The sequence below is a fragment of the Staphylococcus cornubiensis genome, assembly GCF_900183575.1.
GTDB lineage: Bacteria > Bacillota > Bacilli > Staphylococcales > Staphylococcaceae > Staphylococcus > Staphylococcus cornubiensis.
The window spans coordinates 1-57671 of record NZ_FXUZ01000011.1; the positions used below are offsets into that span (position 1 = coordinate 1).

General features: G+C 37.0%; 52 protein-coding genes (1 of these 52 running past the window's edge). 38 read left to right on the forward strand and 14 right to left on the reverse strand.

Features of this window, described 5'->3' with window-relative positions; genetic code table 11:
* Positions 1–519 precede the first annotated feature (519 nt).
* From purB to CCE82_RS09685, 6 genes are all read left to right on the forward strand, one after another.
* Entirely contained in the window at positions 520–1815 is a 1296-nt protein-coding gene (gene purB / locus CCE82_RS09660; protein WP_086429188.1) for an adenylosuccinate lyase, read from the forward strand.
* Between the two features lie 67 nt (positions 1816–1882).
* Positions 1883–2185, forward strand: a complete 303-nt coding sequence (locus CCE82_RS09665; protein ID WP_014613451.1) for a YerC/YecD family TrpR-related protein — start codon at positions 1883–1885, stop codon at positions 2183–2185.
* Between the two features lie 293 nt (positions 2186–2478).
* Entirely contained in the window at positions 2479–3168 is a 690-nt protein-coding gene (pcrB, locus tag CCE82_RS09670) for a heptaprenylglyceryl phosphate synthase (RefSeq protein ID WP_086429189.1), read from the forward strand.
* On the forward strand, positions 3168–5363 hold the full coding sequence (gene pcrA, locus CCE82_RS09675; protein WP_086429190.1) for a DNA helicase PcrA: 2196 nt from the start codon (positions 3168–3170) through the stop codon (positions 5361–5363). Before pcrB ends, pcrA begins: the two co-directional genes overlap by 1 nt.
* Positions 5364–5366: 3 nt before the next feature.
* Positions 5367–7370, forward strand: a complete 2004-nt coding sequence (gene ligA, locus CCE82_RS09680; RefSeq protein WP_086429191.1) for an NAD-dependent DNA ligase LigA — start codon at positions 5367–5369, stop codon at positions 7368–7370.
* An 11-nt stretch (positions 7371–7381) separates the two neighbouring features.
* Entirely contained in the window at positions 7382–8587 is a 1206-nt protein-coding gene (locus CCE82_RS09685) for a CamS family sex pheromone protein (protein WP_086429192.1), read from the forward strand.
* Between the two features lie 139 nt (positions 8588–8726).
* Here the strand turns inward: CCE82_RS09685 and CCE82_RS12975 are convergent, their stop codons facing one another.
* Both CCE82_RS12975 and putP read right to left on the reverse strand, forming a co-directional pair.
* Positions 8727–8891: a hypothetical protein gene (locus CCE82_RS12975; protein ID WP_159454531.1), complete on the reverse strand. Its 165-nt coding sequence runs from the start codon at positions 8889–8891 to the stop codon at positions 8727–8729.
* 265 nt (positions 8892–9156) lie between these two features.
* Positions 9157–10710 (reverse strand): sodium/proline symporter PutP, encoded by a 1554-nt coding sequence (gene putP / locus CCE82_RS09690; protein ID WP_086429193.1) that lies wholly within the window; start codon positions 10708–10710, stop codon positions 9157–9159.
* Between the two features lie 367 nt (positions 10711–11077).
* Between putP and gatC the strand changes: the two genes are divergently transcribed.
* From gatC to dinB, 9 genes are all read left to right on the forward strand, one after another.
* Positions 11078–11380, forward strand: coding sequence for an Asp-tRNA(Asn)/Glu-tRNA(Gln) amidotransferase subunit GatC (gene gatC, locus CCE82_RS09695; RefSeq protein ID WP_086429194.1), 303 nt, complete (start codon positions 11078–11080; stop codon positions 11378–11380).
* 2 nt (positions 11381–11382) lie between these two features.
* Positions 11383–12843, forward strand: a complete 1461-nt coding sequence (gatA, locus tag CCE82_RS09700) for an Asp-tRNA(Asn)/Glu-tRNA(Gln) amidotransferase subunit GatA (RefSeq protein ID WP_086429195.1) — start codon at positions 11383–11385, stop codon at positions 12841–12843.
* Positions 12844–12856: 13 nt separating this feature from the next.
* Positions 12857–14284, forward strand: a complete 1428-nt coding sequence (gatB, locus tag CCE82_RS09705; RefSeq protein WP_086429196.1) for an Asp-tRNA(Asn)/Glu-tRNA(Gln) amidotransferase subunit GatB — start codon at positions 12857–12859, stop codon at positions 14282–14284.
* 938 nt (positions 14285–15222) lie between these two features.
* Positions 15223–16155: a diacylglycerol kinase gene (locus CCE82_RS09710; RefSeq protein WP_086429197.1), complete on the forward strand. Its 933-nt coding sequence runs from the start codon at positions 15223–15225 to the stop codon at positions 16153–16155.
* Positions 16156–16330: 175 nt separating this feature from the next.
* Complete coding sequence (gene rlmD, locus CCE82_RS09715) at positions 16331–17695, forward strand: 23S rRNA (uracil(1939)-C(5))-methyltransferase RlmD (protein ID WP_086429198.1); 1365 nt, start codon at positions 16331–16333, stop codon at positions 17693–17695.
* A 670-nt stretch (positions 17696–18365) separates the two neighbouring features.
* The gene (locus CCE82_RS09720) at positions 18366–19286 is read left to right on the forward strand and encodes an MFS transporter (protein WP_159454532.1); all 921 of its coding nucleotides are present in this window, start codon (positions 18366–18368) and stop codon (positions 19284–19286) included.
* Between the two features lie 13 nt (positions 19287–19299).
* Positions 19300–20667 carry an ATP-binding cassette domain-containing protein gene (locus tag CCE82_RS09725; protein WP_159454533.1) on the forward strand — a complete coding sequence of 456 codons (1368 nt, stop codon included), beginning with the start codon at positions 19300–19302 and terminating at the stop codon, positions 20665–20667.
* 431 nt (positions 20668–21098) lie between these two features.
* On the forward strand, positions 21099–21641 hold the full coding sequence (locus tag CCE82_RS09730) for a metalloprotease family protein (protein WP_086429201.1): 543 nt from the start codon (positions 21099–21101) through the stop codon (positions 21639–21641).
* Positions 21642–21744: 103 nt separating this feature from the next.
* Positions 21745–22815 carry a DNA polymerase IV gene (gene dinB / locus CCE82_RS09735; protein WP_086429202.1) on the forward strand — a complete coding sequence of 357 codons (1071 nt, stop codon included), beginning with the start codon at positions 21745–21747 and terminating at the stop codon, positions 22813–22815.
* On the opposite strand, the gene CCE82_RS09740 is transcribed toward dinB, so the two are convergent.
* Both CCE82_RS09740 and CCE82_RS09745 read right to left on the reverse strand, forming a co-directional pair.
* Positions 22810–23370, reverse strand: a complete 561-nt coding sequence (locus tag CCE82_RS09740; RefSeq protein WP_086429203.1) for a 3'-5' exonuclease — start codon at positions 23368–23370, stop codon at positions 22810–22812. The genes dinB and CCE82_RS09740 overlap by 6 nt on opposite strands.
* A gap of 265 nt (positions 23371–23635) precedes the next feature.
* Entirely contained in the window at positions 23636–24139 is a 504-nt protein-coding gene (locus CCE82_RS09745; RefSeq protein WP_086429204.1) for a ferritin, read from the reverse strand.
* 196 nt (positions 24140–24335) lie between these two features.
* Here CCE82_RS09745 and murT point away from each other — a divergent pair, with 196 nt between their 5' ends.
* Entirely contained in the window at positions 24336–25646 is a 1311-nt protein-coding gene (murT, locus tag CCE82_RS09750; protein WP_086429205.1) for a lipid II isoglutaminyl synthase subunit MurT, read from the forward strand.
* Position 25647: 1 nt separating this feature from the next.
* Positions 25648–26373, forward strand: a complete 726-nt coding sequence (gene gatD, locus CCE82_RS09755) for a lipid II isoglutaminyl synthase subunit GatD (RefSeq protein ID WP_086429206.1) — start codon at positions 25648–25650, stop codon at positions 26371–26373.
* Between the two features lie 665 nt (positions 26374–27038).
* Here the strand turns inward: gatD and CCE82_RS09760 are convergent.
* Entirely contained in the window at positions 27039–28037 is a 999-nt protein-coding gene (locus CCE82_RS09760) for an FUSC family protein (RefSeq protein WP_086429207.1), read from the reverse strand.
* Positions 28038–28134: 97 nt separating this feature from the next.
* On the opposite strand from CCE82_RS09760, the gene map reads away from it, so the two are divergent.
* The 5 genes from map to vraR all read left to right on the forward strand — a co-directional run bounded on the left by map (position 28135) and on the right by vraR (position 31756).
* Positions 28135–28896, forward strand: a complete 762-nt coding sequence (map, locus tag CCE82_RS09765) for a type I methionyl aminopeptidase (protein ID WP_086429208.1) — start codon at positions 28135–28137, stop codon at positions 28894–28896.
* Between the two features lie 97 nt (positions 28897–28993).
* Positions 28994–29383 carry a hypothetical protein gene (locus CCE82_RS09770; RefSeq protein WP_086429209.1) on the forward strand — a complete coding sequence of 130 codons (390 nt, stop codon included), beginning with the start codon at positions 28994–28996 and terminating at the stop codon, positions 29381–29383.
* A 12-nt stretch (positions 29384–29395) separates the two neighbouring features.
* The gene (gene vraT, locus CCE82_RS09775; protein WP_086429210.1) at positions 29396–30097 is read left to right on the forward strand and encodes a cell wall-active antibiotics response protein VraT; all 702 of its coding nucleotides are present in this window, start codon (positions 29396–29398) and stop codon (positions 30095–30097) included.
* Positions 30094–31137 (forward strand): sensor histidine kinase VraS, encoded by a 1044-nt coding sequence (gene vraS, locus CCE82_RS09780; RefSeq protein WP_086429211.1) that lies wholly within the window; start codon positions 30094–30096, stop codon positions 31135–31137. Before vraT ends, vraS begins: the two co-directional genes overlap by 4 nt.
* A complete protein-coding gene (vraR, locus tag CCE82_RS09785; protein ID WP_086429212.1) occupies positions 31127–31756 on the forward strand; it encodes a response regulator transcription factor VraR in 630 nt (209 codons plus the stop codon). The genes vraS and vraR overlap by 11 nt, the downstream gene beginning before the upstream one ends.
* A gap of 756 nt (positions 31757–32512) precedes the next feature.
* Here vraR and CCE82_RS09790 read toward each other — a convergent pair.
* The 4 genes from CCE82_RS09790 to CCE82_RS09805 all read right to left on the reverse strand — a co-directional run bounded on the left by CCE82_RS09790 (position 32513) and on the right by CCE82_RS09805 (position 35465).
* Positions 32513–33094 (reverse strand): beta-class carbonic anhydrase, encoded by a 582-nt coding sequence (locus tag CCE82_RS09790; protein WP_086429213.1) that lies wholly within the window; start codon positions 33092–33094, stop codon positions 32513–32515.
* 29 nt (positions 33095–33123) lie between these two features.
* Complete coding sequence (locus CCE82_RS09795; protein ID WP_086429214.1) at positions 33124–34497, reverse strand: YihY/virulence factor BrkB family protein; 1374 nt, start codon at positions 34495–34497, stop codon at positions 33124–33126.
* A 214-nt stretch (positions 34498–34711) separates the two neighbouring features.
* Complete coding sequence (locus tag CCE82_RS09800; protein WP_086429215.1) at positions 34712–34999, reverse strand: YtxH domain-containing protein; 288 nt, start codon at positions 34997–34999, stop codon at positions 34712–34714.
* A 7-nt stretch (positions 35000–35006) separates the two neighbouring features.
* Complete coding sequence (locus CCE82_RS09805) at positions 35007–35465, reverse strand: low molecular weight protein-tyrosine-phosphatase (RefSeq protein ID WP_086429216.1); 459 nt, start codon at positions 35463–35465, stop codon at positions 35007–35009.
* Positions 35466–35597: 132 nt separating this feature from the next.
* Between CCE82_RS09805 and CCE82_RS09810 the strand changes: the two genes are divergently transcribed.
* The 3 genes from CCE82_RS09810 to CCE82_RS09820 are packed head-to-tail and all read left to right on the forward strand — an operon-like array spanning position 35598 to position 37594.
* Positions 35598–35801, forward strand: a complete 204-nt coding sequence (locus CCE82_RS09810; RefSeq protein ID WP_086429217.1) for a DUF1128 family protein — start codon at positions 35598–35600, stop codon at positions 35799–35801.
* Positions 35802–35822: 21 nt separating this feature from the next.
* Positions 35823–37055 (forward strand): aminopeptidase, encoded by a 1233-nt coding sequence (locus CCE82_RS09815; RefSeq protein WP_086429218.1) that lies wholly within the window; start codon positions 35823–35825, stop codon positions 37053–37055.
* Positions 37056–37072: 17 nt separating this feature from the next.
* Positions 37073–37594: an acyl-CoA thioesterase gene (locus CCE82_RS09820; protein WP_086429219.1), complete on the forward strand. Its 522-nt coding sequence runs from the start codon at positions 37073–37075 to the stop codon at positions 37592–37594.
* Positions 37595–37711: 117 nt separating this feature from the next.
* Here the strand turns inward: CCE82_RS09820 and yfkAB are convergent, their stop codons facing one another.
* Positions 37712–38851 (reverse strand): radical SAM/CxCxxxxC motif protein YfkAB, encoded by a 1140-nt coding sequence (gene yfkAB / locus CCE82_RS09825; protein ID WP_086429220.1) that lies wholly within the window; start codon positions 38849–38851, stop codon positions 37712–37714.
* Positions 38852–38966: 115 nt separating this feature from the next.
* On the opposite strand from yfkAB, the gene CCE82_RS13070 reads away from it, so the two are divergent.
* Both CCE82_RS13070 and CCE82_RS09835 read left to right on the forward strand, forming a co-directional pair.
* On the forward strand, positions 38967–39128 hold the full coding sequence (locus CCE82_RS13070) for an SE1561 family protein (RefSeq protein ID WP_019166471.1): 162 nt from the start codon (positions 38967–38969) through the stop codon (positions 39126–39128).
* A 75-nt stretch (positions 39129–39203) separates the two neighbouring features.
* Positions 39204–39719, forward strand: a complete 516-nt coding sequence (locus tag CCE82_RS09835) for a type 1 glutamine amidotransferase domain-containing protein (protein WP_086429237.1) — start codon at positions 39204–39206, stop codon at positions 39717–39719.
* A 916-nt stretch (positions 39720–40635) separates the two neighbouring features.
* On the opposite strand, the gene CCE82_RS09840 is transcribed toward CCE82_RS09835, so the two are convergent.
* Positions 40636–42381: a pyruvate oxidase gene (locus tag CCE82_RS09840; RefSeq protein WP_086429221.1), complete on the reverse strand. Its 1746-nt coding sequence runs from the start codon at positions 42379–42381 to the stop codon at positions 40636–40638.
* 200 nt (positions 42382–42581) lie between these two features.
* Here CCE82_RS09840 and sgtB point away from each other — a divergent pair, with 200 nt between their 5' ends.
* From sgtB to CCE82_RS09865, 5 genes are all read left to right on the forward strand, one after another.
* Entirely contained in the window at positions 42582–43388 is an 807-nt protein-coding gene (gene sgtB, locus CCE82_RS09845) for a monofunctional peptidoglycan glycosyltransferase SgtB (RefSeq protein WP_086429222.1), read from the forward strand.
* Positions 43389–43574: 186 nt separating this feature from the next.
* Complete coding sequence (gene recX, locus CCE82_RS09850) at positions 43575–44378, forward strand: recombination regulator RecX (protein ID WP_086429223.1); 804 nt, start codon at positions 43575–43577, stop codon at positions 44376–44378.
* Entirely contained in the window at positions 44371–44685 is a 315-nt protein-coding gene (locus CCE82_RS09855) for a YfhH family protein (protein WP_086429224.1), read from the forward strand. Before recX ends, CCE82_RS09855 begins: the two co-directional genes overlap by 8 nt.
* 15 nt (positions 44686–44700) lie before the next feature.
* Complete coding sequence (locus CCE82_RS09860; RefSeq protein ID WP_086429225.1) at positions 44701–46230, forward strand: ATP-binding cassette domain-containing protein; 1530 nt, start codon at positions 44701–44703, stop codon at positions 46228–46230.
* 9 nt (positions 46231–46239) lie between these two features.
* The gene (locus CCE82_RS09865) at positions 46240–47031 is read left to right on the forward strand and encodes a teichoic acid translocation permease (protein ID WP_086429226.1); all 792 of its coding nucleotides are present in this window, start codon (positions 46240–46242) and stop codon (positions 47029–47031) included.
* 724 nt (positions 47032–47755) lie between these two features.
* Here the strand turns inward: CCE82_RS09865 and CCE82_RS09870 are convergent.
* Entirely contained in the window at positions 47756–48733 is a 978-nt protein-coding gene (locus CCE82_RS09870) for a metal-dependent hydrolase (protein ID WP_086429227.1), read from the reverse strand.
* A gap of 90 nt (positions 48734–48823) precedes the next feature.
* Between CCE82_RS09870 and mutY the strand changes: the two genes are divergently transcribed.
* From mutY to CCE82_RS09890, 4 genes are all read left to right on the forward strand, one after another.
* A complete protein-coding gene (mutY, locus tag CCE82_RS09875; protein WP_086429228.1) occupies positions 48824–49867 on the forward strand; it encodes an A/G-specific adenine glycosylase in 1044 nt (347 codons plus the stop codon).
* Positions 49868–49932: 65 nt separating this feature from the next.
* Complete coding sequence (ntdP, locus tag CCE82_RS09880) at positions 49933–50475, forward strand: nucleoside tri-diphosphate phosphatase (protein WP_014613502.1); 543 nt, start codon at positions 49933–49935, stop codon at positions 50473–50475.
* A 191-nt stretch (positions 50476–50666) separates the two neighbouring features.
* The gene (locus CCE82_RS09885; RefSeq protein ID WP_086429229.1) at positions 50667–52403 is read left to right on the forward strand and encodes an ABC transporter ATP-binding protein; all 1737 of its coding nucleotides are present in this window, start codon (positions 50667–50669) and stop codon (positions 52401–52403) included.
* 340 nt (positions 52404–52743) lie between these two features.
* Positions 52744–54321, forward strand: coding sequence for an FMN-binding glutamate synthase family protein (locus tag CCE82_RS09890; RefSeq protein WP_086429230.1), 1578 nt, complete (start codon positions 52744–52746; stop codon positions 54319–54321).
* Between the two features lie 92 nt (positions 54322–54413).
* Here the strand turns inward: CCE82_RS09890 and CCE82_RS09895 are convergent, their stop codons facing one another.
* Together CCE82_RS09895 and CCE82_RS09900 are read right to left on the reverse strand one after the other, a co-directional pair.
* Complete coding sequence (locus CCE82_RS09895) at positions 54414–55508, reverse strand: FUSC family protein (RefSeq protein WP_086429231.1); 1095 nt, start codon at positions 55506–55508, stop codon at positions 54414–54416.
* 93 nt (positions 55509–55601) lie between these two features.
* The gene (locus tag CCE82_RS09900; protein ID WP_086429232.1) at positions 55602–56888 is read right to left on the reverse strand and encodes a glutamate-1-semialdehyde 2,1-aminomutase; all 1287 of its coding nucleotides are present in this window, start codon (positions 56886–56888) and stop codon (positions 55602–55604) included.
* 82 nt (positions 56889–56970) lie between these two features.
* On the opposite strand from CCE82_RS09900, the gene bcp reads away from it, so the two are divergent.
* A complete protein-coding gene (gene bcp / locus CCE82_RS09905; protein ID WP_086429233.1) occupies positions 56971–57429 on the forward strand; it encodes a thioredoxin-dependent thiol peroxidase in 459 nt (152 codons plus the stop codon).
* 6 nt (positions 57430–57435) lie between these two features.
* Positions 57436–57671 carry the beginning of a phosphoglycerate dehydrogenase gene (locus CCE82_RS09910; protein ID WP_086429234.1) on the forward strand. Its footprint extends 715 nt past the window's final position, so the window shows 236 of its 951 coding nt (coding positions 1–236); its start codon is at positions 57436–57438; its stop codon lies off the right edge, out of view.

The following is a 57671-nucleotide window of genomic DNA, read 5'->3' on the forward strand; positions in this document are numbered from 1 at the left end:
GGCTGATACCATTAGCCCAGCTTGCAGAGTTGGCTTACGCAAGATATTGAACCGCCGAGTACGGAACCGTACGCTCGGTGGTGTGAGAGGACGAATAGTCAATTAATGACTATTCTCCTACTCGATTAACTATCACGTGAATGGATAGATGTCGAATCAATTAAATGATAAAGCGTTGTAAATAAGCTGGTATTGCCTAGCGAGATGTCGAATATTTTTAGTTTTTTTCGTTATAATGTTCGTGTTTAATGCGTAACATCAAGAGTGACAAACAAGCTTAGACGTGTGTCATAGAGAAGGATAAACCGAAAGTGAAAGCGTGATAAACTTTGATGTATCAGTATATTGGCGGGTGGATTGAGGCGCGACATGAACTGAACGTATTAAAAATCAACAAATTCATACGAATATGCATTTGAGGCTTGATTACGAACGATAAATTTGTTTGAATAATACATGTACATGATTGATTGTTTTGATACAATGATACTAACATTACAAGATTGGAGTTTAATAAACATGATCGAACGTTATTCAAGAGAAGAAATGGCTCAAATTTGGACGGATCAAAATCGTTATGAAGCTTGGTTAGAAGTAGAAATCCTTGCGAGTGAAGCATGGAGTGAGTTAGGTTACATTCCGAAAGAAGATGTGAAAAAGATTCGCCAACATGCACGTGTAGATGTGGAACGTGCGAAAGAAATCGAACAAGAAACACGCCATGACGTTGTTGCTTTCACGCGTCAAGTGTCAGAAACTTTAGGCGACGAGCGTAAATGGGTACATTATGGTTTGACTTCAACAGACGTTGTAGACACAGCGTTAAGCTATCAAATTAAACAAGCGAATGACATTTTAGAACAAGACATTCAACGTTTCATTGATGTATTAGCAGCGAAAGCGAAAAAGTATAAAACAACATTAATGATGGGCCGTACACATGGTGTGCATGCTGAGCCAACGACTTTTGGTTTAAAAATGGCGTTATGGTATGCAGAAATGCAACGTAACATGGAACGTTTCAAAAATGTAAGAACTGAAATCGAAGTAGGTAAAATGAGCGGTGCAGTCGGAACATTTGCGAACATTCCACCTGAAATAGAAGCTTATGTTTGTAAACATTTAGGTATTGGTACAGCACCGATTTCAACACAAACGTTACAACGTGATCGTCACGCATACTACATTGCGACATTAAGCTTAATTGCAACTTCTCTTGAAAAATTCGCTGTCGAAGTGCGTAATCTTCAAAAAACGGAAACACGTGAAGTAGAAGAAGCATTTGCAAAAGGACAAAAAGGTTCTTCTGCAATGCCACACAAACGTAATCCAATCGGCTCAGAAAACATTACAGGAATTGCACGTGTGATTCGTGGTTATTTAACGACGGCATATGAAAATGTGGCATTATGGCATGAACGTGATATTTCACATTCTTCAGCTGAACGTATTATGTTACCAGATGTAACGATTGCATTAGATTACGCATTAAACCGTTTTACAAATATTATTGACCGTTTAACTGTTTATGAAGAAAACATGACAGCGAATATGAATAAAACGTTTGGTCTCATTTATTCACAGCGTGTGTTACTTGCTTTAATCGATAAAGGAATGGTGCGTGAAGAAGCGTATGATACAGTTCAACCGAAAGCAATGGAATCATGGGAAACAAAAACACCATTTAGAGAACTTGTAGAAGCTGATTCAAAAATTACAGATAAGCTTTCAAAAGAAGAACTTGATGCGTGCTTTGATCCTAGACATCACTTGAACCAAGTTGATACAATATTTAAAAGAGTCGGTTTAGAATAATTTCACTACACTTTAATCTATTAATCCGTTAAAATAGTAATAGATTATTTAAATAGGGGTTGTTCGCATGCAAATAGAAAAGTTACGCGGAAAAGCTTTGGATGAATTATTCGATGCAGTATTAACATTAGAGACGCGTGAAGAATGTTATCAATTTTTTGATGATTTATGTACAGTGAATGAGTTACAATCTTTATCACAACGCCTTCAAGTTGCGAAGATGATTAAGCAAGGCTACACTTACGCAACGATTGAAAAAGAATCAGGTGCATCTACGGCAACGATTTCTCGTGTTAAACGTTCATTACAATGGGGAAATGATGCCTACACAATGATTCTAGACCGCATGAATATTGAAACTAAGTTGTAAGTAAATTTTACAGTAGGATGAAAAGGCTTCTTTCAATATTGACTTGAATTTTAAGTTGATATCGAGAGGAGCCTTTCGTTTTGATTGGAAATTGCGACGTACAACGAGTAATGAACTGTGTTGAACATCATATGAAAACATGGTTTAACCGAGGTATGTAAGACGCGATAAACGATTCATTTTAATTGTAGTGAAATCCTCTAAAAAATGCATACGATATTTGCATGAACTTTAGATATCAATAAGTAAAAGTGCTATAATATAAGTTACGAAAATTAAAGGAGTCATCAACTATGTATGATATCAAGGAATGGCGTCATATTTTTAAACTAGACCCTGCAAAAGAGATTTCAGACGCCGATTTAGAACAAATTTGTATGTCAAATACAGACGCAATTATGATTGGTGGTACGGATGACGTCACTGAAGATAATGTCATTCATTTGATGAGCCGTGTCCGCCGTTATCCTCTACCGTTAGCATTAGAAATTTCAAATCTTGAGAGTACGATGCCAGGATTTGATTTTTATTTTGTGCCGACTGTATTGAATAGTACAGATGTGACATACCATAATGGATTATTACATAGTGCGCTGAAAGCCTATGGACACATGATTGATTTTGATGAAATGGTGTTTGAAGGTTATGTTGTGTTGAATCCTGAGAGTAAGGTCGCAACACAGACAAGCGCACAGACAACATTAGATGAATCGGATATCGTGGCATATGCGCAAATGGCTGAGTCGTTTTATCGTTTGCCTGTGCTCTACTTAGAATACAGCGGACAATATGGAAATCCCGAAATGGTGCGTGCAGCGAAACAAGCGCTTTCGAATACGCAATTATTTTATGGTGGCGGGATTAATCATATTGATAAAGCGATGGAAATGGCACAAATAGCAGATACGATTATTGTGGGCAATGTCATTTATGAAGATATTAAAGCAGCCCTTAAAACTACGAAAATAAAGGAGAGAACATAATGAATCCACTCGTTGAAAATATGAATAAAGAACAGAGTGAAGCGGTGCGTACGACTGAGGGACCGCTTTTAATTATGGCAGGTGCAGGCTCAGGGAAAACAAGAGTACTGACGCATCGAATTGCCTACTTATTAGATGAAAAAGATGTATCTCCATATAATATATTGGCAATTACATTTACGAATAAAGCCGCTAAAGAAATGAAAGAACGTGTTCAAGCGCTCGTGGGAGAAGAAGCAGAAGTCATTTGGATGTCGACTTTCCACTCTATGTGCGTGCGTATTTTACGACGTGATGCAGATCGTATCGGGATTGAACGCAATTTTACGATTATCGATCCAACAGACCAAAAATCTGTGCTTAAAGATGTATTAAAGCGTGAAAATATTGACCCGAAAAAATATGAACCAAGAATGTTTATCGGAGAAATCAGTCAGCTCAAAAATGAATTGATGACACCAGCAAAAGCAGAGGCTGAAGCAAATGACTATTTTTCTCGAATGGTGGCGACCGTATACAAAGGGTATCAACAACAGCTTATTCGTAACCAAGCGCTAGACTTTGATGACTTGATTATGACGACAATTCAATTGTTTGAACGTGTGCCAGAAGTGTTAGATTATTATCAAAATAAATTTCAATATATTCATGTCGATGAGTATCAAGATACGAACACCGCACAATATACATTAGTGAATTTGTTAGCGCAAAAGTTTAAAAATCTATGTGTAGTAGGGGATTCTGACCAGTCTATTTACGGTTGGCGTGGCGCAAACATCCACAATATTTTATCATTTGAAAACGATTATCCGAATGCACGTACAATCTTTTTAGAGCAAAACTATCGTTCGACAAAGACGATTTTACAAGCGGCAAATGAAGTGATTCGTCACAATACAGAGCGTAAACCAAAAGGACTCTGGACAGCGAATCAGCAAGGTGAAAAGATTCATTATTACGAAGCGATGAGTGAACGCGATGAAACAGAATATGTCGTGAGAGAAATTTTTAAACAGCAAAAAAAGGGTAAACGTTATAAAGATATAGCGGTGCTCTATCGCACAAATGCGCAATCACGTGTACTAGAGGAAACGTTTTTGAAATCTAATATTCCTTATGTCATGGTCGGCGGTCAAAAGTTCTATGACCGAAAAGAGATTAAAGACTTACTTAGTTATTTACGTTTAATTGCCAATAGTGCAGACGATATTAGCTTACAACGTATTATCAATGTGCCTAAACGCGGTATCGGGCCCTCGTCGGTTGAAAAAATTGCAAATTATGCCGCGGATCATGAATTAACTATGTTTGATGCATTAGCAGAAGTAGATTTTATTGGCTTATCGAAAAAGGTCTCACAAGCAGCTGCAGAATTTTATCAACTCATGTCGAACTTAATGCAAGAACAAGAATTCCTCGAGATTTCAGAAATTGTAGAGGAAGTCTTAGAAAAATCTGGATATCGTGAAATGTTACAGCGTGATCAGTCACTTGAATCACGCAGTCGTCTCGAAAATATTGATGAGTTTATGTCAGTACCTGTTGATTATGAAAAAAATACGCCTTTAGAGGAACAATCTTTGATCAATTTCTTAACAGACTTGTCGCTCGTTGCAGATGTGGATGAAGCGAACTTAGAAGATGGTGTGACATTAATGACGATGCACTCAGCGAAAGGATTAGAGTTTCCAATTGTGTTTATTATCGGTATGGAAGAATCAATTTTCCCGCATATTCGTGCGATTAAAAGTGATAATGATCACGAAATGGAAGAAGAAAGACGTATCAGTTATGTCGCAATTACGCGTGCTGAAGAAGAGCTTTATTTATCGCATGCAACATCACGTACGTTATTTGGACGTCCTCAAAGCAATGCGCGTTCACGCTTTTTAAACGAAATTCCAGAAGCGTTGCTCGATTTACCTGAACGTCAACAAGCAACGGCTATCGGTATGAAAAAACGTCAGCCAGCTAAACGTGGCTTTAGTCAACGTACTGTTAAAAGTACAACCGCTTCATCAGCAACGTCAGATTGGAAAGTAGGCGATAAAGTGATGCACAAATCATGGGGTGAAGGTATGGTTTCAAACGTCAATAATAAAAATGGCTCTATTGAATTGGATATTATTTTCAAATCTGAAGGTCCGAAACGTTTACTTGCACAATTTGCGCCTATTGAAAAGAAGGAGGATTAAAGGATGTCATCTATAGCCCAACGTGTTGAAACATTGCACAAATTATTACACCAATACAACTATGAATATCACGTTCAAGATAATCCCAGTGTCCCAGATAGTGAATATGACAAATTACTACATGAATTAATTGAGATTGAAACGAAACATCCAGAACTTAAAACGGCAGATTCTCCAACTGTCCGTGTAGGTGGAGAGGCGCAGTCATCGTTTGAAAAGGTCAATCATGATACACCAATGTTAAGTTTATCGAATGCATTTAATGAAGCGGATTTAAGAAAGTTCGACCAACGTGTACGTGATGCAGTTGGCGAAGTGGAATATATGTGTGAGTTGAAGATTGATGGTTTGGCTGTCTCTTTAAAGTATGTTGATGGGAAGCTCGTTCAAGGTTTAACACGTGGTGACGGGACAACGGGTGAAGATATCACTGAAAATTTAAAGACGATTTATGCGATTCCTCTTACTTTAAACAAGAAAATTTCGTTTGAAGTGCGTGGGGAAGCGTATATGCCGCGTCAATCATTTTTGAAGTTGAATGAGGCAAAAGCAGCGCGCGATGAACAGCCGTTTGCTAATCCGAGAAATGCGGCAGCGGGGTCATTGCGTCAACTCGATTCAAAACTCGCGGCAGCACGTAAACTGGACATCTTTTTATATAGTATTAACGACTTTACAGAGCTCGATGCCTCAACGCAAAGTGAAGCGTTAGATGAGCTTGATGAACTCGGATTTAAAACCAATCATGAACGTGAAAAAGTGAATACGATTGATGAAGTGCTTGAATATATTGAAAAATGGACCAAGCAACGTGAACAATTGCCTTATGATATAGACGGCATTGTTATTAAAGTGAATCACCTTGAACATCAGGAGGAAATGGGCTTTACCCAAAAATCACCGAGATGGGCGATTGCGTACAAATTTCCAGCTGAAGAAGTGATTACAGAACTATTAGATATCGAGTTAAGTATCGGACGCACTGGGGTTGTCACACCTACCGCTATTCTTGAGCCGGTACGTGTCGCAGGGACAACGGTTTCGAGAGCATCTTTACATAACGAAGATTTAATTCATGATAAAGATATTCGTATTGGTGATAGTGTGGTTATTAAAAAAGCAGGTGACATTATTCCAGAAGTTGTGCGTGTGATTTTAGATCGTCGACCAGAAGATGCCGTGACCTATCATATGCCGACACATTGTCCAAGCTGTGATCATGAACTCGTTCGGATTGAAGGTGAAGTCGCTTTACGTTGTATCAACCCGAAATGTCAGGCACAACTCGTTGAAGGGTTAATTCATTTCGTATCTCGTCAAGCGATGAATATAGATGGCTTAGGTACGAAAATCATCGAACAATTGTATACGCACGAGTTAATTAAAGATGTTGCGGACATTTTCTACCTTACGAAAGATGATTTATTACCGCTAGAACGTATGGGTGAAAAGAAAGCTCAAAAATTAATTGACGCGATAGAAACGTCGAAAGGGCGCTCTCTTGAAAACTTGTTATTTGGACTTGGCATTCGTCATTTAGGTGTGAAAGCAAGTCAAGTGTTAGCCGAAAAGTACGAAACGATGGATCGTCTGTTAACCGTCACTGAAGATGAATTGGTGGAAATTTATGATGTGGGGGAAAAGTTAGCCCAATCATTAGTGACATATTTAGAAAATGAGGACATTCGCGCACTCATTGAAAAGTTAAAATCAAAAGATGTGAATATGACATTTAAAGGTCAAAAGTTATCTCAAGTTGAGGGACATCCTGAATTTGCGGGTAAAACGATTGTATTGACAGGTAAACTTCATCAAATGACACGTAATGAAGCTTCGAATTGGTTAAAATTACAAGGTGCAAAAGTAACAAGCAGCGTCACGAAGTCCACAGATCTTGTCATAGCAGGTGAAGATGCAGGTTCAAAATTAACAAAAGCCGAAACACTTGGTACAATGATTTGGACAGAACAAGATTTTATTGATAAACAAAATGAAATTAATAAGTAAGGGGATAGGCGATGAAAAAGTCAATAGTACTTCTTTTAGGTTTATCACTTGTATTATCAGCTTGTGGACAGGATGAAGATGAATCAAAGTCCTCAAAAGAAAAAACAGAAACGCAACAACGAGACCATAATAAAGTGAAAGAAATTGCGACAGATAAAAATGTGCAAGGTACAGATTATCGAACAATCTTGCCGTTTAAAGAAAGTCAGGCACGTGGCTTAATTCAAGAAAATATGGCCAATAGCTATAATGGCGAAGATTTTGAAGATGGCTTACTCAATATTAGTAAAGAAGTGTATCCCACTGATGAATATTTATATCAAGATGGTCAATATTTAGATAAAGACACGATTAGAGCCTATCTTAAACCGAAGTATACGAAAAAAGAGCTCGATAAAATGAGCGACAAAGAAAAAGAAAATAAAAATGCGACAGCTAATTTAGGATTAAATCCATCTGTCAATGGTGAAACAGATGAAGAAAAAATCGCTAAAAATTCACCAGCGTATTTATCTAACATTTTAGAACAAGATTATTATGCAAATGGAGATACAAAAGGTGAAGAAATCGAAGGCATGACGATTGGTTTGGCGATGAATAGTGTCTATTACTATCAAAAAGAGAAATACGGCGAAACATATCATAAAAATCTTGATGAAAAAGAAGTCAAAAAACAAGGTCGTCAAATGGCTGAAGAAATGTTAACACGTTTAAGAGAAAATGATGATTTGAAAGATATTCCAATCACATTCGCGATTTATATTCAGTCAGGTCAAGAAGATATCATTCCTGGTCATTTCGTTAGCTATGCAACTGCTGAAGAAAAAGGCTCGAAACTTTCAGACTGGCATCAAATCGATCAAAAGACAGTATTGTTACCATCAAGTGAGGCATCAGATTTAAATGAGAATCTTAATGCTAACTTTAAAGATTTTAACAGTGCATTACAGTCTTACTTCTCTAACTTTACACAAGCTGTTGGAAAAGCAGAGTTCAAAAACAAAAAAGTACAAAATTTAACAGTCGACTTGCCGATAGATTATTATGGCAAAGCGGAGTTAATCGGCATTACGCAATATGTGACACAACTTGCTGAAAAAGATTTCAAATCTGTAGACCAGTATGAAATTCACATTAAAGATGGCAGTGAGTCACGTGCACTTATCCGTAAAACGAAAGACGATAAATCACCACAAGTTCATATTTATCAAAACTAACGTAGTCCAGTGAATTAAGTTAAAAAACGACCACTATAGCTCGAGTTTCATCACTCTGAGGTATAATGGTCGTTTCTTTTTATGGCATCATCTCGAGAAACAAGGTGAAACAGCATCTATATAAATGATGTATGTCTTTTTATTTATTTTCCTTATATCCTAACGCATAGCCTATGATAACGCCTGATAAAACAAATCCTAATGGTCTAATGATAGAATCTCCAAGTGCTACTTTAAAATAAAACATAGCAATAAAAAGTAGCAATCCTATCATCAACCCAATTTTACTTTTGATATACAACATCATAGCCACCTCCATCAAGAAATGTTTTTTCATAGTGCATTCAAATTCATTTGCTATAGTGTTTTGCCTTTATCATTACTCAAAATACATTGATGATGTCCTATTTTATGATGTAGAAAGTGAAGAAAAATGACTTTGAAGATTATATGTGTGTACAGGAAAATTTGATAAATGGACAAAGGCTGGGATTTTAGCTCTCCCAGCCTTTAATCATATGACACAAATGAATCATATTAAAAATTGTTATTTCATTGTGTGTTAAGTTTTATTGTCTTGACTTTGCATCTTTCAATTGTTTCACGACTTGATTTATATCATGATCAACGAATGCGCCAGGCTTTTTCGTCACATTCGAAACAAGCACAGTGACGATTAAACTAACGATAAAGCCAGGAACAATTTCGTATAAGTTAAAGAAATCATTCATGTCACCGTATGGATGCGCAAAGACAATCCATAAAATCACGGTTAATGCACCGGCGACCATCCCGCTAATCGCACCCGTACGTGATAGACCTTTCCAATACAATGAAAGAATCACTAAAGGACCAAAGGCAGCACCAAAACCTGCCCAAGCGTTACCGACTAAGTTTAAAATCGTGTTGTTTGGCGTCCACGCAATAGCAATGGCAGCAACCGCAACAATCACAACAGAAATACGTCCGACCATTACAAATTCTTTTTCATGTTTTGCAGCATTCCCTTTGTCTCCGCGGATGAGTTTATAAAAATCTTCCGTCAGTGAACTTGATGTTACAAGTAATTGAGAAGAAATCGTACTCATAATTGCGGCTAAAATCGCTGCGAGTAAGAAACCACCAATCAATGGATGGAAAAGTAACTGACTCATCAAAATAAATAATGTTTCTGGGTCTTGAATTTGAACACCTTGCGCTGGGACGAAAGCAATACCCAGTAAACCGACTAATACAGCACCGAGTAGACCAACAATCATCCATGTAATCCCAATACGACGTGTTAACGGGAATAACTTCACCGTACGAATGGACATAAAACGTACGAGAATATGCGGTTGACCGAAATAACCTAATCCCCATGCGAAAAATGAAATAATTCCAATCACTGTTGTACCTTTAAATAAATCTAAATTTGTAGGTTTCATTTCTGCAATCGTTTGAAATGTATCTAAACCGTTTAATTTTAACAACAAGACGATAGGTACCATGACCATTGCCACTAACATAATTACCCCTTGAAAAAAGTCAGTGATCGATACAGCCAAATACCCACCAAAAAATGTGTAAAGAATCACGATGACTGCGATTAAAATCAATCCGGCATGATAATCTAAACCGAATGCACTGTCGAATAACTTTCCACCAGATACTAATCCGGCATGTGTATATAATGTAAAGAATACGACAATAATCAATCCTGAAATAATTTTAATCAAATTGGATTGATCATCTAGACGGTTTTTAAAGAAATCTGGTAACGTAATCGCATCACCAGCAATTTCTGTATGTGCACGTAACCTTGGTGCAACAACTAAATAATTGACGTAAGCACCGAGTGTGAGACCAATCGTAATCCAAACAGCAGATAACCCAGTCGAATAAACTTCTCCAGGTAATCCCATAATCATCCAACCACTCATATCGGAAGCGCCTGCTGAAAGTGCAGTCACCCATGGCCCGATGCTTCTACCACCTAACATATACTCACTCAAGTTACTCGTTGCTTGTTTATAACCATAGTAACCAATACCGAGTAAGATAATGAAATAAATGGCAATCATAATATACGTTTGCCAATCTAAGTTAACTTGACTTGACAAAGTAGAACCGATTAAAACCATATTAATCTCCCCTTTTGTTTTCACTTGCATAAGATTATTATACAGAATTGTATACGAAAGGAAAGGTGTATTTAACAGTTTTTGTGTAATTTAGCCTTACAAATGTGGGATAAATAGCATCATATCAGCGTTAGTAGGTTGAAATTAAATTTAAATAATTATTCAGTATCACGTTATAAATATAAATAAATAATACAGTGGTGGTGACAGTTTTCAGTCCAGTCGGGTGTCAAAAGGGAATTAAGGTGACATATAAAGTAGAAAGGCATGTGTCGTGTCGCATCTTGTTTGAAATATTTTAGATTTTTATGCTGGAATTTGGTACAATTTATAGATAAAAGAGTATTTTTAAGGAGGCTTTATCGTCATGGCTGAGATTACCCAAGAACAAGTTGCGCATATTGCGAATCTTGCACGTTTAAACGTGACTGAAGAAGATACTGCAGACATGCAACAGACTTTAGAAGGTATTTTAAATTTTTGTCATCAAATTGATTCTGTGGATACAGAACAAGTTAAACCTACAAATCATGTACTAGATTTACAAAATGTATTACGTGAAGATGTGGCTGTAAAAGGATTGCCACAAGAAAAAGCATTAACGAATGCAAAAGAAGTGGAAGCTGGACAATTTAAAGTACCAGCAGTTATGAACAGGGAGGACGCATAAAGATGAGCATCCGCTATGAATCTATTGAAAACCTACAAAAGATGATCAAGGATAATCAAATTAAACCTTCTGAAATTGTAAAAGATATTTATGACGCAATTGAAGAAACTGATCCGACGATTCAATCATTTTTAGCGCTTGATAAAGAAAATGCGATGAAAAAAGCCGAAGAATTAGATGCATTACAAGCTAAAGGTGAAATGGAAGGTAAATTATTCGGTATTCCAATGGGGATTAAAGATAATATCATTACTGAAGGTTTAGAAACAACTTGTGCTAGTAAGATGTTAGAAGGCTTTGTACCGATTTATGAATCAACAGTGATGAAGAAGCTACATAATGAAAACGGTATTCTCATCGGTAAAGTCAACTTAGACGAGTTTGCGATGGGTGGTTCTACAGAGACGTCTTATTTTAAAAAGACAGTGAACCCATTTGACCATAAAGCCGTTCCAGGTGGGTCATCGGGTGGTTCAGCAGCGGCAGTTGCAGCAGGTCTTGTACCATTTACATTGGGCACAGATACTGGTGGTTCAATTCGTCAACCAGCAGCTTATTGTGGCGTTGTAGGATTAAAACCGACATATGGCCGTGTATCACGTTTTGGTCTTGTTGCCTTTGCTTCATCACTTGATCAAATTGGTCCAATCACACGTAATGTTAAAGACAATGCATTAGTGTTAGAAGCCATTGCAGGTGTTGATGAAATGGATTCTACAAGTGCGCCAGACGTTGCGACTGACTTTACAGCTGATATCGGTAAAGATATTAAAGACATGAAAATTGCATTGCCTAAAGAATACATCGGTGAAGGTGTCGACGAAGAAGTGAAAGAAGCGGTATTAAAAGCTGCAGAAACTTTCAAATCTTTAGGTGCTATCGTTGAAGAAGTGTCATTACCAAGAACAGCATATGGTATTCCTTCATATTATGTCATTGCTTCAGCTGAGGCGTCATCAAACTTAGCACGCTTCGACGGTATTCGTTACGGTTACCATTCAAAAGAAGCGGAAAGTTTAGAAGAATTATACAAATTATCTCGTAGTGAAGGCTTTGGTAAAGAAGTGAAACGTCGTATTTTATTAGGAACGTATGTATTGAGTTCTGGTTATTACGATGCTTATTATAAAAAAGCCCAAAAAGTACGTACATTAATTAAAAATGACTTTGAAAATGTTTTTAAAGATTACGATGTCATTTTAGGACCAACAACACCAACTGTTGCGTTTGATTTAGGTGCTGAAATCAATGATCCGTTAACAATGTATGCCAATGACTTATTAACAACACCAGTGAACTTAGCCGGTTTACCTGGTATTTCTGTACCGTGTGGTTTAGCGGAAAATGGTCGACCAATTGGTTTACAACTGATCGGTAAACCGTTCGATGAAAAAACGTTATATCGCGTCGCACATCAATACGAAACACAATTTAACTTACACGACCAATATCAAAAATTATAAGGAGTGGCAATCAATGCATTTTGAAACGATAATCGGACTTGAGGTCCATGTTGAATTGAAAACGGACTCAAAAATGTTTTCAAATGCGCCGGTAGCATACGGTGCAGAACCGAATACAAATACAAGCGTCATCGATTTGGCGTATCCTGGTGTTTTACCAACAGTGAACCGTCGTGCAGTAGATTGGTCTATGCGTGCAGCGATGGCATTAAACATGGAAATTGCAACAGAATCAAAATTTGACCGTAAAAACTATTTCTACCCAGATAACCCGAAAGCTTACCAAATTTCACAATTAGATCAACCGATTGGTGAAAATGGCTATATCGATATTGAAGTGAATGGCGAAACAAAACGTATCGGTATTACACGTTTACACATGGAAGAAGATGCCGGGAAGTCAACACATAAAGACGGCTATTCACTTGTAGACTTAAACCGTCAAGGCACACCATTAATTGAAATCGTCTCAGAACCAGATCTTCGTTCACCTGAAGAAGCGTATGCGTATTTAGAAAAATTACGTTCTATTATTCAATACACAGGCGTATCTGACGGTAAAATGGAAGAAGGTTCATTACGTTGTGACGCGAACGTATCTTTACGTCCATACGGTCAAAAAGAATTTGGTACGAAAGCTGAACTTAAAAACTTAAACTCATTTAACAACGTACGTAAAGGTTTAGAATATGAAGTTAAACGCCAAGAAGAAGAATTATTAAATGGTGGCGAAATTTTACAAGAGACACGTCGTTTTGATGAATCTACTGGTAAAACGATTTTAATGCGTGTGAAAGAAGCATCAGATGACTACCGTTACTTCCCAGAGCCAGATATCGTACCTTTATATATTGATGAAGCATGGAAAGCGCGTGTTCGTGAATCCATTCCTGAATTACCAGATGCGCGTAAAGAAAAATATGTGAAAAAATTCGGCTTACCAGCATATGACGCGCATGTTTTAACATTAACGAAAGAGATGTCAGATTTCTTTGAAGCGGCTGTTGAAGAAGGCGCAGATGTGAAAATGATTTCGAACTGGTTAATGGGTGGTGTAAATGAATATCTCAATAAAAATCAAATTGAGTTACAAGATACAGGCTTAACACCAGCTAACTTAGCCGGTATGATCAAATTGATTGAAGACGGTACTATGAGTAGTAAAATTGCGAAAAAAGTCTTCCCTGAATTAGCGAAAAATGGTGGGGACGCGAAGCAAATTATGAAAGATCAAGGTCTTGTTCAAATTTCTGATGAAGGCGCTGTGTTAGCATTTGTACAACAAGCGATTGCTGAAAATCCACAATCTGTTGAAGATTATAAGAATGGTAAAGGGAAGGCAATGGGCTTCTTAGTTGGACAAATTATGAAGTTGTCGAAAGGTCAAGCGAATCCACAGCTTGCGAATCAGTTGTTGAAGCAAGAGTTGGATAAGCAATAGGTTGTTTTGAATAGAGGCGAGTGAATGGTGTTCAATTGTAATGATTGGATGTCATGCTCGTCTTTTTTTGTGACATTTTGTTTTTTGAGCATGACGTAAGATGTCGCATTGATTGTGGCATCTTGCGATTGCAGAACTAGAGCTCGCTTTCATTATGGGATTCATTTTTTGATTGCTTTTTGGGCTTGCTTTCCGAGGGGCTGATCCTACAACTAACCAACGCTTTGATTTTACTGTTACATTTGTCGATGAAGCGTTGGTGGATTTTCCGGATCAGCTGTTCCCTCAGGAGTCGCGCCCAGATTGGCAATCAAATGCGTGAATAGGGGGAAAGCGAGCTTGTTCTAGCAATCTTAGGTATTGTCCGCTTATTGTAGGAATGTGATTAGAAATGTAAAAAAGATACTGCATGTAATTAATTATACAGTTGTACATCTTCTGCACGCGTACTATTCAAGTGTCTATTGCTTGATCTTAGGTGAGAGGGAGGATGGGAATGGTGAGGTAAGTTGATTGTTGTGATTATTAATTGTCTTTTTGTGCTTGTTTTACCATGAAACGAAAGCGAGCTTGTTCTAGCAATCTTAGGTATTGTCCGCTTATTGTAGAATGTGATTAGAAATGTAAAAAAAAGATACTGCATGTAATTAATTATACAGTTGTACATCTTCTGCACGTGTACTATTCAAGTGTCTATTGCTTGATTTTAGGTGAGAGGGGGGATATGGGAATGGTAAGTTGATTGTTGTGGTTATTAATTGTCTTTTTGTGCTTGCTTTCTATGACTACGAACGTGAGAAACTATCATATTTACGCTTTTGAAAATGGTGTTGACGTTATTTTCTTATCATTTTTAAGAATTTGGTTGTTTTTAGCTTTCATTACTAGTTTGTTTACTATAATATAGGTTGTGAGTACTGAAAAATTGAGGGATATAAATGAGAAAACGTGCGAGAATAATCTACAATCCGACGTCAGGTAAAGAAGTGTTTAAACGTGCATTACCTGATGTACTAATCAAAATGGAGCAAGCTGGTTATGAGACGAGTGCCTATGCGACCCAAAAAGTAGGCGATGCGACGGAAGAAGCAGCGCGAGCGATTGAGGCCCAATACGATTTGTTAATTGTGGCTGGTGGGGACGGTACATTGAACGAAGTCGTGAATGGTATCGCTGAAAAGCCAAATCGCCCGAAATTAGGTTTAATTCCTATGGGGACCGTGAACGATTTCGGTAGAGCGCTTCATCTCCCTAACGATATTTTTGAAGCTGTCGATGTCATTTTAGATGGTAAAACGGTTCAAGTTGACATTGGCAAAATGAATAGCCGTTATTTTATTAATTTAGCTGGTGGTGGTAAGATTACTGAAGTTTCATACGAGGCACCGAGCAAATTGAAATCAATTGTTGGTCCTTTTGCCTATTACATTAAAGGTTTTGAAATGTTGCCACAAATGCATGCAGTAGACGTACGTATTGAGTTTGATTCGCAAGTCTTTGAAGGTGAAATCATGTTGTTCTTACTTGGTTTAACGAACTCAATGGCGGGCTTTGAAAAACTGGTCCCTGACGCGAAACTTGATGACGGTATGTTTACGCTACTCATTGTTGAAAAGGCGAATATTGCTGAATTGGGGCACATTATGACGCTTGCCTCACGTGGTGAACATATTAAGCATCCGAAAGTGCATTATCATAAAGCGCAATCGGTGAATATTTCATCATTCAGTGATATGCCTTTAAATGTAGATGGCGAATATGGTGGCCAATTACCGGCGAACTTTTTAAATTTAGTTCGTCATATTGAAGTTTTTTCTCCAGCACAAGAAGACAATGCATTATTAATTGATGAGCCCACACAATCTGAGTAACGATGAATGGATAGGTGTGCTAAAAATAAATAGGTAATGTACGCGAAACCGCATGATAACATAATGTTACTCTCGTGGGAGCGGGACGATGAAAATTAACTCACTTGTTAAGCTTTCGGTCCTGCTCCTTTCCCTTTGAAATAGATTCTGTTTATAAAAAAGTGAGATGAATTTGATGGTTTTAGTAAAGAAAAATGAAGTGTATGAGGGAAAAGTTGTAGATTTGACACATGAAGGTCATGGTGTGATTAAACAGGATCGCTATCCGATTTTTATCCCTCATGCGTTAATTGATGAAGAAGTGCAATATAAAGTGATTAAAGTCAAAAAGAATTTTGCGATTGGTAAGCTGATGAATGTGAAAGCGGCGAGCCCTGAACGTGTGACGCCACCGTGTGACTATTATCAACAATGTGGGGGGTGTCAACTTCAGCATTTGTCCTATTCAGCGCAATTAGAGATGAAGCGTAAACAAGTGATTAATCTCTTTCATCATAAAGGGAAAATGACTGAGGTGCCGATACATGACACGATTGGAATGGACGAACCATGGCATTATCGCAACAAGTCTCAAATTCCGGTTGGGACGAATCGTCATGGTCAGTTGCAGATGGGCTTTTATCGTCAACGTAGCCACGACATTATCGATATGGATCATTGTCTTATTCAAAATGATGATCAAAACGAAATGATGAATGTGATTAAAAGTTTACTCGAGCAATATCATATTCCAGCTTATAACGAACAAAAGCATCAAGGACTTGTGCGTCATGTCGTGATTCGTAAAGGCTATTATACGAATGAAGTGATGGTTATTTTTGTGCTAAACGGTAAAAAGTTGCCGCATCATAACGACATTGTGACTGCTTTAACGGCACAGTTTCCACAAATTGTGAGTATCAAGTTGAACTTCCAAACAAACAAAACGAATGTCATCATGGGGCATACGTCCAAAACCATTTACGGTAAAGACATTATTGAGGATACGTTAGATGATTTGACTTTCGAAATTGGTGATTTGTCGTTTTATCAAATCAATGTCACACAAACGCAAAAATTGTATCGTCAAGCGTTACAGTATGCGAATTTAACGGGCAATGAAGTGGTGTTAGATGCGTATTGTGGCATTGGGACAATCAGTTTATTTATGGCACCGCATGCACAACATGTCTATGGTGTTGAAGTTGTGCCAGAAGCAATAGAAGATGCGAAAAGAAATGCCCGCAACAATCAATTGAACAATACAACATTTGTCGCTGGTGCTGCTGAAGATGTGATTTTAAAATGGCAGCAAGAGGGGATTCAGCCAGACGTTGTGACCGTAGACCCACCACGTAAAGGCTGTGACGCGACATTTATTGAAACTTTGAATGCTTTAGCACCGAAACGTATCGTCTATGTGTCATGTAATCCGAGTACACAATTACGCGATATCGAAATGCTGGGTGCGCAATACGAATTAAAAGAAATCACACCTGTCGATATGTTCCCACATACGACACATGTCGAAACAGTGGCATGGTTAGAAAGAAAGCAATAGTTTAGATTAAGTATTAAAGGGTTCTAGGGACATTTTTACAATGTGACTAGTGCTCTTTTTGTTTTAGTGCTATTTAGGAGAGACGCTGGAATTGATTTGACAGTGGTAATTTCTAGAGAATGGTGAGTAATGAACTGTTGAAGTTACTCTAAAGATAAACCAAACAAATTATTCTGAATATTCAAAATACAGATTTACATATTCTGTGTTCATACGCTATATTAAAGATATAAGATTAAGCGTTTGTATGATGAGTCATCTTCATTGTGAAAGCATACGCCAATGAATGAGAAGAGACTTTGTTTTATGAAACGATGCCTTTAACGAAGTGTAATCAAAGTAATCATACAGCATCATTGAATTAAAGAAGATTTTCCGTTCATATAGTGGGTGATTTTATGAAAACTAAAAGAATTATCGCGTCAGATTTTTTAACAACGATGATGTCTTCAGCCTTAACCATTTAAATATATACTGGTTTGCTTATCAATATTTCTCTAGTCAAATTATCATATCCATCATCGGTTTTGGACAATTAAGTGGTGTGTTTCTCTCAAGTCTTGGTGGTGGTATCTCAGACAGTATGAACAAGCTGTTATTCATCAAAGTTCTGAATTTTTTTAAAGTCGGATTACTTTTTATGGTGTTGGTATTAGAGAAGGTTGTGGACATGGAAATCTTGTTACCAATTTTTATGTTTGCTTCAACAATTATAGGAGGGTTACAGTCACCAACATTAGAATCATTGGTTCCATTTTTAGCGAGCAGCCATGAGGCGATTTTTCGTATTAACTCTGTGGTTTCGAGTTTAACACAGGTTGCATCTATTATGGCGATTGTTTTATCTGCAGTTTATATTTCATTTCTTTCATTTACAACGATAGTTTTTGTGACATTTCTTATCACTGCCACCGCAACAATTTTACTTGTAGGACTGACGGTGAAAACGCCATTGCAGTCTACTTCAGTCCTTAATAATATGAAGCAGGGGGCGCGTTATATCTTTAAAACGCCTTATATTCGTAACCTTATTCCAGTCGCATTGGTCATGAATTTCTCGTTTTGGAGTATCTTCTTGCTCTTACCTAAAATCGCTAATGACAGTTTTTCATTTTTAAAAACCTCATATAGTGGCATGGAGCTCTCCTTTGCCTTAGGAGGGGTCTTAGGCGGCATCCTATTTGCGAAATGCTTCTATGATGTTAAAGATAAGTATCGTTTATTTAAGCGGAGTTTGTTTACACAGAGCTATGTCTTGTTGTTATTAGGACTCGTTTTACTTATTCCTAACAGTGCCCTTGCCTATACAGGGATGATGTTATGCTGGTTTTTGTATGCTTTAATCAACACGATTTTTTCTATTCTCTATTTCGGAAAGATTCAATTGAAAGTCCCTAGAGAAAAGATGGGTAGTGTTTTTGGAGCAATCTTAACGCTCTTTTCATTAGTCAATCCTCTGGCAGCTATCATGTCGGGCTTTCTCGTTTCGCTTTTTAAAATACCTCTGTTAATTGTATTGTTGTCTTCAGTCATGTTGTTAGCTGCCTGGAGTATTCGCTTCCTAGCAGATGTTGAAACGGTATTTGATTAAAGGGGGGAGTGATATGTCTGTATTAACACTTAAAGACATCAGATATGAGATAGGTGGAAAAATATTATTTGAAGCGGATGATTTAACGATTGAGGAGGGCGATGTCATTGGCCTCATCGGAAAGAACGGGGCCGGAAAGACGAGTTTGTTAAAAATATTATCAGGACAGTTAAGCGATTATGCCGGACATATTTCGCGTAATCTTCTGACTTATTTTAGTGAACCCTGCATAACGGAGGATATGATACAAAGTGGTGGAGAACGAAGTATATCAAATTTTCTCAACGCATTAAGACAGTCGGTGCCCCTCTATTTGTTGGATGAACCTACAACGTATTTAGATCAACATCATTTTAAAAAAGTAGTGAGAACGATTAAGCGCTCCCCATCTTCTTTTTGTATAGCGAGCCATGATCGGGCTTTTTTAGATGCAGTTGCGACTAAAATTTGGTTGATAGAGCAAGGAAAAATAACAGAATATCATGGTTCTTTTTCAGATTATATGCGAGAACGTATGATTCAATTATCTCAATATGAACATGACTTGAAACAATATCAGAAGGAAAAGAAGAAAATAAAACAATCACTTCAAATGATGAAAGAAAAGCAAAATCAGAAAAAGGGAAAACCTAAGAAGATGAGTGGCTCAGAATATCGTATTGCTGGTGTTAAAACGAAGATCGGTGTGAAACAAAAGAAACTCCAGAAGGGGATTACGCAACAACAAAATAGGTTAGAACAGTTAAAACAACCTGATCGCGTCGAAGATAAATATGATATTTCATTTTTATCACAACTTCATCGTTTGCCCAAAAGGAAAATCATCATTCCTAGTCACGAAGCAAAAATGGGTCAAAAAAACTTATGGCATACCCCAACTATCTATTTAAATAGTGGTGATAAATTAGGAATTATCGGAAGAAATGGTGTAGGTAAAACAACTTATTTGAATTACATCGTTTCAGTTTTACCCTCTACCTATAAAATTTGTTATTTTCGACAAAATCATTTTCAGTACTCAGACCCAAAGATGACAGTATATGAAACGATTGTCGAAGCGACGAATGGGAATTTAAGCGAACATCACATTAGAACTTTGTTGGCGTTGTTAGATTTTAAAAGAGACAAGGCATTTCGATTAGTAGGAGATTTAAGCCAAGGAGAGCGCGTGAAAGTTTCATTATTGTCGCTCTTAGTTTCTGAGTCCGATATTTTGATTTTAGATGAAATGACCAACTTTTTAGATATAAAGGCTATCGAAGCAGTGGAGAAGGTGCTTGCTTCATATTCAGGCATACTGATATTTGTGAGTCATGATCAGTATTTTGTGGAACATTTAGCCACTACTATTCTAGATATGGATACATTGAAGAAAATATAAACTGTTATAGCGATATGTGATATTTCTACAGACCATACAATCATATGATGAGGCACTTATAAGATATAGGTGTCTTTTTATTTTAAGAAAGCAAAAACTATCGCAAACTTATTCCAATAAACAGCTATAAGTGTATCCCAATAAAGATGCTGATTGATATACAAGAAAAATGTGGATATTTGAAACAACAAAAAATGTGTACATCTCTTATATGTAGACTAAGATTGAAACGTTTCAAAATGCGAGGAAAAGTGCTAAACTATAAGCTGAAATGTGTCTTCAAAGCCTCATGAATATGTCAGTAAACTGTGTGACGTAAAAGGTATGAACTTGGACAAATTTAGGGCTCAAGTCGCACAATTTGTTTGCATAGCTAGGGTATAATAAGAGTGACCATGAAGCCAAACGATACATCATAAGAGGGTGAATGCATGTATAAAATTGATCTATTTCAAAATCAACAGATCATGAAACGTTTTTTATTACTTCAATTTATTGTCATTCTTGCGTTCATTGTATTAAGTTATAAATGGTCAATGGCGGCAATTTCATTACAAGAACAACACTTTTTTACGAATATCTTGATAGGGGTATTAGGATTTTTGGTGGTGGTGTTATGTCATGAAGGGATAAAGACGATGTTACTGAAAATGATGTCAGCTCATTCACGTACTTATCAGGTGAAAAATGGCGTCTTATTAACGTTTCTACCACATTATTACTTCAACCGTATGACATTTTCGACAATGATGTTAATGCCCATTGCGTTAGTAGGAATGTTGTTATTTATTGTTTTTATTAATATGCCATATACGTCGATTATTTTTACGTTTGCGATATATATGGGATATAGCCTATTGTCGTTATACTTAGTCTTTATCGCGTTAAGAGATAAAAAAGCACAATATTTTGAAATGACTGAAGCAGGTTTAGTGGTTTATCGCAAAAAACCAGCTGAACGAACTGCGCATTGATAGGATGGATCTTCCACGTTTTTACTCACGTGTGAAGGTTCTTTGTTTTTGAAAGGGTAAATCAAATATGTATGAGCAGTTTATCTAGAAGGGAGGTTTTAAAGTGAAAGAACGGCGTATTATTCATATTGATATGGATTTTTTCTTTGCGCAAGTTGAAGTGAGAGACAATCCGAGTTTACGAGGCAAGCCTGTCATCGTAGGAGGTAAGGCAAGTGGACGTGGTGTCGTATCAACAGCATCCTATGAAGCGCGTGCTTTTGGAGTCCATTCCGCAATGCCCATGGCGCGTGCCTACCAATTGTGTCCGAATGGTTATTATGTGACACCACGTTTTGAAGCCTATAAAGCAGCGTCACAACAAATTATGGAAATCTTTAAAAGCTATACGGAACTGGTCGAGCCGCTTTCACTTGATGAAGCCTATCTGGACATAACTGAACTCGTGCGTCCGGATCTCCCTGCTTCAAAAATTGCGCAATATATTCGTCGTGATATATATGATAAAACGCAGCTGACCGCTAGTGCCGGAGTGTCCTACAATAAATTTTTAGCAAAGTTAGCAAGCGGGATGAATAAGCCGAATGGTTTAACGGTGATTGATTACCAAAATGTGCATGACATATTGATGCAGTTAGACATTGGTGATTTTCCAGGCGTCGGTAAAGCGTCTAAAGAAAAAATGCATGCTCATGGTATTTTTAACGGGAGAGACTTATACGAAAAATCTGAACGAGAACTTGTGTATTTGTTCGGCAAAAGAGGACATCATTTATATCAACGTGTACGCGGATATGATGAAAGAGAAGTGAAAGCAGAACGCATTCGTAAAAGTGTGGGTGCTGAACGGACATTTTCACTCGATACGAATGATGATGAAGAGATATTACAAAAAATTGAAATGCTTAGTGAGAAAATTGCACAACGACTTGAACAACTGAATCAAGCGGGACATACGGTCACCGTTAAAATTAAAACCCATCGTTTTGAAAACTTTTCTAAGCAACAAAGTTTGATGACACCGGTGAGAGATGCAGATGAAATTTACCAAATCGCGTATGAATTGTATTATGAATTGAAAGAAGCAGAAGTCCCGATACGTTTAGTCGGTGTAACGGTGGGTGGTTTGCAAGATGCCTTTTTTAGAAACATGACGATATATGACTTTTTATAACATATCTTTATCTGTCAGTTGTTTGCCGTAAATCTGAATGACATTGTCAAGACTAGGATAATGTTTGAGTAAACGATACGTAATCATTGCGCATGCTTTTGCGTCATTTAAAGCATCGTGATGGCCATGAAAATCAAGTTTGAAATGGGACATCATATGTTTTAAACCGTGACGATGCGCAGATACTGTACGTTTTGCGAGTTGGTATGAACAAAAATAAGTCATCGGTGGTGTGTTGAGTTTTTCGGCTTGGATGCTTGCATGAAGCACGGACATATCAAAAGCGGCGTTATGTGCAACAACTGGAAGGTCACCGATAAATTGCAGCATATAAGGGTAAACATATGCAAAGTCCGGTGATTGCTTTACATCATGTGCATGTATACCATGAACTTCGATGTTTCGTGACGCAAAAAAGTCGTTCGGATTCACTAACGTATAAAATGTTTCTACAATCTCATTGGCAACGACTTTGACCATGCCTACTGAACAAATGCTCGTACGCTTATGGTTGGCTGTTTCAAAATCGAGCGCGACAAAACTATTTTTCGTCATAGCCTTACATCCTTTCAAAATGATAGATAAATATTAGCACATTTGGAAGTGAGTTGAAAATAAGTTGATGTTGAGGTGTTTTATGGAAAGGTGAACTGGATCTCAATCATTACATTTGATAACTATCGAGAAATGAGGACATGTTAAGCAAAATCGTGTCTAAATATGAATGTGATCGGGGGATATTTTTGTCAGAAAGCCTTGCTTAATATCTGTAGCAAGAAAAGGATTGAGACAAATTTTTAGCCTCAATCCATTCATTGATTTATGCTTCAACTTCGAATTTACGTGCTGCTAACTCTTTTTCATAAAGGTAAAGCGCATTTGAATCATCACCAATACGTTTTAAATAATCGATGTGTGTTTCAAACATAGATTCTTCTTCTACTTGCTCATCTAAAAACCAATTTAAAAATGAAATTGTCGCATAATCTTTATGTTCATGTGCAATTTCGGATAAGTCATAAAAGCGATGTGTCACGTCTTGTTCTTGTTTTAAACCATCTTCAAATGTTTCAAGAATACTATTGAACTCGACTTTTGGTGCATCAACTTGACTGAATACAGCTTGTTCACCACGGTCATTAATGTAATCATAAATTTTTTGACCATGAAAACGTTCCTCTTTTGCCTGTTGGATGTAAAAATTCGCAAAGCCCTCGTACGAATGATAATCACAGTAAGAAGCCATCGCCATATAAGCGTGTGCTGCAAAAAATTCGTGGTTCATTTGACGATTTAATGCATTTAATAATTTTTCATTTAACATATCAATCACCCCTAAAATCTTTGGTATCTATATAGTGTACCCTATATTGTGGGCAATATTCAAAAAGAATAATTATAAAAGTTTGAATTTCATTAAGTTAACAGTCAGCATATCAGTGTTGAGTGGTTATCTTTTCATTTGGTAATTTCGGTTGCCATGTTATAATATTGTAGGAAATCGGAGGAGAATGTTGAATATGAGACAATGGACAGCAATTAATATGGCAAAGCTCGCAAGAAAAGCGAGTCGTGCAACAGGGCGTAAAGGGACAGATTTACCAGGTCAAGTTGCGCGCAAAATTGATCAAAATATTTTACGTAAATTGGCTGGCCGAGTAGATGAAGTCGTGTTTGTCAGCGGTACGAATGGTAAAACAACGACATCAAACTTAATCGGTCATACTTTAAAGGCAAATCATATCGAAATTATTCACAACAATGAAGGTGCGAACATGGCTGCTGGGATTACTTCAGCTTTCATCGTCCAGTCGACACCTCAAACTAAAATTGCCATCATTGAAATTGATGAAGGCTCTATTCCGCGTGTATTAAATGAAATGACACCAACAAAAATGGTATTTACAAACTTTTTTAGAGACCAAATGGACCGTTTTGGTGAAATTGATATTATGGTGAATGGGATTATTTCAGCGATTCAAAATAAAGGTATTCAGTTGTTATTGAATGCAGATGATCCATTTGTGACACGCTTAAAAATCGCAAGTGATCATGTCACATATTATGGCATGAAAGCTCATGCATATGAATTTGAACAGTCAACGATGAATGAAAGTCGTTATTGTCCGAATTGTGGGTCATTACTGAACTATTCTCACATTCATTACAATCAGCTCGGTCATTATACTTGTCATTGTGGCTTTAAACGTGAAACACCACAATATGAAATTTCTTCCTTTACAGTCGATCCATTTATTGAAATGACTGTAAATGATACAAAATTTAATATGAAAATTGCAGGAGACTTTAATGCCTACAACGCACTTGCAGCGTATACAGTATTACGAGAGTTAGGTCTCAACGATGAATCGATTCGTAAAGGCTTTGAAACCTACACATCTGATAACGGTCGTATGCAGTATTTCGAAAAAGGGCAGAAAAAAGCGCTCATCAACTTAGCGAAAAATCCTGCCGGTATGAATGCATCGATTGCCATGGGTGAAAAGTTAGATGAGTCAAAAGTGTATGTACTGAGCCTGAACGACTTTGCAGCTGATGGTAGAGATACATCATGGATTTATGATGCTGACTTTGAAAAGTTAAATGAGCAAACGATAGAGGCGATTATCGTCACAGGTTCACGCGCAGAAGAATTGCAATTGCGATTAAAACTTGCAGAAGTGACAGCGCCGATTATTCTAGAAAAAGATATTCATAAAGCGACAGCGTTGACGATGGACTATAATAGTTTTACTGTTGCGATTCCAAACTACACGTCTTTAGCGCCAATGCTCGAACAACTGAACCGTTCATTTAAGGAGGTCGATTAATATGCACGAACTGACTGTCTATCATTTTATGCCAGATAAACTTAATTTATATAGTGATATTGGTAACATTATGGCGTTGAAGTACCGTGCTAAAAAGCGTGGCATTCATCTTAACGTGGTTGATGTGAATGATACTGAAAACGTCGACCTTTCTAAAGCGGATATTTTCTTCATTGGTGGGGGAAGTGACCGTGAACAAAGTTTAGCAACTGAGTCATTACGCAAGATTAAAACTGAACTGAAAGCAGCGATAGAAGATGGTTTGCCAGGATTAACTGTGTGTGGTGGTTATCAGTTTTTAGGTGAAAAGTACATTACGCCAGATGGTCAAGAACTTGAAGGGCTACACATTTTAGACTTTTATACAGAATCTAAAAAAGAGCGTTTAACAGGTGATATCGTTATCGAAAGTGATACATTTGGCACAATTGTCGGTTTTGAAAATCACGGGGGTCGCACGTACCATAATTACGATACATTAGGTACGGTGACACACGGCTATGGTAATAATGATACAGACTTTAAAGAAGGCATTCATTATAAAAACTTGTTAGGAACGTATTTACATGGTCCAATTTTACCGAAAAACCATGAAATGACGGACTATTTATTAAAAGCTGCCGCAGAACGAAAAGGTATTCCGTTTGAACCACTTCATATTGATAATGCAGAAGAAGAACAAGCGAAACAAGTATTAGTAGACCGCGCACGTAAAAATAAAGGTTAAAGAAAAAGACGAGATAAAATTTTTGATTGTCTGAGTTGATATATGAATCAGATTGTCCTCATTGATAACCTTGTTAAATCTTCACAATTGCTGTCATGGACTCGCGTTACTAGGGGACTTTCCTCAACTCAATTCGGCTGCGTCTGATCCCTCAGGAGTCTCGTCCATTTTAGCAATTTCATTTCTAATGTGAGTAATCAATGTGGGCAAATCTCCCAAATATAGCATTTCAAATTTTTTCTATGAGCAATCAAAACTGGATGTATATTTTTAGCAAGATATCAAAAGACTGGGAAAGCGTGATCAGCTCCCAGTCTTTTTCTATTGACGGACTTATATCCATTATTGATGAGCGTATCGTCGAAAAATAATGATGAATTGGACATAAAAAAATGATGATATAGATTGTCCTCATTTCAGAAACTTGCCCTCTGTTTCCTGTATTTGGAGTGAGATTGCCTGAAGGCTGAGACTCCTGAGGCAGCAGCTGAAGCTGAAAATCCAATTTGCCTACCACATTAATTTATCAAACTCAGGCAAATTTAGTTGAAGCTTCCCCTGGGAACGCGAAGCCATAAGGGCAATCATGAAAACCCAATTTGATATGAGAAACATTGTGGTTGAATTCAGCTGTAAGATATTGCAAAATTTTTACATCAATGTTGTTACTTCACTTTATAACGTAACAGTAAAATACGGTAAATTAACAAGATCTCGTAAATGGTATGACTTTTAACTTGGTTATCATCAAATTCATTCAAACCTTTCACCGAGTTCTTCAATGTGGATGCTGCTTTACGCTCAGGTTTAAATGTCCCGCAATTAAAAATTTGATCCATCCGTTGTGAAATAGAAATCATCGCAATTTTTTCATCGTCATTGAAAATCATCATCGCATCATTTGGCAAATAAATAATATTCGACAAATGTGTAATCATCAAGCGGTTTTCATGCGCACGATTCGTTAACCGTCTTAAGCGCAACCACTCATCGGATTGACTGCGGCTTTTATGATAATTGAGCTCATCTTTTTGATACCCCAGTAGTTCTTCAATACGCGTATTCATCACGTGTAATTTTTGAACGGCTTGATCACTTTTTTTTGAATGAAATAAACCAATCACAAGTTCTTTCATTCGTGCATCAAATAAATGATAAATCTCTCTTTCTGAATTTGCGATAAGCACATCAATTTGGTCATAATATTTGGGTGGTAAAATGATGAAGTTAACAAGTCCAGCAGTTCCTAAACCTATGAAGGCTGTTAATAAGCGTGAAAAGAAATTAAAAAAATAGTCTTCATGAATATCAGGAATCATTGCTAAAGCGGTAAGTGTCGCAACTGTAATCCCAACGTGTAAGTTAAAGCGAATACAAAGTAAGATCGTTAAGGTCGCTGTTAAACCATACGTGAGTGCAGAATCATCACCTAAAAAGTAAGTACAGACGACAGCGATAAATGCACCGATGACTGTAGCGGGGAGTCGTTTATATCCTTTTCGAATGGAAGCTTTAACAGTGGGTTCAATCGTCACAACGGCTGATAAAATTGCAAAAATAGGATTAAGATCAAGTGACAAACAAAAAAGGGCTGTAAGAAAAGCGGCTAACCCTGTTTTCAGTGTACGTGCACCGACCAAATTTTTATACCATTTCTCCTTCATAATTCGTATCTCCTGTTCCATAGTTCATTATTAGTATATCAAAAATTTTTTGTTATAATAAGGACTGTATAAACTTTTAGAAGGAACGGGATAAATAATGATAGTAAAAACAGATGAAGAACTACAGGCATTAAAAGAAATAGGCGCGATTTGTGCAGAGATTCGTGATACGATGCGCGAAGCAACAAAACCTGGTATAAAAACGAAAGAGCTCGACGAAATCGCAAAAGATATGTTTGAAAAAGCGGGCGCTATTTCAGCACCGATTCATGATGAAAATTTCCCTGGTCAGACCTGTATTAGTGTCAATGAAGAAGTGGCACACGGGATTCCAAGTAAACGTGTGATTCGTGAAGGAGACTTGGTTAATATTGATGTGTCAGCACTGAAAAATGGCTATTATGCTGACACAGGCATCTCATTCGTTGTAGGTGAAACAGATGAGCCTATGAAGCAAAAAGTGTGTGATGTCGCAGAAGAAGCTTTTGAAGCAGCAATGAAAAAAATTAAACCAGGATCTAAAATCAGTCAAATTGGAAAAGCAGTGCATGCTGTAGCACGTAAAAACGATTTGACAGTTATTAAAAATTTAACGGGTCATGGTGTCGGACAATCATTACATGAAGCGCCTGCACATATTTTAAATTACTTTGACCCACATGAAAAATTGTTGTTAAAAGAAGGCATGGTGTTAGCGGTTGAGCCATTTATTTCTTCAAATGCAACGTATGTGACTGAAGGTAAAAATGAGTGGGCTTTTGAAACGAAAGATAAGAGTTATGTTGCTCAAATTGAACATACGGTCATTGTGACAAAAGATGGTCCTGTATTGACAACGAAAATCGACCATGCCGAATAGTTTCGGACTTAAGTCTTAATGGGAAATGGTTCTGTAGCCTATTATCAAGGTTATAGAACCATTTTATAATAGGGGTAACGTTAGAGGTGATTCCAAAATGTTACAACTATTAAAAAGTTATTTTGAAAAATTCTTTCATGATGTTTATCAACAACTGTTTAATCAATATTTGAATCGATTAGATATTCAAATTCAAAACATTGACTGTGCAATGGCATATATCGAACGAAAAAAATTGCAAGTACGGATGATGATTGACAGAAGAACGATTGAATTGGAAAATAAATATATCGACTTAATGAATGATTACCATCTATCAAGTGCTAAAGTGATTGAAGGTGGCGACATCAATTCGATTAAAAGTGATCTGAATGAAATTGAAAAAGAGTATGCGCAATTGGAAAATTACTTCCTCAAGTTGAGAGAAGACAAGGGCTATATGAAAAAGGAATGCGATTTTGTGCAATCCTTAATGTATGCATACTAGAAAGGTGGAAATATGACACAAAAATATATTTCGACTGAATTACTCATTATTTTTACTGCGCTGATGATTATTGCGAATCTGTACTATATCTTTTTTGAGAAAATTGGTTTCCTATTCGTTTTATTATTAGGCAGTATTTTAATGTATGTCGGTTATATTTACTTTCATAAAGTGCGTGGGTTGCTATTCTTTTGGATCGGCGCATTAATGATTTTATTTACGTTGTTATCAAATAAATACACATTAGTCATACTGTTTATATTTATGATTATCGTTGCCGTGCGTTACTTGATTTACAAAAGACGTCCACTTCAAGTGTTATCAACAGAAGATACTGCACAAACACCTGCCTTTATTAAGCAAAAATGGTTTGGAGAACAAAAAACACCCGTTTATGTTTATAAATGGGAAGACTTGCAAATTCAACACGGTATTGGTGATGTGGTTGTAGATATGACGAAAGCGGCGAATTTAAAAATGCAAAACCATGTCGTCATTCGTCACCTTGTAGGTAAAGTGCAGGTGGTGGTACCGCTCAATTATAATGTGAATCTTAATGTTGCAGCATTTTACGGTAATGTGACTTTAGATCAACAGCATTTTAAAGTTGAAAATAATAATATTCTCATGCAATCGCAACACAAACCAGAAAATTATACCGTTAACATCTTCGTCTCAACATTTATTGGTGATGTTGAGGTGGTTTATCGATGAATCACTATGTCCGAGCGATAGGTTCTATGTTAATACTTGTTTATAGTATGCTCACCGCGTTTTTCTTTATTGATAAAGTATTTACGAATATTATTTTCTTTCAAGGTATGTTTTATACACAAATTTTAGGAATTCCAGTGTTTATCTTTTTAAATTTAGTCGTCATTTTTTTATGTATTATTGTAGGTAGTGTGTTAGCATACAAAATCAACCAGCAAAATGATTGGCTCAAACAGCAAATTGTTCGTGCTTTTGAAGGTGAAACGGTGGGGATTAACGACCAACAACTCGAGCTGTATAATGAAACGATTGAATTGTATCAAGCGCTCGTTCCACTGAACCAAGAATTGCATAAGATGCGGATTAAAACACAAAATTTGACGAATGAAACGTATAATTTAAATGATTTGAAAGTCAAAAAAATTATTGAAGATGAACGACAACGTCTCGCACGTGAATTACATGATAGTGTGTCGCAACAACTTTTTGCGGCGAGTATGATGTTGTCAGCAATTAAGGAAACAGATTTAACACCACCGTTAGACCAACAAATTCCAACGCTTGAAAAAATGGTTCAAGATTCACAACTGGAAATGCGTGCACTATTACTCCACTTAAGACCTATCGGATTAAAGGACAAATCGTTAGGAGAAGGGATTAAATCGCTTGTCACGGACTTGCAACGAAAAGTACCCATTAAAGTTGTGCAAGAAATTGATGAGTTTGAAGTGCCTAAAGGAATTGAGGATCACCTCTTTAGAATTACACAAGAAGCGATTTCCAATACGTTACGACATGCTGAGGGAACACAAGTGACAGTAGAATTACTGAATCGTAATGATTATTTGTTATTGCGTATACAAGATGATGGCATTGGTTTTAATGTCGATGATAAATTAGAACAAAGTTATGGATTAAAAAATATGCGTGAACGTGCGATAGAGATTGGTGCCACGTTCCATATCGTCTCATTACCAGATGCAGGGACGAGAATAGAAGTTAAAGCACCACTTGAAAAGGAGGAACAGCATGACAATTAAAGTATTATTTGTTGATGATCATGAAATGGTACGTATTGGTATCTCGAGTTATTTGTCAACGCAACCGGATATCGAAGTTGTTGGAGAAGGGGCGTCGGGTAAAGAAGCCATTGCAAAGGCGCACGAACTGAAACCGGATTTAATTTTAATGGATTTAGTGATGACTGATATGGATGGCGTTGAAGCAACAATGCAAATTAAGAAAGACTTACCACAGATTAAAGTCGTCATGCTTACAAGCTACATTGAAGATAAAGAAGTGTATCGTGCGTTAGACGCCGGTGTAGATAGCTATATTTTGAAAACAACAAGTGCCAATGATATTGCTGAAGCAGTACGTAAAACAAGTCGTGGTGAGTCCGTGTTTGAAGCGGAAGTGCTCGTTAAAATGCGTAATCGAATGAAACAACGTGCAGAGTTATATGAATTATTGACTGAGCGTGAGATGGAAATTTTATTGTTAATTTCAAAAGGCTATTCGAACCAAGAAATTGCGAGTGCGTCACACATTACGATTAAGACGGTGAAGACGCATGTGAGTAACATTTTAAGTAAGCTCGAGGTGCAAGATCGTACGCAGGCTGTGATTTATGCTTTCCAACATGGCTTGATTGAGTAGAACGTTGGAAAGATGCGCTTCATTTTAAAGTTAAGTTTTTGAGATGTTTTTCAGATTGCTGAACCGTTTTGTCTTGTCCAAGGCATTGTTTTTGCAATCTGAAGTGCACAGCTTGAACTGTTAAAAAGTGAATTACATCATCTCCTGCAACCTTATTTGTTTAACGGATGCATCGGTTGAATGGGATTAAGATAGAATTGAATATAAAAGGGAAGGGACTGGGAATTAAGTTTTCCAAGTCCCTATACTTTTTATGGACATATATCGATTAATGATGATCAAACAGCCAAAAATGAGGATGAATGGGACGTCATCATTGGATGTTATGGGGTTGTCTCCATTTGATAACCTATCCCAAGGTGACTGCATTTGATGCAAGATTGCCCAGAGGCTGAGACTCCCGAGGGAAGATATAACTAACAAAATCCTGCCATTTAACTTTGATAGTGGCTACGGTTTAACGCAGTAGCTGTCTGACTTCTCAATGCTTGTACTTTTGAGAAGTCTAGTCAGCCTTGCGGGGGCAGTACGACGAAATCTTTGTTCCACATGAGATTTCTGTACTGCTCCCGAAAATCCAATTTGGCTTCCATCCAGTGTACACTTCAATCAAGCCAAATTTAGTTGAGGCATCCCCTGGGAACGCGAAGCCATAAGGGCAATCAGAAACCACAAATCATAGGGAGGGCAAGCTAAACAAAATACTGCATCCATAGCATCTAAAATGATTATGTTCCATCCCCTTCATATTTTTGTTTAGTTTTGGTGTGCTTCAGCGCGTTCATATCCGTTATGCACAAGGTCTAATGCACCTGTATGTGGGTCAATGACGAGACCATGAACAGGCACTTTATTATCAAATAGCGGATGTTCATAAATCATTTTAATATTTTGCTTAACGTTATCATACACATCATCAAAACCTTTTAAAAAGTTTGAGACGTCAATGCCAGAGTAATTAAGAATATCAAAGACTTGTTGATCGACACCACGTTGTTGCATTGTAGTCATGACTTCATCGACATTAATGTTCCCCATACCACAGTCTTTATGTCCCATAATAATGATTTCTTCAGCGCCTAATGCATAAATGCCGACGAGTAAACTTCTCATTGTTGACCCGAATGGATGGCTAATCGTTGCCCCTGCATTTTTAACAACTTTTAAATCCCCATTATTGAAACCGAGTGCTTTTGTCGATAAATCTTGTAAGCGGGTATCCATACAAGTGAGTAATACAGCCTTTTTTGAAGGTGTTTTACTCGTTGAATAGGCTTCATACGCTTTATTTGTTACAAATTCTTCGTTGTATTCTAAAATGTGATCTAGTAATGTCATAAGACTTCCTCCCAATAATGGTACTGCAATTATTTATCTTCTGTTGTTTTAATATGGTTAGAACGACCTGTATTTGTACGTTCAACTTCTTCTGGTTCTTTGTATTGTGGTGCACGATCTGTAGGTGTTGTTTCTTGATCTACATGTTGTTCATGTGATGATGCTGAATCAACATGTTGTGCTTTGTGATTGCTTTGCTGTTCATTTTTAGTAGCACTGTCTTGATTTTCTTCGGTATTTTTAGTTTGATTAGCGTCTTTTTCACCATAATTATTATGCGATTTTGCTAAGTCTTCTTCGTCATTTGCTTCAAGTTCATCGTATGTGACTTCTTCAGGCGTTTTCCCTTTAATCACTTTACGTTGATGGACGATAGCATTAATTTCAGCACCAATAATCAAAATGAAACCAGAAATGTAAAGCCATAGCATCAATACAATGACCCCACCAATACTACCATAAGTTTTAGAATAGTTGGCAAAGTTTGATACATAAAAACCGAATGCTAATGAGCCTAAAATCCATACAATTGTTGAGAATAGCGCACCAGGAATAACAGATTTAAATTTAATTTTAACATTTGGTGCGAGTGTATAAATAATCGTAAAGACAATCAGTACAGCTAATACAGGCAATGCAGTTCTTAACAGACTGAACACCCAGCGTACTTGTTCATCGAGACCGAGTGGACCGAATAATAAGTTGCCGATTTGTTGACCAAACGTAAATAATACGAGTGTCAGTGGCAATGTGATACCGATTAATAATGTAAAGAAGACAGCTAAAAGTTTAGATACGATAAAGTTACGACTATCTTCTACATCATAAGCGACGTTAAAAGCGTTCATCATTGCAGTCATACCGTTAGATGCAGTCCACAATGCCAAAATTAACCCGACTGAGAGTAGGCCACCACTGGCATTACCCATGACATCATCAATAATGCCAGTAATAATCGAAGCGGTATCTGCAGGCGCATTGTTCGAGATTTGAGAAATAATGCTGTCACGATCAATGTTAAACAGTGGCACGAGTGACAAGATGAAAATCAACATTGGGAACAGGGACAACATAAAATAATACGCCAGTTGTGCAGCTAACCCAGATGCATCGTCTTTTCCGATACGATATATTAAATAACTGAAAAAGTTTGGTCGATCAGTATATTTTGCAGGTTTATTAATTCTTGAAACGAAAAATGTTTGATTTTCTTTCGGCGCTTCTTTAGATTGAAACGGCTGAGGCTTCACAAATTTGTGCTTATCATCCGTCTCCCCTGTAGCATCACCTTTACGGTCAGGAGAAGGCGCATCTTCTTTTTGATTTTGATCATTGTCGTCACTAGAAATCGTGTTTTTGACTTTTTCAATGAAGCCTTCTGACTGTTGTTCGTTTTTAGACATGGCTAAACTCCTTATTAATAGAAATTAAAAGGGGGCAACCTCCAAGGCATCGTAAATATGCATTGAAATTGCCCCAATATGACAGACGGAAACTAAGCATATGAACGATATGAATAGCGAATGCATCGACATTGTATCGTATCAATGTGAATGATATCAGATGTTCATACTATGATGTGACTGTCATCCAACTATTGCTCTTCATTCTTATGAATTAAAGACCAATTTGTTTGTTGTTTTTACGTTCCATAAACGTATCTTTTGCATTTCGTAAAGAACGTTCTAATTCTGGATTGTTACGACGAATTTCGTCAAACGTATTTTTCCAATATAATACTTCATCTTTAATTTGAGTGAACTTAGAAGGTTGGCTTGAACGTTGGCCTGTTTTAATGTTGTTCACTGAAGTTTTTACAGAACGGCGTGTGTTTTTGTCGATTAACGCAATAGCACCGCCAACTGTAGCCCCAATTAAAATTCCAGGTAATAATTTGTTTTGCATAATGATGTTACCCCTTTCGCGTGTCTTTAAGAATATGGTCTATTAAATGATCTGTAGATGATTGTATCATTTCATAAACACCTTCAAAATTATTTGTGTAATATGGGTCTGGAACATCTGTTTCTTCCATATCACTGAAATCAAGCAATTTGTACAACTTCCCTTTAAGATGAGGATTAATGTTTTGAATATTATCTACATTGCTTTGATCCATAGCAATAATGTAATCAAAATCATCCGTTTCTGTAAATAATTCGCTAATCATCCCATCGAAAGGAATGTCGTGTGCTTTTAAGATTTTTTGCGTACCCTCATGCGGGGGTTCACCTAAGTTCCAGCGACCTGTCCCTCTAGAGTATACTTCAATGTCGTTAATATTGCGATCCTTAAGTCGTTGGCGCATAATTGCTTCGGCCATAGGAGATCGACAAATATTACCTAAACATACAAAAGCAACTGTTGTCATGTAGATAACCTCCATGTTGTAATCTATATGCCCATTTTAGCCTTTTTTAAAACAATTCGAAAGTGATAGCGACAAAAATTTTTCAAATATTCGTCACTTTGATAAAATATTGGAGACGAAAGGATGAGATAAATGTCAAAAACAATTGAAGAAATGATTTTAGAAATACGCGATCGTTTAAATTTAGTCAACCCTGGATTAATTGATCCGGCGTATTATAGTGAAAATGATCGTGAAGATATAGAAGATATACATGCTTTTGTCACTTCAAAACGAGATTTTACACCTCGTGAAATGACCGGTATCACTGAAGCATTAGGTGACATTCGAAAATAAATCCAATTGGGAGGTTTTTATATGACAACTGAGACACGTTTACAACAATATGCTAGATTGCTCGTACGTGTGGGGATGAACGTACAACAAGGGCAACCTGTATACATTCGAACATCTGTAGAAACAGTTGACTTTACACGTTTAATCGTAAAAGAAGCTTATGAAGCAGGTGCGTCTGATGTCAGAGTAAAATATGGTGATCCCCAAATTAAACGTCTCGCTTATGAAAATGAACCGACTTCATTTTTTGAGCAAGACGTAAAAGATTATGATGTGGCAGAACGTATGGATTACGTTAATCGTGGCGCATGTATGTTAGCGCTATTATCAGAAGATCCAGATTTGTTGAATGGTATCGAATCGGATAAGTTAAAAGCAGCACAACGTCAATATGCACAAGCGTTTAAACCTTATATGATAGCTGCACAAAAAAATAGTTTTCCATGGTTAGTCGCAAGTTATCCCTCACCAGCTTGGGCTGAGCGTGTTTATCCAGACTTAAGCACTGAAGAGGCGATGGACAGATTTTTAGAAGATATTTTGAGTATTGTCCGCGTAGATGGCAATGATCCGATTGAAAACTGGAAACAACATGCGCAAAATTTAAAAGAACGTGCTGCAATGTTAAATGATAAAGCTTATGATGCACTCCATTTCGTTTCGGAAGGGACGGATTTACATATTGGCTTACCGAAAGGACATATTTGGGAAGAACCGACGAGCTATACTGAAAATGGTCAAGGCTTCATTGCCAATATACCGACTGAAGAGGTATTTACTGCACCGCATTGTAACCGTGTGAATGGTTACGTGACAAATAAGTTACCACTGAGCTATAACGGTACAATTATTGACGGTTTCAAATTGACGTTTAAAGATGGTGTGGTGGTAGACTTTGAAGCAGCACAAGGTGAAGCGGTTTTAGCAGATTTATTAGATACTGATGAAGGTGCACGTCGTTTAGGTGAAGTTGCATTAGTTCCAGACGACTCACCGATTTCGAATAAAAACACAATTTTCTTTAATACATTGTTTGATGAAAATGCTTCGTGTCATATTGCCTTAGGTGCCGCATATGCATTTAACTTAGAAGGTGGTACTGCCATGACGCCTGAAGAACTGAAAGCACATGGTTTAAATGATTCGTTAACGCATGTTGACTTTATGATCGGCAGCAGTGACTTAAACATTTACGGTGTGCGAGCAGACGGTACAGAAGAAGAAATATTTAAAGACGGTAACTGGGCGAATTAAAAAATAGAGGTGTTAACATGGCAAGTCTAGATAAAAAAGCGATGCAAGATTCAAAAGTTTATAAATCCAGACAAGTTTTTCCGCAAGATACAAATCATCTGGGGACATTGTTTGGTGGTACGATGATGGCAAACATAGATGAAATTGCGGCCATTTGTGCATTGAAACACGCGAATCGTACTGTTGTGACAGCTTCCACAGATTCGGTGGATTTTTTGAAACCAATCCGTAATGGCGACATTTTAACGTATATCGCAATGGTCTCATATTCAGGAAGCTCATCAATGGAAGTGTGTGTTCAAATTTTAATTGAGGACATTCCGAACAATAAGCAAGAGTTGGCAGCACTAAGCTTTTTAACTTTTGTTGCATTAGACGATGAAGGCAAACCAACACCGGTTCCAGCAGTATACCCGGAAACTGAAGCAGAAAAATGGTTCCATGAAACAGCTGAAGCACGTGTTGAACGCCGTAAAGCACGTCGAAAAGAAAGTAAAGAAACATTACAATTTATTTCAGAATTAGAATTTAAACAATAATCAATAGTTTAATTGAAAGCAAAACTTTTGAGTGTCTTAATTGGTTTTATAATTCAACCGGATACAACCTTAATAAAGGCTGGGAACAATCATACGTTTCCCAGCCTTTATGTCTATCTATTGATTGAAAATTGAATGCATTTGCGCTTCCTGTGCTTTAAAATCAACATTTGGATAATACATATTTTTAACGAGAATATTTGGACCTAAACATTCAAATTTTGGACAGTGACAATTAATCGACTGAGCTAACGGGCTATCCAACCATCTTTGGAAGACATCCGTCAGCTGATCGTGTCGAATATTAGAAATCGTACCTGTCTCGTCACCAAAATCTGTCACAATCACATTCCCTGTAAACACATTCACATTTAAACGACTGCGGCCATCAGGGTCATTCCGCATCGTCACATTCGGTGCTTGTTTTAGTTTTTGACGCAACTTCGCATCTGCTTCATCTTGTAAACATGGGAAAATCGGGAGTGTCCCAAATAACATCCATGTATTTGGATCGCGTACATCTAATAAATGAGAAATGGCTTCCTTCATTGTTTTCAAATCGAGTACTTCTAATTGGCTTGCAAAATCAGCAGGGTACATCGGATGAATTTCATGACGTTGACATTTCATATCATTGACGACTTCGCGATGAATCGAAGCGAGATGCGGGTGTGTACTTTTATTCAACATGGTTTCTGCCGAGACGAACATTCCTTGTTCACTTAAAGTACGTGCATTTGAAATCATTTGTTCGTACAATTTTAATTTCGCTTTTAATGGCGGTTGTTTTTCCATCGCACCAAAACCGACCTCTGTAAATGTATCAATCGTCCCCCAATTGTGAGAAATATGTAGCACATCGATATATTCCGCAATATCCAAATAGCGCTCTAATGGTAATGTTAAATTAGAATTCAATTGGACGTAAATGCCGCGTTGATAGGCATATTGAAGTAGCGGTTTGACAACTTCTCGAATTGATTTTTTCGAAAACATAGGTTCGCCACCCGTAATAGAAATGGTACGCAACGTTGGAATTTCATCTAAACGTTGTAAAATTAATGACATCGGTAGTGTATCGGGGTCTTTCGTTTGTAATGTATAGCCCACAGCACAATGACTACAGCGCATATTACATAAATTCGTTGTCGTGAATTCTACATTGCTCAGCGTCAATTGACCGTATTGTTCTATATCTTTGTAAGGCTCCCACGGGTCATTAAGTATTGAAATAGGCTCCTTTTTGGTCGTTAACATCTTAAAAACTCCTCATCTTAAAAATACATGACGTTTTGATATTTACCATTGAGGAAAATCAAATTCATGTTAATATAACTATGACAACTGCAATTATAAAGGAGAATCGTTAAGTATGAAAGAGCCACAAACTATGAATCAAGTGAAAGAGAGACTTTCTCAGTTTCTAGAAGAGATTGAACATGCTGATCCGAATGAAGTGGATGTAGCGGATATTGACGAATGGATTCATTTGTTAGACCAACTTGAAGCAAAAGTGAACCAATTACGAAAATAAATTTAGGTCAATATGTTTGAACCATTTAATTTGGGGTATATAGAGAAATAGATATTTAAAAGAAAGGTGATGCAAATTATGGCAAAAGTAGCTGTATTATTAGCAGACGAATTTGAAGATATTGAATTTACTAGCCCCAAAGAAGCTCTTGAAGAAGCGGGCCATGAAATCGTAGTCATTGGTACAAATGCCAATGCAGAAGTCGTGGGTAAACACGGTACAAAAGTGACTGTAGATGTATCTATTGCTGATGCGAAACCTGAAGATTACGATGGTTTATTATTACCAGGTGGATTCTCTCCAGACTTATTACGTGGTGACGCAGAACAAAGATTTGGTACTTTCGCGAAATATTTCTTAAAAGAAGATTTACCATCATTCGCAATTTGCCATGGACCACAAATTTTAATCGACACAGACGAGTTAAAAGGTCGTACTTTAACTGCTGTGCTTAACGTACGTAAAGACTTATCTAACGCAGGTGCAAACGTTGTTGACGAATCTGTTGTTGTTGACAAAAAATTAGTAACAAGTCGTACACCTGATGATTTAGATGACTTTAATAGAGAAATTGTGAATCAATTTAAATAAGTAGTGATAGATAGGAGCGAGCGCTAGCGTTGTCTAGTGTTCGCTTTTTTAATACATACTATTTTTAATACGAATTGTTACATTAGTAATGGATGATGAATCGTTTCCGATTGCAGAACTAACCCTCGCGTTCTTAGGGGACTTGCCTCAACTCAATTCGGCTTGATAGAGGTGTACACAGGAGGGAAGCCGAATTGGATTTTCGGCTGCGTCTGATCCCTCAAGAGTCTCGGGAAGTTCTTGGAATCATGGTTGACGTCGTAAAAATGTGTAGTAAGACTTAAGTAAGTATGTAACGCTGTCCATCCATATCTTCATCTTTTAATCTTGTCATTTTCATTGGGTATGGTTGTTGGAACTGCGAGTGTTACTTACGCTGAATCCTCAACTAAATTCAGCTTTATTAGTTAATAAATTAAGGAGGCTGAATTGGATTTTCGGGAGCAGTACAGAAATCTCATGTGCAACAAAGATTTCGTGGTACTGCCCCCGCAAGGCTGACTAGGCTTCTCAAAAGCATCAGCATTGAGAAGTCAGACAGCTACTGCGTTAAACAGTTTTCACTCTCAAAATAAAAAATGATGACTTCCGCTTGCATTGATCCCTCAAGAGTCTCGCACGGTTCTTGCAATCTCGGTTGATGTCACAAAATGTGTTGTAAGAAATAAGCAATGTATTTAATCCTCACAATCCATATCTTCTTAACTTCATATGATACTGACTTGAACTGTACCTGTTTTCCTAGTGACTTATATTTTACCAATACTTACACTTTGAGTTAAGTTGTCCAAACATGAAATTTTAAACTTTTCGTCATCTCAGCAGTTCTTAAATTTACAATTGAACTTAACGGATGAAAACGACAAAAAAACAGCACAGGTCATTTCACCCGTGCTGCTTAGTGATTTAAATTTGATTATAAGAAACGTCTCACTGCAGTTGTTAATGATGGCATTTCATTGAAGATAAATTTGCGATCTTCTGTTAAGCTACGGTATGCCCATTTTGCGTAATTGATGGCTTGTTCAGGGACGATTTTACCTGGAAGTGGTGCAGCATTTTTATCAACATAAACATTCACGATAGTTGGTTTATGTTGTTGCACGGCTGTTTGTACGATAGAATCAATGTCTTTCGGATCTCTCAATGTGTAGCCGACACCGCCACAAGCTTCAGCAAACTTCGCAAAGTCAATATCGCTAAAGTCAATGCCGTATTCTAATTCACCAGCTTCTTGTTGTTCGTATTTAATAAATGACAACTCACTGTTATTAAGGACGAATAACACCATTGGTAAATTGTATTGCACGGCTGTTGAGAAGTCTTGCATCACCATTTCGAATGCACCATCACCTGTAATACCGATGACTTGACGACCAGGGAAGGCGATTCGTGATGCAATAGCTGTTGGAAGGGCACAACCCATTGTACCGAGCCAACTTGAAATAATGAAGTGGTTGTTCACACCTAGGTTAAGGTAACGTGTTGACCATACTGTTGACGTACCTACATCTGCAGCAATGACAGTGTCATCAGTAATCACCTTGTTAATCGCATCCATCAAACGTTCAGGACGAATTGGTGCTGAGTCATTGTTTTTATCTTCAGTCATCCAACCTTTCCAAGTTTCACGATGATCTAACATTTCATTTAAGAATGAACGCTTTTCGACAGGTTCAATCGCATCTGTTAATGCACGTAAAGCCAGTTGACTGTCCCCGACGATAGGTGCATCTATATCAAAGCGATGACCGATAGCTTCAGGATTTTCATCAATTTGAATGGCTGGAATGTTTTTCTTCGGTAAATAATCGACATACGGATAGTTTGTACCTGCTAAAATGAGCAAATCAGCATTTTGCATTGCTTGGTAAGACGGTTTTGAACCGATTTTACCGAGGTTACCAAGGTTGTATGGGTGGTCATCGCCGACGATAGTTTTTGATGGTAACGTTACGATTGTCGGAATTTTACCTTTTTCAATAAATTGACGTACTTCTGCTTTTGCATGTTCAGTCCCTTTACCGACTAAAATGACTGGTTTTTTACTTTCATTAAATAACTGTGCTGCTCTTTGAATTTCATGATTCAATGGTTGGCGACGCTCAGGTACATAAGGTTCAACTTCTGAAGGGAAATTGTCCTCAACTTTTGTATTTAAAATGTTGTTTGGTAAAGTTAATACAGCAACACCTTTTTCACGGTATGCTGTACGAATGGCTTCGTCAACAATTTCAAAAATACGTGATGCATCACTATCTTTCAATTGATAGTTGAAAACTGCAACATCTTCAAACATTTTTGGTAAGTCAATTTCTTGGAATGCTTTTGTTCCGAGTTTATGACTGTCTGCTTGTCCCGATAATACAAGTTGTGGCACATTATCCATTTTTGCATCGTACATACCGTTTAATAAATGGATTGCACCAGGTCCTCCGATAGCAAGCGATACAGCAATTTTGCCAGTCAATTTCGTATACGCTGCTGCTGCAAGACTTGCGACTTCTTCATGACGCACGTGAATAAAGTCGATTGAATCTTCAGCTGCTTTCAGTCCATCGACTACAGCATCGATAGAGTCGCCTGGAATACCATAGACATGATCAATATCCCATGCTTTTAATGCTCTAACTAAAGCCATGTTTGCTTTTACTTTTCCCATAATAATGACTACTCCTTCTGTTTTGATTCTCTGTTTTACAGTTACATACCCATTTTTCCACGTTCACTAACAATCTTCAATGTTCGTGCTCAAGCTCGTTCTACAGACTGATTTTTGCCAAAACATATAGCAAATTTACGAAGGACTTGATAAACTCACATTATTAAGTGATTTGAAAATGAGAAAGTAGGTCAACATGAATGAAAAGAAGAGACCGAATGACCAAGCAGTCAATGCATTCACCTCAAAACGAACCGTACCACAATACGTATTATCAACCAGTGGGACAACCGCCTAAGAAGCAAAAGCCGAGACGTATTTTTAGAACGTTGCTGTTATTGATTGTATTAGCTGCAGCATTATTTATTGGTGCGATGTACTTAATGGCACAACAAGCAGATATAGATGATTTAAAAAGTATTGAGCAAAAAAGTAGTTATGTGAGTGCGTCACAAATGCCAGACTACACGAAAGGTGCGTTTATCGCTGTAGAAGACCGTCGTTTTTACAAACATTCGGGTGTAGATTATCGTGGCAGTTTACGTGCTATTTTTGCTTCTCTCCGTGACCGTGATCGCTTGCAAGGGGGCAGTACGATTACACAACAACTCGCAAAAAACTATTATTATGATAACCAACAAACGGTGACGCGTAAGTTGAAAGAAATGTTTGTCGCTAAACGAATTGAAAGTCACTATGACAAAGATGAAATTTTAAGTTATTATATGAATAACATTTATTATGGTGACAATCATTATACAATCGAGTCTGCAGCAAATTATTACTTTGGTGTGACAACGAATGAAAAGAATTATACATTACCACATATTACAGTATTACAAAGTGCAATATTAGCGAGTAAAGTGAATGCGCCTTCTGTGTATGACATCAATGACATGTCGCCTTCATTTATTAATCGTACGAAAATGACGTTAGAAAAAATGAAGCAACAAGAATTTATTACTGAACAACAATACACTGAAGCATTGCAACAACTTGGTGCTTAAGGCGTCAATATGGCATAATAAGTGCATGATGTGTATCGTCGACTAACAAACATTGGATGATTTCTACGATTGCACACACTTTAATGCTGGACACGACGCTACAACAAGAGTGGGGTAGAGCATTGGAATCTAATTTCATTTTTAGATTTTAGCTCTACTCTTTTTGTTATTTAAAGGGGGAAAACGATGTCGAAAATTACGAAAATTGAAGTGCAAAAAAACAATCATGAGCGTTTTAATATTTATGTAGATGAAGTGTTTGCGATAGGTATCTCCATGGATACATTAGTGGCGTTTAATATTAAAAAAGGTGATGAAATCGATACTGCTGAACTGAAGGCTTTAGCATCACGTGAACATCAACAACAAGCCATCAATCATGCTATTCAATATTTGTCATATCGTAAAAGAACACGTAAAGAAATCTATACACAACTTAACAAAGAAGGTTATGAAGATGATGTCATTACAGAGGCTATCGCTTATTGTGACCGCCTTAAACTGATTGATCATCGTGATTATATGCTGAGTTTAAAAAATACGATGCTACGTACGACGGATAAAGGCCCTGAAGTGTTTCGTCAAAAGTTAAGTCAAGCGGGCATTGAAGCAGATTTGATTGATGAAGGCGTCCATTTATATGAAGAGGAGCAGTCTTTCGAGCGTATCATACAAATTGCTCAAAAAATAATGGATCAAAAAAAGGGACCTACTTCAAAGGTGAAAGTTAAAGTGCAGCAATCATTACAACAAAAAGGATTTACACTAGATACGATATTTAAAGTGATTGATGTGCTAGATTTTATGCAAGATCCAGAAACTGTGGATAATTTATTGCAACGTGATTTAGAGAAAGTCTATAATAAATATCAGAAGAAACATGAAGGTAAAACTTTATATATGAAAACGGTAGAAGCATTATTAAGAAAAGGATACACCTACGACGATATCAAACGAAAACTTACAGAAAGTGGAATTGATCATGAATGAAAAACGTTTAAGTGAGATGGATAGACAAGAGATTTTACATGTTATCCAAACGAGTAAAGAGAAAATGCGAAAAGCTGAAATGAATGGCATCATGAATGAATATGATGTTTATGCCAATAAAGTTGTCATTGCAGAAAGTTATTTAATCGATACGAATGAAATTGAATTTGGTAAAATTTACCGACTAAAAGATGGGACAGGAGATTACTTTAAAGTAGAACGTCTCAAAGGTGTATTCGCATGGGGTTATCGCATTAATGGGGCGGAAGCGGAAGAAGGTTTACCAATTTCATTATTACAAATATAGAAGGGATTTTAGCGCATGGGTAGTTCAATTGTCTTGAAGATGATCAATGTCACACATTATTATCGCAATCAAAAAAAGCAAAATGTGCTTAAACCTTTTAGTTATCAACCTGAAGACATTGAGTTGAATAATATTTCTCTACATATTTATGAAGGTGAAGCGTTAGGAATTATTGGTGAGGCTGAATCATCCAAATCTTTAATCGGTGAAATTTTGGCTGGCACTGTTCAACCTGATAAAGGAAGAATCGCACGTGCTGCATCGATGTTTTATGCGAATATGAACCAAAAATCAGTCGAGGATATTCCAGTGATTGATTATGTTAAAGATGTCATCCAGCTGTATCCTTACGATGCACCAGAACATAAAGCAACACAAGTCATTAAATATGCACATTTAGATGAGGTACAACATGAGCGTGTTAAAAATTTAACCGATGCACAATATGCGCAGTTGTTGTTCAGTTTAGCACGCGCTTCTGAAGCAAAAATTGTCATTTTAAGTCATATATTAAGTGACCTTGATGAAGGATTTTTTGAAAAAGCTAAAGTGATGGTAGAAGATTATATCGAGCGCGAATGGACTTGGGTCGCGATTGACAATGATATTGAAAAAGTAAAAGCGGTGAGTAACTATTTAGCATGGATTTCACACGGTCAATTGCGCAAAGAAGGATCGATTAAACAAGTCCTGCCGTATTTTTTATCACATCAACGTGATATGGCCTCGTTAACGACCGCAGAAGAACGAGCACATTTTGATGAAGATTGGAAGCGGAGTCGCTCACGCATGCCAGAACTTACATATAATTTCAGACGGATTGAACGCTATCGACACGCACAGCCGCCTGCATTTTTATCACGCATTTGGACATGGTTGGCACTGTTTTTTATAGGCATGTGTATGGCAGGTGTGTTAATTTTCACCAACTTAGGTAAAATTGTCAGTGCTCCTTTAGCGACGCAAGCAACTATTTCTAAATCAGCAACTGACCCGTACGTTGATAAATTGGCATATGGCATTGTGAATGATAGCAAAATTAAAGTATCACCAATAGAAAATAAAGGTGAAGATTTACAATTGCCGCACTATACTGTCGCATCCATTACTGGCGAAAATAAAACGACGTATCGCATTGAAGTCGACGGTAAAAGTTACAAAGCGAACAAAGATAAATTTATATATATGAATCCAGCAGCACTTTATAAAGAAGTCGACCGTAAACAGTTAGAATCGTATATGAAAGATAACTATATTAATTATGTCGATTACTTTAACAGTGCACTTCATAAATCACATCAAAAAGTGAATGAAACACTTGTAGCTGAGCATCAACAACGATTTGTAGAACCGATTTTGGAACAACCGATTTCTATGTTGTTTGATGACCGTAATCATTTAATTGGCTTTACATTTCCGATTGTGAAGCAAGACAAATTTAAAGATGAATTTAATATTAAATCTGATATTTGGATGAGTAAAACAGATTCAGGCTATTTAATTGCGGATCTGAAAAATTCCAAATGGATTTATATCGAATTGTAGGTGATGAGCGTGTTAGAAAACTTAATTCATTTTTTTCATAATCGAACGAGATTGTTCAGACACAGTAAATATCGCCTTCAAAAGCACCGCAAATGGACAGCATTAACCTTTTTAATCGGCTTTACTTTAATGATTTTAACTGCTATTGCTTTCCAATTTTTAGATATCGTAGAAGTGACGCAAGCGACATTTGATTATCGTCTAACAGGATTAGTCACTTTTGGTGTCATTTGGGTCGCGATTTATATTCATTATCGCTTTTTTCCGAGAGATTATTATGTCACACGTCACTTTAATACGAGCCCGTTCTTCCATATCGTACTATCTAGTGTAATGAACACGGTGATTTTAACCGTATTAATGGTTGTCATGGCATGGTTGAAACCGCTGAATACTGATACAACATGGTTAGGCTTGTTCTTTTATAGTGGCATGTCATTCATTTTTATCGTGATTATGTCATTTTTACTCGGTTTAGTGTACGTTTTATATCCAAAATTAGATCGTGTGTTCACGATGATTGTCATTTTGACGTTTATACTCGTCCCAGTGCTTTACATTCCACCTAACAGTAACGGTTGGGTGACACATATTATGATGCTTAATCCGGTTTACTATTTAGTCAATGGTATGCAACAAGCAGTCATCGTCGGACATGAAGCGATGAACCATCTCGGATATCATCTTTATTTTATTTGCTTTATTGGATTAATGATTGTATTTTGCTTTGCATTAAAAGATTATGTATCACAGTTAAGACCCAACGAACATCATCAGTCTCAAATACAAGAAGATGAGTAATATTAAAAAAGCTGTTATACAACGACACACCATCGTTGAATACAGCTTTTTTCTTATAGACTTACCGGGCCATCATTTAAGTTAAATAGAACGCGCTTGATTTATTAGCCTAATCAATAGCATTCTTTGATAAAAGATGAGGTTTCAATGAGCACGTAATGAGAATCGGGAGAGAAGTGTGAAATGGATTGGGGCACTATAGTTTCTTATGTAGACCTTATAAGCATCCAATGAAAAACATGATGAATACAAGGTGTGATTTAAATTAAAGAAATATGTATGTTTGCCACATAAAGAGATTGTCAGAATGATGCTTTAACTGCAAAATAGAAAGCCTTTTAAAATTGCGAATCAGGCGAGACACCAGATAGATGAATTAAAGACTTAAATATGATTTCTGATATTTAACAGTGATTACTGTTTATCGCAGTAGCTGTCTGACTTCTCAATGTTTACACTTTTGAGAAGTCTAGTCAGCCTTGCGGGGGCAGTACGACGAAATCTTTGTTGCACATGAGATTTCAGTACTGCTCCCAAAATCCACTAACGCTACAACCAATGTAACAGCAAAATCAAAGCGTTAGTGAGTTGTAGTTTCAGCGCCTAGGAACGCGAGCCTAAGATGGCAATTAAAAGGCTATAAAAAATATGGCAAAGAATGGTTCTTACAATCGGAGAGCTGTATCCATACATTGTGCAAATGTTAATACTCACAAACTTTGTATTAATGTGCAAGTAATTTTTTCATCAACTTCTCCTCACTAAATACCCATCCTGTATACGAATGTTTCACCTTCATCTCTTCATCAAGATGTAAAATGGCTACAAACTGATAATGCCCATCCTTCAAATAACGCAAATCAATAAAACGCAACTCAGTCGTATGTGAATCAATATGTCTCACATGCCAACGATAAATAGAAGAAAAGTTTAAAAAAGCTTTCACGTTTTTATCATATTGTGCATATTTCATCATCGCATCACTCGGAAAAGGTTGACGCTCTACTTTGTCACTAAAAACAATATTACGCCCAAAACTACGACCGACGTAATCATGTTTTTCAGTTTGAATTGCGATACGCCATTGCATAAAACGGATAGTAGGTGCGACAAAAACCTTAATCGGTGTTCCTAAATGTTCGACTTGATTTAAAGCTTGTTTTTTTAACCAGCCCCGCATTTGAAATCTCAAAACATAATACACGATGAGGATGATTAAAATTGGAATAAACACGATATAAGGGTGTACACCAACGGCCCATATAGCAATACCGATAAGCAAAATAACAAAAATAATCGGATCGAACGTATTGATGACGCTCAGTTGAATCCACTTACTCGAAAAAGGCCGCAATGCTTGTGTTCCATATGAGTTGAAAATATCAACAAACACATGAAGGAATACAGCGAGTTGTGCCCAAAGCCATACATGTAAAGGATCGACTTGAGTGAAAATACTATAGACGAGTAAAGTTAACAATAATGGCCAAAGTAAAGTAAATGGAATAGAATGTGTAATGCCTCTATGATTTGAAATATATGTTGCATTATCTTTTAATTTTAGTACAGTATCACTATCAGGAATTAGTGAACCAGCAATAAGTACGGTAGCAGTTGCAGTGAAGTTACCGCTCATAGCAGCATCAGTCGTTGCAATTGCTGTAAGTCCAACACCTATTGCGATATGTGTGGCTGTATCCATAATGTCTCACTCTTTTCAATATAACTTAACTTTATTATAGTCGATAATTGAAATGAACAAAAATCATTAATTTGTACAAGGAGAATTGAAATGTTAGATCAACTCGCATTCAAGCCGCACTTACTAGATTGGTTTGAAAAAGAACAACGGCAAATGCCTTGGAGAGAAACGAAAAATCCATATTATATTTGGATTAGTGAAGTCATGTTGCAACAAACACAAGTTGATACGGTGCGAGATTATTACCATCGTTTTGTTGAAGCATTTCCGACGATTGAAGATTTGGCGAATGCACATGAAGATGATGTGTTAAAACTTTGGGAAGGTCTCGGATATTATAGTCGTGCTCGTAATTTTCATACGGCTGCAAAAGAAGTCGTCGCATTGCATGACGGAATCGTCCCGCAACAACCTGATACGTTTTTAAAATTAAAAGGCGTTGGACCATATACACAAGCGGCAGTGATGAGTATTGCGTTTGATTTGCCGTTAGCGACTGTTGATGGAAATGTTTTCCGCGTATGGTCACGATTAAACGATGATGATCGTGATACAGCGCTTCAGTCGACACGAAAGGCTTACGAAAGTGAACTTGCTCCATACGTTGCACATCAGTCAGGGGATTTTAATCAAGCGATGATGGAATTAGGTGCGCTTGTTTGTACACCGAAAGCGCCACTTTGTTTATTTTGTCCGGTCCAAACACACTGTGAAGCGTATGGAAGAGGAACGGTGTTAGAGCGACCAGTAAAAACGAAAAAGTTGAAGAAAAAAACATTAAACTTTGATGTCTATGTCGTTCAAAATCAATCGGGAGACTATTTAATAGAACAACGTACTGCTTCATTATTAAAAGGGATGTGGCAGTTTCCAATGGTGGAACATGGTGCAAATCAAAATGAAGACGTTTTCGATATCGAACAATTAATGATTCAACGTAAAAATGTTGTCAAAGTAAAACATCAATTTACACATTTGACGTGGCATTTAAATGTACATACGGCCACTGTGGATGAAGCGGCAGCACCAATCATTGCAAAAGGGAGACAATGGATGGCGCCTTCTGAAAAAGATGACTATTCATTTCCAGTGCCAATGACAAAAATATTTAATGCGGTACATGAAGCGGAATAATTAAGCAATAGGATAGGAATATGATATAATAACGAAGTGAAATTTGAACAAGGTGGTGTGGGCAATTGGTCAAATCGTGTATACCTCGAGAAGGAGAATCGATTAAAATTCAATCTTATAAACACGATGGCAATATACACCGTGTATGGTCCGAAACAACAATTTTAAAAGGAACAGCAGATGTCGTCATCGGTGGGAATGATCATACTCTTGTAACTGAAAGCGATGGCCGCACCTGGGTAACGCGTGAGCCTGCTATTGTTTATTTCCATTCAGAATATTGGTTTAACGTGATTTGTATGTTTCGTGAAGATGGCGTTTATTATTATTGTAATTTATCTTCACCTTTTGTATGCGATGAAGAAGCATTAAAATATATTGACTATGATTTAGATATTAAAGTGTATCCGAATGGTAAATATCATTTATTAGATGAAGATGAATATGAGCAACATATGAATCAAATGAACTATCCAAAAGATATCGATATGATTTTAAGACGTAATGTCGATATTTTACAGCAATGGATTGAACAGAAAAAAGGGCCGTTTGCACCTGATTTTATTAAAGTGTGGCGTCAACGATTTCAAAAAGTGAAAAACTTTTAAAGTAGTATGTCGTATGAAAATCAATAACAACACAGATATGTAATGGCAACATTATACGGGAGTGAGACAAATGATATTGTTCTTACTCCCGTTCAATTCGTCATTGAAAAGTGTTGAGACGTTATTAATTTTATTTACGATACAAGATACGGGCAATTGAAAAGTAGTTTTTATACTAGGGGGACGGTTACTTGATAAAACGATATTTAGAGTTTGTAAAGCCGTATAAATGGTTGATTGTTGGGACAATTATTGTAGGAATCATAAAGTTTGGTATTCCGTTACTCATTCCATTATTGATTAAATATGTCATTGACGATGTGATTAATAATGCGGCTTTAACAGTGGATGATAAATTAATGCGCTTAGCTGTGTCTATGCTAATAGCAGCATTCATTTTTGTAGTTGTACGACCGCCAATTGAGTTTTTCAGACAATATTTAGCACAATGGACAAGTAACAAAATTTTATATGATATACGAAAAAAGTTGTATGATCATTTGCAGGCGTTAAGTTCAAAGTTTTATGCGAACAACAAAGCAGGCGAGGTCATCTCTCGTGTCATTAATGATGTTGAACAAACGAAAGACTTCATTATGACCGGTTTGATGAACATTTGGCTCGACTGTATAACGATTATCATTGCGCTATCAGTCATGTTTTTCTTGGATGTTCAATTAACTTTAGCTGCGATTGTCGTCTTACCTTTTTATATTTTAACGGTCTATTTTTTCTTTGGCCGATTAAGAGCACTGACGCGTCAACGTTCGCAAAAACTTGCTGAAACACAAGGCTTTCTCCATGAACGTGTGAATGGTATGGCTGCTATTAAAAGTTTCGCAATTGAAGCAAACGAAGCGAAAAACTTTGATAAACGTAATACGAATTTTTTAAATAAAGCTTTTAAACATACACGTTGGAACGCATATTCATTTTCTGCGATTAATACAGTTACTGATATTGGACCGCTCATTGTGATAGGTTACGGTGCGTATCTAGCTATTACGGGATCAGTAACAGTGGGGACACTCGCGGCATTTGTCAGTTATCTTGAACAGTTATATGGCCCGTTACGTCGACTCGTATCATCTTTTACGACATTAACGCAAAGTTTCGCATCCATGGACCGTGTATTTCAACTGTTTGATGAGCCGTACGATATTAAAAACACACCACATGCTAAGGCGATTCCGATTCGCGAAGGTCATATCGAAATCAAAAATGTGTCGTTCAAATATCAATCAAATGAGCGAGATGTATTACACCACCTCAATTTAGATATTCAGCATGGTGAAACAGTCGCATTTGTCGGTATGAGTGGTGGTGGTAAATCGACGTTAATTAGTTTAATTCCACGTTTTTATGATGTGACAGAAGGTGAAATTAAAATTGACGGTCATCATATTAAAGACTTTGATATGGGAAGTTTAAGACGACAAATTGGTATGGTACAGCAAGACAATATTTTATTTTCTGATACAGTGAAAGAAAATATTTTACTCGGTCGTCCTGATGCCACATTTGAGGAAGTGGTTGAAGCGGCGAAACTTGCCAATGCACACGACTTTATCATGTCATTACCACAAGGCTACGATACAGAAGTCGGTGAGCGAGGCGTTAAACTTTCAGGTGGACAAAAACAAAGGTTATCGATTGCGCGTATCTTTTTAAACGATCCACCAATTCTAATATTAGATGAAGCAACAAGTGCATTAGATTTAGAAAGTGAAGCCATTATTCAAGATGCGTTAGAAACATTGAGTCACGACCGTACAACGATTATCGTGGCACATCGACTTTCGACGATTACACATGCCGATAAAATTGTCGTCATTGAAAATGGTGAAATTGTTGAACAAGGCTCTCATGACGTATTAATGCAACGAGAAGGGGCGTACCGTCGTCTTTATTCGATTCAAAATTTATAAACAAAACTTCAATAGCATCATTTAATGTTAAAAAGTGACTGGGCAAACGAACGTCTAGTCACTTTTATTTTTACGAAAATCTCTATTTATGACGTCAATTTCAAAAGATAATCATAAAAAATTTAAATTTAAAAATAAATGGAATATTGAAAATCGCAATTATAAAGCGATAAATCAGTTGTGCTGTTATCATAAAATTGAAATGGTGTAAATGGAATATTTGAAATAAGACATCTTGAAAGTGTCACAGCTTCTATTATCTTAAGCATATTCAGGTCGTTTAAGGTCAATAGTGCGCCATATATCATGTATAATGAAAGAAAAAAGGGGGGAGATGACCATGACATTTTTAACTGTACTACAATTAATTGTAAATATTTTATTAGTAGGTATATTAGTCATTGCATTCATCGCATTCATTGCATTTTTAATTTTTGACAAGCGACAAAAACAACATAGTGTATTACGGAATTATCCTGTCCTTGCACGTGTAAGATACTTTTTTGAACATATAGGCCCAGAAATGCGTCAATATTTATTCTTAAATGATAACGAGGACAAGCCATTTTCGAGAACGGACTATCAAAATATCGTCATTGCGGGTAAATATAACTCAAGAGGTACAAGTTTCGGAACACAGAAAAATTATGACAGTGGTTATTTTATTAACAATGCCATGTTTCCAACTCAAAAAAATCAGCTCATGGTGGATAATACAGAGTGGATCTCGACATTTATCTACCAAATTAAAAGTGAAACATTGTTTAATCGTTCGGAGCATATTCGGGCAACAAAAATTCAGCCGTACTATTTAACACCTGAACATTATGTGAAAATCGGGGAGAACATCCAACATCCATTTTATGTGAAACGTTTAGTCGGACAGTCAGGCATGAGTTATGGTGCACTCGGTAAAAACGCGATTACTGCACTTTCTAAAGGATTAGGAATGGCGAACACATGGATGAATACGGGTGAAGGCGGTTTATCAGACTATCATCTCGCTGGTGATGTCGATATTATTTTTCAGATTGGACCCGGCTTATTTGGTGTAAGAGATGAACATGGCCAATTCGACCCGAAACATTTTATGAAAGTTGCTGAACGCCCTCAAGTTAAAGCTTTCGAGATCAAACTGGCACAAGGCGCTAAAACACGTGGTGGCCATATTGAAGGTAAAAAAGTAACGCAAGAAATTGCTAATATCCGTAAAATCAAACCATACGAAACTGTCGACTCACCGAACCGTTTTGACTTTATACATAACGCATATGATTTATTAAAATGGATAGACGAATTACGTGAGATGAGTCAAAAACCAGTGGGCTTTAAAATGGTCTTAGGCCGAAAAGAAGACATACAACAACTCATTGATGCGATGCAAACATTAAAGATTTATCCAGACTTCATCACAATCGATGGGGGAGAAGGCGGGACAGGTGCAACGTTCCAAGAATTACAAGATGGTGTAGGTTTGCCATTATTCACAGCTTTACCAATTGTTGATGGTCTATTAAAAGCACATCAGTTAAGAGATAAAGTGAAAATTTTTGCGTCTGGTAAATTAGTGACACCTGATAAAATTGCGATTGCACTAGCATTAGGGGCTGACCTTGTGAACGTCGCAAGAGCCATGATGATTAGTGTAGGATGTATTATGAGTCGTCAATGCCATAAAAATACGTGCCCAGTCGGTGTTGCTACAACAGACCCTAAAAAAGAAGAAGCACTTGTAGTGGATGAAAAGCAATATCGTGTCACAAATTATATAACAAGTTTGCACGAAGGATTATTTAATATTGCTGCAGCTGTAGGTGTAAAAAGCCCGACAGAGATTGGACCAGAGCATGTAACAATTAAATATACGAATGGCGCAATAGAGTCTATACAAGACTATCAGCTCAAGTTGATTAATTAAGACAACTTAGCGTGTAAATAATGTGACAGTATAGATTAAATAAAAAGCTCGGACAAGATAAAATAACAATCATCTTGTTCGAGCTTTTTATATTACAAATCAAAATCTTCTTCAATAATATCAATATCTGGATCGGTTGAATGGTATTTGAAATAACTGACACGTAAGCGGTCCAAATGTTCTAAATTGTATCGATATTCCTCTAAAGCTGAAATGATATGCATAATGTTGGCGTAAGAAAAGTTTTCAGGTTCTGAATCTGTGACGACTTCTTCTTTAAAAGCAGTAATGATGTCTTTTTTCAATGGATTAGGTACAAAACGTTGATCTAACGTTGCATCAAATTTCGCCTTTTTCGTAATACTAATTAAAATCTGTTCATGAAATTGTGTGAGTTCATCAATTTCTAGTTTGATTTGTAGTAACAGCGCATGGTTTAAATGCACTAAATCATTTTGATAACGATTCATTCGTCTAAGTACGTCATACGCATCACGCGTTGACAATACAATTTCCTTAAATAAAATCTTCTTACGCGTTTGAGCGAATACTTGTTTCTTAGTATAAACACGTTCTTCTTTATAAAATTCGAGTAATTGCTCAAGTTTTACAATACGTTGACGTAAATTTTCGAGATCTTGCTTCACATAGTTAAATTCTGTCGCATCATTTAACACTAAATTAAACCACTTAAAGATATCAGTAGAAATATTTAATGAGTTGTAATAAATTTTCGTTTCAAACTTCGGTGGTAAAAATGTTAGGTTAACGATGAATGAGCTGATTACACCAATCATTACAAGTGAAAATCGATAAAAGGCTGAAATATAAAATGAGCCGTCATGCTGTCCCATAATGACAAGTGCTGTCACTGTGGCTAAAGTAGCGACATGTGCGATTTTCATTCTAAAGAGTAATGCAATCAATAAAATAACAGTGGCACCCATAATAATGATATTGTTGCCGAAGATGGTTACCATGGTTACGGCGAGGAGTGCACCAATTACATTACCTTGAAATTGGTCGACAATCGTTTTAAACGTACGATAAACACTAGGCTGCATGGCGACGACCGCTGCAATTCCTGCAACGGTCACCATCCCAGCATTAGTAGGTAACAGTGAGGCAATCGAAACCGCAAGTATAATCGCAATACCTGTTTTTAAAATTCTAGCTCCCAGTTTCAAATCATCGCGCTCCTTTGATTAAATTAAATCCTGAGTAGTGAATAGGTTTAATCATGTTATACACTGTTACATTATAAATTTCAATAGCGAAGTTTATAATTGGCTAAATGCATAATCGGCAGCAGCAATCGTTTTGTCGATATCTGCTTCAGTATGCTCTGTCGTTAAAAACCACGCTTCATATTTAGACGGTGCCAGGTTAATGCCTTGATGTAACATCAGTTTGAAAAATTTCGCAAATTGTTCGCCATCAGAAGCATCCGCTTGTTCATAATGTGTGACTTTTTCATCAGTAAAGTAGACTGTTAATGCACCGCGTACACGATTGATTGTCGCTTTCACTTGATATTTGTCGATAGCAGCCTGTAATCCAGTCTCTAATCTTTCACCGAGTTGATCTAATTTTTCATAGACACCTGGTTGTTCTAATACTTCTAATAATGCAATACCTGCTTTCATTGACAACGGATTACCTGCCATAGTACCTGCTTGATAGGCTGGACCTAGTGGCGCAACTTGTTCCATAATATCTTGACGTCCGCCGTAACCACCAATTGGAAGACCACCGCCGACAATTTTACCGAAAGCAGTTAAGTCAGGATAAACGCCTAGTAAGTCTTGGGCTGCACCATAGTGGAAGCGGAATGCAGTAATGACCTCATCATAAATGACTAAACCACCATATTCATGGGTCACACGATTCACTTCTTCTAAAAATCCAGGTTGGGGTTCTACCATACCGAAGTTACCTACAATCGGTTCAACTAATACACCTGCAACTTGATAGCCCCAATGTTTCATTGCTTCTTTAAATGATTCAATGTCATTAAATGGTACCGTAATGACTTCTTGAGCGACACTTTTTGGTACACCAGCAGAATCTGGAGAACCAAGTTGAGAAGGTCCGCTACCAGCCGCTACGAGAACGAGATCAGAGTGCCCGTGATAACAGCCAGCAAATTTGATGATTTTATCTCTATTTGTGTAAGCTCTAGCAACACGAATCGTAGTCATCACTGCTTCTGTCCCCGAATTAACGAAACGCATTTTCTCTAAAGAAGGAATGGCCACTCTCAATTTTCGTGCAAAATCAATTTCTAATTCTGTCGGTGTGCCGTATAAAACACCAAGAGCTGCTTGTTCTTGAATCGCTTCTGTAATGTGTGGATGTGCATGACCAGTAATAATAGGACCATATGCTTGTAAATAATCGATATATTGATTGCCATCGACGTCGTATAAATAAGCCCCTTTACCCGATTTCATCACGACAGGCGCGCCTCCACCCACAGCTTTATATGAACGAGACGGTGAATTCACACCTCCTAAAATATATTCATTAGATTGTTTTTGTAATTGTTCGCTTTGATTAAAATTCATAAATCAACCAACCTCTTTTAATTTAATATTTTTCCTTCTTATCGTATCATAAAATAAGAAGATATAAGAAAGAAGGGTAGTTATGTTAAAAAAAGGAGACACATTTCCAGACTTTCAATTAGAAAACCAAAACGGTGAACAAATTTCAAAAGCTTCATTAAAAGGACAAAAAGCGATTCTCTATTTTTACCCACGCGATAATACACCGACATGTACAACAGAAGCATGCGACTTTCGAGACAATATTGCATACTTCAACGATTTAAATGTCCAGGTTTACGGTGTAAGTGGTGATTCTAAACGTAAACATCAAAATTTCATTGAAAAACATCAATTGAATTTTGATTTATTGGTAGATGAAGATTATCAACTTTCTGAAGCGGTTGGTGTCTATCAACTGAAGAAATCTTTCGGTAAAGAATCGATGGGCATCGTACGAACAACTTTTGTTTTAGATGAAGACGGCAAAGTTATTGATGTTATTGAAAAAGTAAAAGTGAAAGAGCAAATGGCACAGTTAAAAGAAATATTGGAAGGGTGATGTAATATGTTAGTAGTCGGATTGATGCGTTTGGATGACCAAGAAGCAAGATTACAAGAAGCATTTCCTGAAGTTGAATTTAAATTTTATAAACACCCATCTGAGTTGCCTAAAGAGGTGCAACAAGAAATGGACGTATTGATTTCATATCACCCAGAAGTCAACGAAACTTTTATCGAAAACGCTCCAAAATTAAAATGGGTAGCTTGGTATGCGACTGGAGTCAATAGTTTACCTTTTGA

What these genes read in the sequence shown, in the direction of transcription:
- purB (WP_086429188.1), top strand. Translation starts at nt 520, where the DNA reads ATGATCGAACGTTATTCAAGAGAAGAAATGGCTCAAATTTGGACGGAT.
- CCE82_RS09665 (WP_014613451.1), top strand. Translation starts at nt 1,883, where the DNA reads ATGCAAATAGAAAAGTTACGCGGAAAAGCTTTGGATGAATTATTCGAT.
- pcrB (WP_086429189.1), top strand. Translation starts at nt 2,479, where the DNA reads ATGTATGATATCAAGGAATGGCGTCATATTTTTAAACTAGACCCTGCA.
- pcrA (WP_086429190.1), top strand. Translation starts at nt 3,168, where the DNA reads ATGAATCCACTCGTTGAAAATATGAATAAAGAACAGAGTGAAGCGGTG.
- ligA (WP_086429191.1), top strand. Translation starts at nt 5,367, where the DNA reads ATGTCATCTATAGCCCAACGTGTTGAAACATTGCACAAATTATTACAC.
- CCE82_RS09685 (WP_086429192.1), top strand. Translation starts at nt 7,382, where the DNA reads ATGAAAAAGTCAATAGTACTTCTTTTAGGTTTATCACTTGTATTATCA.
- CCE82_RS12975 (WP_159454531.1), bottom strand. Translation starts at nt 8,891, where the DNA reads ATGTTGTATATCAAAAGTAAAATTGGGTTGATGATAGGATTGCTACTT.
- putP (WP_086429193.1), bottom strand. Translation starts at nt 10,710, where the DNA reads ATGGTTTTAATCGGTTCTACTTTGTCAAGTCAAGTTAACTTAGATTGG.
- gatC (WP_086429194.1), top strand. Translation starts at nt 11,078, where the DNA reads ATGGCTGAGATTACCCAAGAACAAGTTGCGCATATTGCGAATCTTGCA.
- gatA (WP_086429195.1), top strand. Translation starts at nt 11,383, where the DNA reads ATGAGCATCCGCTATGAATCTATTGAAAACCTACAAAAGATGATCAAG.
- gatB (WP_086429196.1), top strand. Translation starts at nt 12,857, where the DNA reads ATGCATTTTGAAACGATAATCGGACTTGAGGTCCATGTTGAATTGAAA.
- CCE82_RS09710 (WP_086429197.1), top strand. Translation starts at nt 15,223, where the DNA reads ATGAGAAAACGTGCGAGAATAATCTACAATCCGACGTCAGGTAAAGAA.
- rlmD (WP_086429198.1), top strand. Translation starts at nt 16,331, where the DNA reads ATGGTTTTAGTAAAGAAAAATGAAGTGTATGAGGGAAAAGTTGTAGAT.
- CCE82_RS09720 (WP_159454532.1), top strand. Translation starts at nt 18,366, where the DNA reads ATGGAAATCTTGTTACCAATTTTTATGTTTGCTTCAACAATTATAGGA.
- CCE82_RS09725 (WP_159454533.1), top strand. Translation starts at nt 19,300, where the DNA reads ATGTCTGTATTAACACTTAAAGACATCAGATATGAGATAGGTGGAAAA.
- CCE82_RS09730 (WP_086429201.1), top strand. Translation starts at nt 21,099, where the DNA reads ATGTATAAAATTGATCTATTTCAAAATCAACAGATCATGAAACGTTTT.
- CCE82_RS09740 (WP_086429203.1), bottom strand. Translation starts at nt 23,370, where the DNA reads ATGACGAAAAATAGTTTTGTCGCGCTCGATTTTGAAACAGCCAACCAT.
- CCE82_RS09745 (WP_086429204.1), bottom strand. Translation starts at nt 24,139, where the DNA reads ATGTTAAATGAAAAATTATTAAATGCATTAAATCGTCAAATGAACCAC.
- murT (WP_086429205.1), top strand. Translation starts at nt 24,336, where the DNA reads ATGAGACAATGGACAGCAATTAATATGGCAAAGCTCGCAAGAAAAGCG.
- gatD (WP_086429206.1), top strand. Translation starts at nt 25,648, where the DNA reads ATGCACGAACTGACTGTCTATCATTTTATGCCAGATAAACTTAATTTA.
- CCE82_RS09760 (WP_086429207.1), bottom strand. Translation starts at nt 28,037, where the DNA reads ATGAAGGAGAAATGGTATAAAAATTTGGTCGGTGCACGTACACTGAAA.
- map (WP_086429208.1), top strand. Translation starts at nt 28,135, where the DNA reads ATGATAGTAAAAACAGATGAAGAACTACAGGCATTAAAAGAAATAGGC.
- CCE82_RS09770 (WP_086429209.1), top strand. Translation starts at nt 28,994, where the DNA reads ATGTTACAACTATTAAAAAGTTATTTTGAAAAATTCTTTCATGATGTT.
- vraT (WP_086429210.1), top strand. Translation starts at nt 29,396, where the DNA reads ATGACACAAAAATATATTTCGACTGAATTACTCATTATTTTTACTGCG.
- vraS (WP_086429211.1), top strand. Translation starts at nt 30,094, where the DNA reads ATGAATCACTATGTCCGAGCGATAGGTTCTATGTTAATACTTGTTTAT.
- vraR (WP_086429212.1), top strand. Translation starts at nt 31,127, where the DNA reads ATGACAATTAAAGTATTATTTGTTGATGATCATGAAATGGTACGTATT.
- CCE82_RS09790 (WP_086429213.1), bottom strand. Translation starts at nt 33,094, where the DNA reads ATGACATTACTAGATCACATTTTAGAATACAACGAAGAATTTGTAACA.
- CCE82_RS09795 (WP_086429214.1), bottom strand. Translation starts at nt 34,497, where the DNA reads ATGTCTAAAAACGAACAACAGTCAGAAGGCTTCATTGAAAAAGTCAAA.
- CCE82_RS09800 (WP_086429215.1), bottom strand. Translation starts at nt 34,999, where the DNA reads ATGCAAAACAAATTATTACCTGGAATTTTAATTGGGGCTACAGTTGGC.
- CCE82_RS09805 (WP_086429216.1), bottom strand. Translation starts at nt 35,465, where the DNA reads ATGACAACAGTTGCTTTTGTATGTTTAGGTAATATTTGTCGATCTCCT.
- CCE82_RS09810 (WP_086429217.1), top strand. Translation starts at nt 35,598, where the DNA reads ATGTCAAAAACAATTGAAGAAATGATTTTAGAAATACGCGATCGTTTA.
- CCE82_RS09815 (WP_086429218.1), top strand. Translation starts at nt 35,823, where the DNA reads ATGACAACTGAGACACGTTTACAACAATATGCTAGATTGCTCGTACGT.
- CCE82_RS09820 (WP_086429219.1), top strand. Translation starts at nt 37,073, where the DNA reads ATGGCAAGTCTAGATAAAAAAGCGATGCAAGATTCAAAAGTTTATAAA.
- yfkAB (WP_086429220.1), bottom strand. Translation starts at nt 38,851, where the DNA reads ATGTTAACGACCAAAAAGGAGCCTATTTCAATACTTAATGACCCGTGG.
- CCE82_RS13070 (WP_019166471.1), top strand. Translation starts at nt 38,967, where the DNA reads ATGAAAGAGCCACAAACTATGAATCAAGTGAAAGAGAGACTTTCTCAG.
- CCE82_RS09840 (WP_086429221.1), bottom strand. Translation starts at nt 42,381, where the DNA reads ATGGGAAAAGTAAAAGCAAACATGGCTTTAGTTAGAGCATTAAAAGCA.
- sgtB (WP_086429222.1), top strand. Translation starts at nt 42,582, where the DNA reads ATGAAAAGAAGAGACCGAATGACCAAGCAGTCAATGCATTCACCTCAA.
- recX (WP_086429223.1), top strand. Translation starts at nt 43,575, where the DNA reads ATGTCGAAAATTACGAAAATTGAAGTGCAAAAAAACAATCATGAGCGT.
- CCE82_RS09855 (WP_086429224.1), top strand. Translation starts at nt 44,371, where the DNA reads ATGAATGAAAAACGTTTAAGTGAGATGGATAGACAAGAGATTTTACAT.
- CCE82_RS09860 (WP_086429225.1), top strand. Translation starts at nt 44,701, where the DNA reads ATGGGTAGTTCAATTGTCTTGAAGATGATCAATGTCACACATTATTAT.
- CCE82_RS09870 (WP_086429227.1), bottom strand. Translation starts at nt 48,733, where the DNA reads ATGGATACAGCCACACATATCGCAATAGGTGTTGGACTTACAGCAATT.
- mutY (WP_086429228.1), top strand. Translation starts at nt 48,824, where the DNA reads ATGTTAGATCAACTCGCATTCAAGCCGCACTTACTAGATTGGTTTGAA.
- CCE82_RS09890 (WP_086429230.1), top strand. Translation starts at nt 52,744, where the DNA reads ATGACATTTTTAACTGTACTACAATTAATTGTAAATATTTTATTAGTA.
- CCE82_RS09900 (WP_086429232.1), bottom strand. Translation starts at nt 56,888, where the DNA reads ATGAATTTTAATCAAAGCGAACAATTACAAAAACAATCTAATGAATAT.
- bcp (WP_086429233.1), top strand. Translation starts at nt 56,971, where the DNA reads ATGTTAAAAAAAGGAGACACATTTCCAGACTTTCAATTAGAAAACCAA.